Here is a 56,158-nt window from a genome sequence, read left to right as displayed (position 1 = left end):
GATGCTGAAATCGGGAAATTGAAGGGATTTTCATCCGTATCATTATTGACAAATTGCAGCGTACCTGTTTTATTTCCTGCTGTCGCTGTATCGACTTGAACTTGCAAATTAGCACTCGCGCCGGCGGCGACAGTTGCAGGTAAATTTCCGACTAAGCTAAATCCGGTTGGTAGAGTAGGATTGCTGAGGTTTAAAGCTGCTGTACCGAGATTTTTCACGGTAAAGGTTTTGTTGAGAGTCGCACCGACTGTGACACTGCCAAAATCAATTGTACTTGTACTACCATCAGCAATATCCGTTGTCCCGTCTAATACTTGAATTTCTGGTGCAGGTGCGTTGTAAGTGACACTATTATCCGTACTGGTACTAACAGTATTGTTATTGCCTGCTGTATCGGTAACGCCGTTAGCTTTGATGCTGGGAATGACGTTCCCGCTACCTGTCATGCCGTTGACTGCAACAGTGTAAACAGGGCCGCCACCTGTAATAGTTGGCGTTAATGTTCCCGTTGCTGTACTTGTAGTTAAGTCGATATCAGCAGCATCAAAACCAGTCACAGGTTCGCTAAATGTGACGGTAAAGTTGATGGGTGAAGTAGCTGTTGGGTCGGTTTGTGCTGTTGCTTGGTTGATGGTGACAGTGGGTGGAGTTTTATCCACTGTATAGGTTTGGCCTGTGGTAAATGCTGCTGTCAGCGCGTTACCGGGAATATCATTAATTGTGGCTGTGGCGGGTACGTCTAAACCTAAATTGCCATCACCACTAATGCTGTTAACGGTGACATCAATAGTTGTACCTGTCGCTGCTGAAACTGAGGCGATATTGCCGTTGACAGTGCCTGTTTTATTCAGGGTGAAGTCACCGATATCTAAGTTTTTAACTGGTTCGCTGAAACTAACTGTGTAGGTGACGCTGTTGCTGTTGGTGAGTGTGGCGGTGGGGGTTTTGCGGGTGATGCTGGTGACTGTGGGGGCGATGCCGTCTATCACCAGTGCTTTGCTGCCGCCGAGGGACTGGAGTGAGGCAAGGGCGGGTAGATTTAAGTTTGCGTCGATGTTAACGCTGTCTTTGATGGTGCCGCCGTTGAGGGCGGTGGTGGTGAGGTATTGTAAGTCGAGGGTGCTATCTCCAGGTTGAACTGTGTAGCTGAAGGTGAGGGTGGGGGTGCCGCTGCCAGCAGTGTAGTTGGCAAATCTGTCAGTTGTGCCGGTTTCCAGTTGCAGTTGAGGCGTGCCGGTGATGGTGACGGCTTCGGAAAAGGTGGCGGTGATGTTGATGGTAGCGCCGATGCCGTAAGTGCCGTCGTCGGCGGTGGCTGTGACGTTGGTGATGGTGGCCGGTGCCAAGCTCCACAATTCTCTGCCGTTGGTACCGTCATCGGCACTGAAATATAGGGTGTTGTTGAGGTTGATGAAGCTGTTAGGGAATGAACCGTTAGTCCCAGGATTAATGTCCTTAACGAGAACCGTGCCCGCTCCGGTGCCATCGCTCTTCCACAATTCATAGCCGTTGGTAGCGTCAAAGGCTCTGAAATATAAGGTGTTGTTGAGGTTGAAGAAGTTGCCAGGGAATGAACCGTTAGTCCCAGGATTAATGTCCTTAAGGAGAACCGTGCCCGCGGAAGTGCCATCGCTCTTCCACAATTCAAAGCCGTTGGTAGCGTCACCGGCTGTGAAATATAGGGTGTTGTTGAGGTTGAAGAAGTTGCGAGGGGTTGAACCGTTAGTCCCAGGATAAATGTCCTTAAGGAGAACCGTGCCCGCGGAAGTGCCATCGCTCTTCCACAATTCAGTGCCGTTGGTAGCGTCATTGGCTCCGAAATATAGGGTGTTGTTGAAGTTGCTCAAGTTGTAAGGGTTTGAACCGTTAGTCCCAGGATAAATGTCCTTAAGGAGAACCGTGCCCGCTCCGGTGCCATCGCTCTTCCACAATTCATAGCCGTTGGTAGCGTCATTGGCTGTGAAATATAGGGTGTTGTTGAGGTTGATGAAGTTCTGAGGGTTTGAATTGTTAGTCCCAGGATAAATGTCCTTAAGGAGAACCGTACCCGCTCCGGTGCCATCGCTCTTCCACAATTCACCGCCGTTGGTAGGGTCCTGGGCTACGAAATATAGGGTGTTGTTGAGGTTGATCAAGTTGTAAGGGCCTGAACTGTTAGGCCCAGGATTAATGTCTTTGAAAAGAGTAGTGCCTAAGATGCCCTGGTAGCTGGTCATTGCTGCGCTGGTGAGGGCGAGGGGGGTGGAGATTTGGCCGATTTTTACGAATAATTCCCAGTCTCCGCCTAGTGCTTGATTCCCGGTTTTGTTGTTGGAGGCGGCGATGTTTGCACCTGTTAGTTGATGCAGCTTTTGAATAAATTGCAATCCGGTTTCTTTGGCTGCTACATTGCAGCCGTAGAGGAGGATGTCGGCATTTTTTGTTAACGCTTTCCCCCACTGTTTAATTTTGTTGCCCAATTCGGGTAAGTTCTGATTGCTTAAGGTTCCTGAGCCGAGGTGTAAAGTGCCGGGGCTACCGTGGGAGAGGATATGAATTGCTTCTATATCGCTTTGAAGAGCCAAGGCGTTAGTAATTTGTTCGACCCCGCTGAAATTTTCATTTAAAATGACAATTTCAGCGGCATCGGCGCTTTCTATCAGGCTTTGATAATCTTGTACAGAAGAGTCAACGAAAATGATTTGCTTAGTCATGGTTAATTTTGTGAGAATTTTTGTTTGGGATTGTCAATGCTAATCGGCTTGCTGGTGGTAATTTTCAGTAAAAATGCTGAAAATCACCTGCCGTTTTTGTGCATGGGAAATAAACACGCAAAACTTGCGCTCTTGACTCATGGCTGCCAACATTCGCTCTGTTAAACTACCGACAGGGCTAGTCACGGCGCTGTGAAACCGGGGGTGAGAGCCCGGCTGATGGCGGATAGCAAGGTAGAGCCCGATCGCGGAAGTCCCGATATAAAGTGGACTTTCTGGGGCATCGACTTAAAATATCTTTAGGGTTTACAAGTAATCTGCACCTGAAGAGAATAAAATAATTGCTTGGTTTTAGATACTTGTTCTGACAGAGTATCTGGTAGATATTAGTTAGATGCCTTCTGATACCTGAATTGTAACAGCCCTACTCTACCCCTGTCAGTCGGAAAAGTCGGATCGTTAAAGTCGGAAAAGTCGGAAAAGTCGGATCTTCAAAAATGGCGATCTAGGTCATTGCTTTTTGTAACGAAATGTGGTATGGGAATATAGTGTAACGAAGGCTGGGTTAAATAGAAGGTCGATCGACCACAAGTCAGTAATGACTCAAGATCGATCGACCAAATACTTAGATTAAATCGCGACGGCGCGATCGTAATTTCAACAGTTCTGGACGCAGAAACCCGGTAGCTTAAAATAATACAATACGCGATTGTTAAGACAGATCCCCCCGGCGCCCCCCTTTTTAAGGGGGGGGACAAGAATTAGATCGAAGTCCCCGCAACGATTCGGGGGAGTAGGGGGTATGCTGCAAGGGATCTGGACTCAGATTAAAGCGAGATTATTCAATGGTTTCAGGATTAATTTGAGACCAATACTTACTAACGAGCCCAATCAGTACCGCGCCATATCGTGAAAAACAAAACACTAGAAATCAGCGCGCCCAGCAGCCACTTAACAGCATTTTTAAATAACCCCGTGCGCTGATTAGACTGAACAGTAGCGCTTTGCGCCTGCAACCGTTCCTTAGCCGGAGTAATTCTCGAAAGAATTTGGTCTTTCAATTGCTGCGGGTTTTGCGTATCCGCTTGTACCCCCAAACGGTTAAGTTCCCCCGCCAAATTCTTTAAATCTTCAGGACTACCCTTGTTTAGCTTGTCTTCCACCTGCTGCAACTGAGCTAATTGTTGGTTGGCTTGAGTAGTAATTTGCTTGTTGTTTTGGTTGTTGACGTAGATAGTGCCAAAAATTCCCAAAGGCATCATCAACAGAAAAACCACCGCCAGCAGCAGACACACCCAAGACAAAACTTTCAAAAAAACGTTTTCCAAACCTCTGCGATCGTACCCTTCTCCAAAAAATATCAGCGCCATTGCCAGCAGAGGAACTGGCACCCGTTCCACTACAGCCCCAATAGTCTGCAATTCCCAGACGCGATTGCCAAAATTTGCTGGTATCAGAACTGCGATCGTATCTAATAAAGATAGAATTAATAGACCGTAGCCAATCCAACGCAGCCTGTAGATAGAAAAACCTTGCTCGCCTTGTACATCATTCATAAAATCATCACAGTTGTGGTTACGAAAAATCTCTCTTTACTCGCCCAAAAAACCGATACAAGCCCCTGACTTAAGTCGTGGAGTCCCCAAATTTTAGACTTTTGTTCGAGATCCCAGATTCATCTTGAGAGTAAATCTAAAATCTAAAATCTAAAATCTAAAATCGACTGACTCAAGGTTCGGGAAATCGGGGCTGCCACCACCCATACCAAGAAACCCAAGCATTCTCTAGAATTTTTTGGGCATCTTCTGGAGTTGTTTTATCCAAAGGCACAGACATCTGAGTCCACAAACAGCGCCGGTCTTGAATATTTCCCCTACCCAACAGCCAAAACAGAATGCGGTTCGGCTGCCAATCGCGAGTATTTCGATTGTATCTAAACTGTTCGGCAGTGACTGTAGGACTGCCGCGAGGATTGATACAGGAACTCAAATACAGTCGATTTTTCTGTTGCAAAATTCCGTGAAACCCCGCGCCTTGAGTCTGGGCTAATGCTAGTTTACCAAGAGACGACTTGAGAATAGTATGTCCCTTCATCATACTTTCCACATCCCCAATCGTGTTTACCGCATAGCGCATCTCTATTTCTAGAGCAATTCTGTTTTTTTGATATTCATACTTTCTGGCAGCCTTTACTTCAGAAGTATCGCTAATTTTCAGCGGTGTACTCTTCTGTAGTTTCCACTCTGCTAGAGGCACCTCCGAGGGAAAGTCAAACTGGGTTGCAGAATGATTGCCAGTCGAGGGATAGAAGGTCAACTTTCCGGCCACCAACAAAACCCCTGCAAAAGTAACAGCCAACAGAGAAATTCTAACAGGTTTCCAATAGGTAATAGCCATTAGCAATTTTGTTTTTCCTTATTTGGCGTTTCGTTTTGCAAGATTGCAAACCAGCAGAATAAGCCGAAGATGAATACAGCAATCATCGAAAAGACTACCGAACCATTTCCTTCATGCCAGTATTTAAATGCTGCGGGTTGAGATAGCGATACCAGCACTGCCATGAGAGCAACTCGCGCGGCATTCACTACAAATGCAATCAGGACTGCAACGAGCGGTACTACAATTTTCTGCCCCACAGTTGTCGGAAACATCAGCAAGAAAACCAGAGCGAGTCCTAACAATTGTAGAATGGCATTCACCCCCGAACAGCCGTGATATACTTCGACGCTGCCTTTTTCTAGGATGAGAAAAACTCCTTGCCGCACAACTTCAAATCCTAGATAGTGCAGGATGAAAGCTGAAAATTTGGCTGTGTATAGGGCTACATTAACAAATACTCCGATTAATCCGGGAGGAATAGCTGTATAGGCAAGAATTAGCAGTTCCTGCCAATATTGTTTAAGTCCTTTTGTGCCGGAAGCTAGCAATGCTAGACTTATTCCTATTAAGAAAGGGGAAACCCTGATGAAAAAGTCGTAGCCACCAGATATCGAAGAACTTTTGAGCAATATGAAAGCAATTAACGAGGCGCCAAAGAAGCTGGCGAAAATTCCGCTTTCAAAGGTTAAGGATTCGTGCCTTTCCCAAATGAGAAATGCTACGACTCCCCAAAACATTAACATTGTGCCGAACAGGTCAGCGCTGTCAGTTCTGGAAGTTAGAGTCAGGTGCAGGGCAATCAAACCGGAGGCGATGCCTAACAGCCAGTATTTCGGTTCTTGGATGTGTTTGAGCCAGTTGATTTCGGTCATTGCTGCTTTCTGTTTTTAGATAAGACGGCGGTTTCAACCGCCAGAAAGTCAAACGATGTCCTTGCCTTGCGGACTGAAGAGAATAACGTATTTTAATCGCTCGTTCTGCAACCTGCAAGCTTGCGGGTTGTGCTTGTATAGACCCGGTTTCAACCGCCGGGTCTTCTTAACCCAAGCGTATAGCCCTATATAGAAATTATCAGCTACAAACAGTTGCATATATGTTTGGCGGATGAGTTTTAACTAAATCTTCACAAAGATTGACAATGGTGAATATTTATGATACAAAAATGCACTTAATCAAATCAAAAATTACGGAGCAACCGGGTTTTTAACTAAAATACTTGGTTGAAGACCTGGATAAGAGTTAAAAAACCGGTTAATGATTCACAGGCTAGACGGAGCGATCGCACGCAACTGACTAATTGGCGTATATCTTGCTGTAGTAAGTTTGATATTCCTCGGAAAGTAGGGGTTCCCACCACTCGCGATGGGCTAAGTACCATTCGACGGTCTGCCGCAAACCTTCTTCAACTGTGACTGAGGGAGTCCAACCTAACTCTGTTTTAATTTTGTTGGCATCTATAGCGTAACGCCGATCGTGCCCTGCTCTGTCTTTGACAAATGAGATCAGTTGTTCGCAAGGACGCGCGGGCAAATCTTCGGCTAATTCGTCCATTAGCTGGCAGAGCATTTTGACTAAATCGAGATTTTTTACCTCGTTGTTGCCGCCGACATTGTAGGTTTCCCCGGGCTGCCCGCGGTGGATAACAGCATCTAATGCGCGGCAGTGGTCGAGCACGAAGAGCCAATCTCGCACGTTTTGACCGTCGCCGTATACTGGCAGCGGTTTGCCCAATAGCATATTGATGCACATTAATGGAATCAGCTTTTCGGGGAAGTGATAGGGCCCGTAATTGTTGGAACAGTTGGTGATGATTGTCGGGACGCCGTAGGTGTGGAAATAGGCGCGGGCGAGGTGGTCGCTGCCTGCTTTTGAGGCTGAGTAGGGACTGTTGGGCGAGTAGGCTGTTGTTTCTGTGAAGGCTGGGTCGTCGGGGCCGAGACTGCCGTAAACTTCGTCGGTAGAAACGTGGAGGAAGCGCATTTGGGCTTTGACAGACAAGTCATCAATTGCTTCCCAATGCTTGCGGAAGGCTTCTAAGAGTGTGAAGGTTCCGACTACGTTGGTTTGAACGAAGGCGCCTGGCCCGATAATTGACCTGTCTACGTGGGATTCTGCGGCAAAGTGGGCGACTGTGTTGATGTTTTCTTCTTTGAGCAAGGTATCGACTAGGGTACGATCGCAAATATCTCCCTGTACAAACCGAAAATTTTCTCCTCCTTCGAGACTTGCCAGGGTTTGTCTGTTGCCGGCGTAGGTTAAAGCGTCGAGTACGATTACTCGATCGCCCGGATAGCTGCTGCACCAGTGATGCACAAAATTCGAGCCGATAAATCCAGCCCCGCCCGTCACCAACAATCGGCGAGCCGATCGCTCAATGCCTTGATTCCCGCTGTCTGTCATAAAAATAAGAGTTTTTCCAATAACTAAGTCTTTTCAAAAGTAGCCTTAAAAGTAGTTTGTCATCAAGTGTTGGTCGCCCTGTGATTAAATTTTCTATTGTCTGACTTCAGATTTTCTAATTTGGGCGCGATCGAAATGTTGGCTAACTTGACTTTAAGTTCTACGGATTTGTTAGTCAAAACGCTTGCAACACAATGGTTTCAGATTTTTAAACAAGCTGTTTGAAATTTTAATTGCGATCGGGCGATGTTGGCAGTTGCGATCGATCCGCGATTTGGGCGGCGATCGCCTGTTGATAGATTTGTAAAGAGCTGTTACCATTTATTTTTTAATTATCCTTTACAATCTTGCTTGGCACCATGAAAAAGTTTCAAGTGTTAGCTGGCATTGCTTCCACCGTCGCGATCGCCAGCAGCATCGCCATAGGTGACGCTGCATCTGCTTTCCCCTGTTCCTACAACAAATCTGGGGCTGCTCAATCTGGTTCTGGGACAACGATCCTGGGTTCCGGCGGCTCGGATCGAATGAATCCGTGGAAATCCTACAACACAGCAGCTCTCGGTTTCCTAGGTTTGGCTGGGATTTTGGGTGGAGGTGCGGCCTACATGAGCTATCGTGCCGGTAAGCGCGCCTCTGCTGCTTGCGATGCGATGAGCGATAATTTTGAAGTTTTTGAAGAGCCGATCGCAGATGCAGGTGTAGCTGAGCCAGCAGATGCGGTTGCAGCCGTTCGCCAACACCCGGAAGCTCCGGGCGGCGAGCTGGATTTGCCGAGAGCGCAAGTTGCCGAGTTGAGTGCCGAAAGTGCGATCGAACAAGGCCAAAGTGCGATCGTCAAATAATTATCTCAAACCCAAGTATTCGCTCAGCAAGCCTCCAATCTTGCAAGATTGGAGGTTTTTTTGATTTTGAATTATCTACCGCCCTACTTTTGCCTGTGATGGCGATCGCGCCCCAATAAGCTGCAACCTGTGTATTTTAGTCAGTGGAACGAGGTTGCTGCATCAGTTTTTTCTGCAAGTAATTAACTCAATAGACTTGAGTTGCATAAATCTTTAATGCCATTGGGAAACCGCACATTAACGCACATTAACGCAGATGCCTTTCCTGATTGGAGAAGGAAGGCTTGCGATTAAAGTCTAATACCGATACTTTAAATTTAGATGACTCAAAGCGAGACAGTACGCCGAGGCTCTCGCTAGAAATACTTTTCATATCAATCGGAGGGTAGACGGCAAGAGTTCCAATCGCCTGCTACGCTTAGAAATATAGCCCTACCGATTTACAAGTATAGGTTATGAATGCTTGGCGCGATCGATTCAATCAATTTACAGGTAAAACTCGATTGGCAGTTTGTCGCGTGTTCCTTCAGCTAACAGGCGAAGAAGTTGCACCGGTGTTAGGAGTTCTCAACCGCACCGCCAGACAAGCCATTGATGCCGGTGGCGATGTAACAGTATTAGGAGAAGGCCTGGTGGAAATTTGCAATCACCTGTTGCAGTACGACAACTACTGGCAAGGCGCCGCCAACGAAGGCGATGTTTTTTGGGATGAAGGCGAAGCGGGGGATTATGTGGATGAACTTTTCACGGATTCAGCCGATCGCTATCTGAGCGAGCCTCAATACAGCACATCTGTTTACGATAAAAATTCCCCCTTGTCTTTGCCGGTAACTAGAAATGTGGTGGTGATGCTGACAGTTGCTTATGAAGGCGAAGTTCCCGCCCTAGAAACTGACCTCGCTGACATCAGCGCGCTGAAAGTCGGTTTAAAAGCACTGATTAATTTGCATTACCAGGAAAGGCTGCGAGCTGTGCAAGTTCACTTTTCTCCGGCCCAGTTGGGAGACGAACTTACTAACGACCAAGTTTTGGTCAATTTCCCCGAACTCATCCCCCTTTAAAAACTAGCAAACTCCCAACTCAAAAAAGCGAATCTGCGCCGATAATTCCCTCCTAGCCTAACAATCTTTCTAGGCGCAAAGTAGAAAAGAGGGAAAAAAAGGTTGGTAGTGAGGACTTCAGTCCTCAAGGTGGGAAAAAATAATGAGTTGAGTCCAAAGTGCGGGTATTGAGGGAGTTGTGGATAATTCAAGACGGTGGGTATCGGACAGTCCAAGAATCAAAAGGAGAGTGAAAAACATATCCTGCGATTGCTTCGTTCCTCGGAATGACCCAAAAAAGCGTTAACAATCGCGTATTGATTACCAATAACCAATAACCAATAACCAATAACCAATAACCAATAACCAATAACCAATAACCAATAACCAATAACCAATAACCAAAAATTATTTATGATGCTGCGAAAACTGACAATTTATTTAATGGCTTTAACGTTCTTGTGGACGGCAACCGCCTGCGGTTCTCCTCGCACAGAAACTCCTGTAAATCCTGGTGCCAATAATAATCCAGCGGCTAATCGCAATGTTAACACAGTGCGTCCTGCACCAAGCAATAACTTGAGTCAAGGCCAATATCCCGTACAGCAAGCTACCTACAACGATGCTGATGGGGAATACAGTTTGATGTTGCTGAATACTCCCCCCGGCAGTCCCCCAGTTTACCGCACTACCGATTTGCAAATGGCTCGCTTGACGGAGGAAGAAATCTCGGCAGGCAAGAAAAGTTATCTAAGTCTGGATAACAATAAACCGGTGCTGCATTTGACAGAAGATTTTAAAATAGAGTACGTTCACAACGTGACCGAAACTGTTAACAATCCTCAAACAGGTCAGCCCCAAACAGTGGTAGTTCGGCAGCAATCAGGCTTCTGGGCGCCGTTTGCAGGGGCTTTGGCCGGTCAGGCGATCGGCAGTTTGTTGTTTACACCGCGATATTACGTGCCGCCATTCTATCAGCCGGGGGTGGTGATGAGAGGATATGGCGGGTACGGCAATACTTACCGCGAAGCTGTCGGACAATATCAAACTCGCTACCAAGCCCCGCCTCCGGCTGTGAGAAACCGTCAAGTTTTAAGGACGACTGGGCGCTTGCGATCGCCCTCATACAACGAGCCAGTAAGACGCCCAGTACAGCCAGGAGCCAATCGATCGACCGGTTCGGGTTACGGCGGCAGCACTTTGAGGCGATCGCAGCCCGGTCGAAATCAAAACAGGCGGAGTCCGAGTTTTGGTAGCGGCAGGAGTTCCCGCCAACCGAGTCGCAGTCGCTCTTTCGGAAGCGGCAGAAGGCGCTGAGGAAAGAGATTGCCAAAATACGTGGCGATCGCACAATTTCTGAATAACTTAGATTGAGACTGTAGCAAAGTTGTAGTTTAGCTTGCAGTCAAATCTTATGATTCAGAAAAAAAGCGAGTTTTCTCGAATTGCTGGCATTCTCGCGATCGCACTTTTAGGCGGCTGCGGATTATTTATCCTGAAAAAACCCGCACAGTCTATCCCCGCAAAACCGACACCGGAAGAACTTGTACAAGTTACTGAAGTGCGATCGCTCCCCGGCCAACTCGACAACATCCCCCTCTTCAACAGCGACAGTCCCGAATGGGTAAAAAAAGAAGGCATTTTGCTCTCAACCTTTCCCCCAGAAGGCAAAAAAGTCCCCGCCGCCCACCTTAACTTTCCCTTACTCGGGCAATTTAACTTGTTTGCGCACCATTTTTCTCACACTCCTCCAAATTTGCAGACATTATACATAGGCGCGGTGCTATACAATCCCGGGCAAGAGCCAATAACGGTGGAAGTTTTGCAGGCAGCGAGTTACCTGATGGAACCGGAGGCGCCGTTCAAACAAAAACCCGAACAAAGTGAGACTCCCAACGGCGAAGTATATTCTGGCCCGGGGATTCGGGCTGTGGATAGCGTGTTGCGGGGAATGCGGCAGCCGGATTTTCCCGAAAAACTGGTAATTGCACCGGGCGAAACGGCTATGCTGATGAATCGCCCGATTCCGGTGCGGGGTTTGTCCAAGCCGATAAATGGTCGTTCTACCTTTGTGCGGCTCAAAAGTAGCAGCAGAGTTTATGCGGCAACTTTGGCGATGTACGCTAAGCAAAATGCTGATGGGAGCGATCGCGCGCCGACTCTCCAAGAATGGCAGGAATTGCTCGATAACGGCGGTTTGGCAGGCCCGCGCGACAAAACCCCGACTCCCCCCGGCGCGAATGGTAATTTGATTTACGGGCGCGTTGCGGGGGTGCAGCAGGGTTCTGGGTGGCAAGCTCAATTGGTCGATCGCGATACAGCGGATCTCAAAATTCCTGAAATTGGCAAAGGGATATCTTTTGCGATCGCCACTTTGCGCGGAGGCAAATTGGGAACCGAACAAGTGCAAGCAGCAAAACTGCTGGCGCGCTATCCTGACACCGCCTACGAAGCGCACGGCAATTACGGCGTTTACTACGATCTGGCTTTGCCGCTGTACAATAACACCGACAAAGCGCAAACGGTAGCGCTGAGTTTGGAAACGCCTTTAAAAGAAGATTTACTGTCAAAAAATGGATTGCGCTTTCGCAAACCTCCGCTGGATTTTCCCTATTTTCGAGGGACTGTGCGGCTGCGCTATCAAGACGATGGCGGTGCGGATACGACTCGCTACGTGCATTTGTGGCAGCGCGTCGGTCAAATTGTGGAACCGATGGTAAAGTTGAGGTTAGCTGCGGGTGAAAGGCGATCGGTAAAAGTTGATTTTATCTATCCTCCCGATGCTACGCCGCCACAAGTATTGACAGTGAAGACTTTGGAATAGTTGAGTGGGCGAGCTCTGCCTCTGCCCGACTCAAAAAATATGTGATTTAATTGCTACATTGATATGTAGGTGACAAGTATGTCTTCTTCACTACCTCCGTCAGGGAAAAGAAACCCTCTAGGATTTGATGAATTGATTGCGATCGTGGTTGCCTTCGGCACGATGGGAGCAATTTTCTTTTGGGTAACAGGCAGAAATCCCGATCGATTGAATGCCAGAAGTTGGCAATTTCCAGCCGTTTTCTCTCAACCTGCTGCTGCACCTGGGAACTCGACAATATTAACGCCTGTGCCGCCGAATTCGGATTTGCGATCGCCCGCTACAATCCTCCTTCCCTCGCAACCGGATATCGCTCCTGTGGCACCTTTAGGGCCGGTTTTACCAGCAGTTCCTCCCATGGGGACGATCGTTGTTCCCCAAACGCCAATTGAGCGCGAGGCTGTCCCTCCAGTCATTACCAAACCGAAAGCCGCTAAACCAAAAGCTGGGCCCCTTAAGCTCTCCGATGTTCCTGAAAAATATTGGGCGCGTCCGTTTATTGTAGCTTTAGTCGATCGGAAAATCTTTACTGATTTTACCGACAACCAGTTTCGTCCCGAGGAACCGATGACGCGAGCCGAATTAGCGCGCTTAATTCAGCGAATAGGCGACAAAGAACCGCGGCGAAAACCCGTTGATTTTAAAGACGTGAAAGACAACAGTCCGGCCGCTGGGGCGATCGACCACAGCGTCAAAACTGGATATCTTAAAGGATACCCAGACAATGCCTTCCGTCCCGACAAAGAAGTTCCCCGCGTCGAAGTCATCGCAGCTTTAGCTAGCGGTTTAAACCTGAAACCGTCAGCGAAAGCCAGCAAGACATTACAAGTTTATACAGACAGGAAAAAAGTACCGAAATGGGCAGTTAACAAAGTAGCAGCAGCCACGGAAGCTGGCATTGTTGTCAACCACCCGAAGCCCACACTTTTGCAGCCTAATAAAATAGCTACTCGCGCCGAAGTAGCAGCCATGATCTACGAAGCTATGGCCAAACAAGGCAAAGTCCCTGCTAAGCCTTCTGAGGCTGTGATGAAGCCTGTAAAGTCGTCCAAATAATATTTTTGGGGCGCCGAAGCAACGCCCCAGAATCAGATTTAATCGTTATTGTTTGTAGTAAGGACTTCAGTCCTTTTTTTGTATTTCCTGCGGACTGAAGTCCTCACTACGAACCTGGTTTGTAGTAGGGACTTTAGTTTTTTTCTGAGATTTTTTTAGGACTGAAGTCCTCACTACGAACCAGGTTTGTAGTAGGGACTTTAGTCCTTTTTTTTTGTATTTCCTGAGGACTGAAGTCCTCACTACGAGCCTGGTTTGTAGTAAGGACTTCAGTTTTTTTCTGGGATTTTTTTAGGACTGAAGTCCTCACTACGAACCCGGTAGATTAATCTTGAAACACCATAATGCTGCCCGAATAGCAAGCCACCCAAACCTGATTAGTTTCCGGATCGTAAGTAATCCCGATCGGACTTGAATTAACATTCACTGTTTGCAGCACTTTCAGATCGCTAGTCCTGACTTTGCTAACAGTATTCGAGAAATAGTTGACCACATAAATCAGTTTTCCATCGGCGGAAATCGTCATGCTGCGGGGTGCATTTCCCGTCGAAACTTTATCCACCACTTCACCAGTTTCTAGGTCAATTTTTGCCACATTCCCTTCACCGTTCAAAGTAGCATAAAGATACTTGCCCTTGGGATCGATCGTCAAATGACGCGGCGCATTGCCAATATTTCTCAACCATTCTACCGAAAAGTCTATCAGATTCACTTTCGCAATATCGGAAGAACCCATGACGGCAATATAGGCATTTTTTGAGTCGGGAGTGACCACAATACCCCGAGGGTATGCACCCAGTTTCACCCGCTCGACTTCGCTGTTTTTATTGATATCGACTACGCTCAAATCCCAACTGCACCAATTGCTCGTCAGCACAAAGCGATTATCCGGCGAAACAGCATTGAATTTGGGAACTGCACCTACAGGAATTACCTTTTCTATTTTCAGAGTTTTGGTGTTGATGCGGTACATGAAACTTTGGTCGTGTTTTGCCGCAGGAGAACACCTGTCGCTACCCGGATTGTCAAACCCAGAACCGTACATTTGATAGTTTGATATGTAGCCATATTTGCCGTCTGTTGAAAAAGCAGCTTCTACGGGAGAACCTTGATAATTGCCTGGGAATTTAGCAAAGCCGAACTTTGACAAGTTTACTGTATCGGGAATAGTCTTGACTAATTTAAACTTCCTGTCGTAAACTGTGATTGTGTGGCTGTACATCATGTTTTGAGCAAAAAACAAACCCGCTCCCGAATAAACTATAGATTTCGGCGATATTTTACCGTAAATAGTTTTTTTCAAAGTCATTTTACCTTCAGTGTTCACCAGCCTTTTGCCTTGTGATTCATTTTCTTTATTTTCAGGAAGGGGCGCGGCAGTTTCTGTTTTAAATGGTGGTAAAAATGGTTCTTGAAAAAAAGGTTGTTTGGGCTGATTTTTAGTTGTATCTTCGAGTTGGTTGCTGTTTTCTGTAGCGGTAGGAGATGGCGAAGGTCGATCGATCTTTGACGATGTTTTTCCCGCAGATTCCTTGTCAGCGCTGGCGGCTGGCGGCTTGCCTTTCAGGGCTGACAAGGTTTGAGGGCCGACAATTCCGTCAACTTTCAGGTTGTTGTCTGTTTGGAACTTTTTCACCGCAGCTTGGGTTACAGGGCCGTAAAATCCTGTCGGCTTGCTGCGAAAATACCCTGCGTCTTGCAGAGTTTTCTGGAGTTCGGCAACTTCCGGGCCAGAATCGCCTTTTGTCATTTTGATGGCGAGGGCGGGATAGACTAAATTTAAAATTGTGAGACCGATTGTAAAGAAAAGTAAAGGAGCCGGTGCTAAATTTAGGTGCGTTTTCGAGTTGGGCGATCGAGTTTGAGCCGCAGGCGTTTGCCAAGTTTCTGCTAAATGCAGGTAGGCCAGTCCGTCCATAGTTTTTACCGGGTATTTTTGGTGCTATGATACACCAACTCATACCATTTTAGATTTTAGATTTTAGATTTTAGATTTGAGACTTGAAGAATTGGGAATGACTGATGAAGCTCGTGCTTGGCAGCTTGCCTGCGGTGGCCTGATTGTTTTTAACTGGTATAAGATTGATTAAAGGGAAAATTTTATTATAATCAAACCTAGGGTGAAATCTCCGAGCAGTTTTTAATGGTGCAAGCAAGTAGGAGCGATCGACAATGTTGAGTGAGGAACAAACAACCGCAGCATCGACACCCCCAAAATCCCGCCAGACGGTGCTGTGGGAAGATGACGGCGGACTGTGCCAGCGGGCTTGGGTAGAAATCGATTTAGCAGCTTTAACTCACAATGTAAAACAGCTTAAAAATCTCTTATCTCCCCGCACGCAACTGATGGCAGTTGTGAAAGCGGATGCTTACGGACACGGTGCAGTTGCAGTCAGTCAAACAGCATTGCAAGCAGGTGCTAGTTGGCTGGGAGTGGCGACAATTCCCGAAGGAATAGAGTTGCGAGAAGCTGGGATAGAAGCGCCGATTTTGCTGTTGGGGGCAACTCATACAGCGGCCCAGGTAAAGGCGATCGCCCAATGGCACTTGCAGCCCACTATTTGTACTGCCAAACAAGCCCTAATTTTTTCAGAAGTTCTCGTCAGTATCAACCAATCTTTGCCGGTTCACGCTAAGTTAGATACGGGAATGTCTCGCTTGGGTACTTCTTGGCAAGACGCAACAGAATTTGTGCAATTAGTCAATGGTTTGCCGAATTTAAAATTAGCCAGCATTTACTCTCACTTGGCGACAGCCGACAGTCCGGATACGGCTGTTATGAGAGAGCAACAGCAACGCTTCAAAAGGGCGATCGCCCAAATCCAAACAGCAGGAATTAATCCGGGCCGCCTGCACTTGGCAAACTCTGCTGCCGCCCTCGCTGACCCCGATTTGCACTACGATTTAGTGCGAGTCGGTTTGGCTACTTACGGTCTTTATCCTGCTCCTCACTTGCAGGCGATCGCTTCTTTGCAGCCCGCAATGCAGGTAAAAGCCCGGGTAACGCAGGTGAAAACAATTGCAGCAGGCACAGGCGTCAGTTACGGCTATAAATTTATCGCCCGGCGCCAGACACAGATTGCCGTAGTTGGCATCGGCTATGCAGATGGGATTCCGCGCAATCTTTCTACTAAAATGCAGGTTTTAGTTAGGGGTCAATTCGTGCCGCAAGTCGGGGCTGTGACGATGGATCAATTAATGCTGGATGTTACCGATATTCCCGATTTAGAAGTCGGCGAAGTGGTGACGCTGTTGGGGAAAGATGGGGAAAATCAAATTACTGCTGATGATTGGGCCCAAATTTTAGGAACTATTTCATGGGAGATTCTCTGCGGTTTTAAACATCGATTGCCTCGCGTAGCGGTAAACTATTAACAGTAGTCCGGCAGGGGTTAAAACCCCTGCCTCATAGCAAAAGTCGGTTAAAACCGACTCAAGAGTTTGAAGGATAAAATTATCGAGTTTAGTCCTCTAAAAGAGGACTTCCGCTATGATACAGGGGTTTTCAACCCCTGTCGGACTCTCGGAATAAGCGATAAGACTGAGACTGCAATTCTCAATTTCCAATTCCCAATTCCCAATTGATATGACAGTTATTCAGACGTTTTTACTAATAGCCCAAACGTTGTATTCCCAGATAGATGCAGAAAGAATACAGGCGATGCAAGTAGCCCAAGAATTCTCGAAAAAATTAGTAGAATTGGGGTTTAAAATTGTACCTCAACTGCTGTGGGCGATCGGCATTTTGTTAATTACGCGATTTGCGATCGGCGTTGCGGGCCGCGTGACACGTCGAGCTCTGGGCCGCACCGAGCCCACGCTGCGGAAATTCTTAGTTCAAGCTGCGGAAATTACGATTTTGATTGTCGGAGCAGTCGCGGCTTTGAGTCAGTTGGGCATTCAAACAACTAGCGTGGTGGCGGTAGTTGGTGCGGCGGGTTTAGCCATTGGCTTGGCGTGGCAAAATACTCTGTCCCACTTTGCTGCTGGGGTAATGTTGATTAGCTTGCGGCCTTTTGAAGTCGGAGATGCGATCGAAGCTGCGGATGTTAAGGGAGTTGTCGATAGCATCGGGATTTTTTCAACAACCGTCGTGACGGACGATCGCATAAAAATTATTGTCCCCAACAATCAGTTATTTAACGGTACACTGAAAAATACCACGGCAATGGGAACGCGGCGAGTAGACTTGAAAATTGATATTGGCGATCGGGCGATCCGTCCGACTATGGCCGAGTTACTAGAAATTGCCCACTCTCACCCGCTGGTGTTGGAAAATCCGCCCCCGACTTGTTTGGTAGCGGAGATTACTCCAGATACAACTATTTTATCTCTCCGACCTTGGTGCGCGTCGGTGGCCTACGAACAAGTGCGATCGCAAGTTCAAGAACACGTCAAAGAAGCCATGAATGCCCACAAAAATCAAGAACAATAAATAACACTTTTCAAACAAACGCAGTACAAAAAAACGATTTTCGTAGGGGCGGTGCAACGCCGTGCCCGCCCAGACAGCTTTCTGATATGTACCTGATTAAGCTGGTATCTGCTGTATTAATCCCAAATCCCAAATCTAAAATCTAAAATGAGTAATTGGTCTCCCCAGCAAATTTTGCAAGAACCGGGCGTCAGGATGTCCGCCACCGAGAAACAAACAATTCTCAGCAAATTTCCGCCTCCAGACGAAAACCATCAAATTTATGCCGACGCCATTTTTGAAGGCGGCGGCGTGCGCGGACTTGCGTTTTTAGGAGCACTCAGATGCTGCAACGATTTGGGCATCCGCTGGCGAAAATTGGCCGGTACTTCTGCGGGTGCAATTACTGCCGCAGTATTGGCAACAGACTTGTCAATGGACGACTTAGAGGAACTGTTAGGACAGCTCGATTACAGCCTCTTTTTAACTAAAAAAAACAGTCCTCTAATTTTAAATGGCGACCCAGCAGACGACTTGCAATCTCCAGCTTGGACGCTACTTTTCCTCACAATTAGCCGCCAGATGGGAGAATATTCTGCACAACCTTTCCGGCAGTGGTTGGAAGCAACGCTTAGTAAAGGTCACTTGCAAACTTTTGCCGATGTCAAAAAACTGGTAAAAGAGCGGGAATTAAAAGTAGTAATATCCAACCTAACTCGCGGTGAAATGTTGGTGCTGCCAGACGACTTGCGGCGGCAGGACTCTGCCGATTCCGATGCTTTGTACCAGCAGTTGCGGCTCCAAAATCCCGAAGATTTTAGCGTAGCTGAAGCGGTGCGGCTGTCGATGAGCATTCCGCTATTTTTTGAGCCGGGAAAACTCGGCAATGACTTAATTGTCGATGGCGGAATTCTGAGCAATTTCCCGCTGTGGATTTATGACAAACAATCCGTCGGTTCGACTCCCGCAGTGCCCCGCTGGTTTACCTTTGGGTTCCGATTGGTCGATACTGGCATTGAGAGTCAAGTTAAGATTGACACTCCGCTGTCGATGCTGGCGGCGATGTTCCGAACGATGATGAAAGCAAGAGACCGCTATCACCAGCGGGAAATGGATAAAGGCAGGGTGATTAATATTGATGTGAGTGAAGCTGGGGTGACGACGACGGATTTTCACCTTGAGGGCGATCGCAAGGCTAAGCTATATCGATTGGGGTATTTGTCTACTAAGAGATTCTTTTTGAGTTCCAATTTTAGCTGGGAAAAGCACTTGAAGGCCAGAGGCTTTGGTCAGTAGGAGAGTGGCCGAGGGGGGAAATATCCCTTCTTCCTTCGCTCAAACCTATACAGCAATAGGGATTTAGGAATTTTAAAATTAGGGGTTGGCAAGAATAGGATGTGTGTGCTATAGTTAGTTACTGTCATCTTGGAGAGGTGGCTGAGTGGTCGAAAGCGGCAGATTGCTAATCTGTTAAGGGTGTTAACATCCTTCGAGGGTTCAAATCCCTCCCTCTCCGTTCTCAAACTTGCTCGTTTAGCAAGGGCTTCAGGTTAATCGTGTTAGCTAAAGTCTAGTTTTTCGCTTAACTTTCGCTGACGATTAAGGCCAGATATCCCTGGCACCCCCCTTCAGAAGGGGGGAACAAGAGTAGGATCAAAGTCGACCCCTACTCCCCTGCGTGATCGGGGGATTTAGGGGCATCGGGACTCGGCTATAAACGAAAGATACAAAGGTTTTTAAGCTCAACTTAACACCAATGGGTACGAAGCGATTTCTCTACCCGAATCCATACTGTATTGGAATCAATTTAGCACGAATCATCAGCTACCGAATCTAATTAAGTGCCTTCATTGCTTCGACAAATTGCCGCGAGATAAAAGGCAAAATCTCTTCATTCTTGCTATTCTCTTTCCCCTCGGTAAATACAACCAACAAATACGGCCGCAAACCCGGTATTTCAATATAAGCAGCATCGTGACGGACTTGACTTGTCAGCCCCGCTTTTGACCACAATTTTGTATCTTCTGGCAATCCGCCACCTAAAAAACCTGTAACTTGATTTTCAGGATCTGCTTCTAATTCGGCTGGTGCTAAACTGCGTTTCATTAAACCCATCATCTCTTGGGATGCTTTTGCAGAAACAGCTACGCCGCCGATGATAGTGTGCAGCAAACGCGCCGCTGCATTGGTGGTCAGCATATTTCTATTTTCCATTAATTCTCCCAGAAATGCTCGCTCGCGACCGTAGGGGCCGTCACACCAGGTTTTTTGATTGGCGTTAATGTTTTGTAATTCCGGCCAATCTAATGATTGAAAGTAACGGTTGACGATGTTTCGCTGCTGTTTCCAAGTTTCAAAGGGGCCTGGTGATAATTCTGGGCCGCTGGTGGTGCCGGTGAGGGCGTCTACTACTAAACTGGTGGCGTCGTTGCTGGAATCAACTATCATATCTCGGACGGCGCGTTCTAATTCTGGCGATGTTTGAATCATGCCTTTTTGTGCCCATTCCCAGATGGCCACGAGGTAGAATAGTTTGACGACGCTGGCGGGATAAATTCGTTCGGATGCTCTGGCGCTAAAGCCTCGCGGTTGATATTTCCAAAATTCTTGTGGACTTAGGGCGCCGCCTGTGTTGACTCGCACTGGCGGATCGTAGACTATCCAAGTTATGGCCAATCGATCGCCCTTCAATCCTGTAAATTCTGCCTGGACTGCATCTATAATGCTACTGCCGAGGGTTTCTAATTGTTCGTCTTTGTGGAAAAATGTCATGGTTAATGGCTGACTGCTGACGGTTAACGGTTAACGGCGGTTGGCTAATGGCAATAAATCGTTAAGTGCGAACAATTAACAGCAAACAATTAGCAATTAGCAATGGTCAATTATCAATTATCTGATGGTGTGGAGTATCGGGCGATGTCGCACATAAATATTTACGATTCCCCAAAGTGCGATCGCCTCGCAACTCAGGCGGCGGCTGGGCGTCATTTGCTTTTTTTTGACCCCCCCCAGCCCCCCCTTGTTAAGGGGGGGAGAGATGGCATAAACTCGGTTGTGCAGGGGGATACAACCGCTGTGAGGGTGCGGCTGTGCGAAGACGATTATCCGGGATGGTTGGATTATCGAGATATTGAGTTGCTCGAAGTCACAGAAACAGTGTATCATCCTCTGGTGGTTTCTCAGGATGAAATTAAGGAAAAGTTGCCGATCGCAATTACCTTTACTCGCGAGGCGATGCACCAATCCAATTATTACCTTTGGGGCGGTACAGTCGGGCCAAATTATGATTGTTCGGGATTGATGCAAGCTGCTTTTGTGGCTGCGGGCATCTGGTTGCCGAGGGATGCTTACCAGCAAGAAGCTTTTACGACATCTATTATTAGTGTTAGCGATGTAGAACCGGGTGATTTAGTATTTTTTGGGACGCCGGAAAAAGCCACTCATGTAGGATTGTATCTAGGAGATAATTGCTATATACACAGTTCGGGAAAAGCACAAGGCCGCGACGGTATTGGTATTGATGTTTTGTCGGAAGATGGCGATGCAGTCAGTCAAGCTTATTACCAGCAATTGCGCGGATATGGTAAAGTTGTGGCAAGTTATCAACCTAGTTAGTTTATGGCTTATCCACTACGAACTAAGAAACCGGGTTTTTACCGAGATTGAGGGTTGGAACAAATGATTTTTGCAAAAAAACCCGGTTTCTGGCCACTGGCGATCGCACTACGAACTAAGAAACCGGGTTTTTCACCTAAATTGATGGTTTTAACGAAGTATTTTCGTAAAAAACCCGGTTTCTGGCCACCCACGCCTAAGTTCTGTAGTTGTTCATCAATGACCAGTGACTAATGACTAATGACTAATGACTAATGACTGCTGAGTATATACTGTTTGTTGGTGTGAGTTACTGATGTTATCTAACAAAACAATGGACGCTGCATTATTTTTGGAAAAATTGGCCGCACAGCAGGCTGCAACTGAGGTGGCGATCGACGTTTCGGTGGTGGTGCCGGTGTATAATGAGGTGGAAAGTTTGCCTCATCTGATTGAGGCGATCGCCTCTGCGATTCAACCCTCTGGACTTAGCTATCAAATTATCTGTGTAGATGACGGTTCTAAGGACGGTTCTGCGGAACTTCTCCAACAGTTAGCCAGCAGTCGCGATGACCTTTGTGCGGTAATTTTGCGCCGCAACTACGGACAAACTGCTGCCATGTCTGCGGGTTTCGATCGCGCGACCGGTCGTGCTATTGTTACCCTAGACGGCGATTTGCAAAATGACCCTGCTGATATTCCGGTGTTGCTGGAAAAGTTAAATGAAGGCTACGATTTAGTTAGCGGCTGGCGCAAAAATCGGCAGGACAATACTATCAGCCGCCTGATTCCTTCTAAAATTGCCAACTGGTTAATTGGTCGCGTTACAGGCGTAACTTTGCACGACTACGGATGTTCTTTGAAAGCTTATAAATCTGAGTTGGTAGCCGACTTGAATCTGTACGGGGAATTGCACCGATTTTTGCCGGCTTTGGCGTTTATTGAAGGGGCGAGAATTGCAGAGATTCCGGTGCGACATCACGCGCGCCGTTTCGGTCAAAGCAAGTACGGGATTTGGCGGACTTTTCGGGTGTTGATGGATTTGTTAACTATTTCTTTTATGAAGAAGTTCTTGACTCGACCGATGCACGTTTTTGGACTTTTGGGCATGAGTTCGATGGCGGTCGGAACGGTTTTAGGAATTTATTTGACCTTCGTGAAATTGGGTCTCGGTCAAAGTATTGGTAATCGTCCTTTGCTGATTTTGGCTGTCGTTTTGCTGTTGACTGGCGTGCAGTTATTTTGTTTTGGTTTGCTGGCGGAAGTGATGATGCGGACTTATCACGAGTCCCAGGGAAAGCCGATTTATCGGGTGCGCGAGGTGTTTGGTTCTAAGTGATAGGAAGTAATAGGAAGTCGGCGGTTGAAACCCGGTCTACACAAGCAAAGTCCGCACTTCCACAAGCGAGCGCGAACAAGTCCGCGGACTGAAAAAATTAAGATTAGTCGTAGGGTGTGTCGCCGTGAAAAAATCCTAACTAAATCTTGATAATCTAATAGCGACGCACCTGTATTATCGCTGGGTGGGGGCGGGTTTATAAATCCTCTGCTTTTTAAGCATAAATATGGGTGAACCCGCCCCTACAAATGTGGAATATTTAAGGACAAGTGAATCGATCGCGATTTAACTCCTAAATCCTAACTCATGACTTTTTGAGCTTGGCGGAGAGATTGAATAGTGGCGATCGCGTGTTGGGAGACTGCATCTATTTCAGCAGCGGTATTGAACCGGCCAATCCCAAACCGAATTGAGGCGTAAGCTAACTTGTCCGATCGCCCGATCGCTGCTAAAACATGAGAGGGAGATATTTTCGCCGAAGTACAAGCAGAACCAGACGAAACTGCCGCCGCCGGTTGCAAACCCAACAGCAGCGCTTGACCGTCAACGCCGCCTACACTAATATTCAGATTCCCCGGCAATCTTTTAGTAGGGTGACCGTTGATAAAAACATCACCCAATTCATTCAAATTTTCCCACAAACGCTGCCGCAAATTCACAACTCGTTCTGTTTCCCACTCCATTTCGGCAATTGCCAATTCTACTGCTTTGGCAAACCCGACTATTTGCGGTGGGTAGAGAGTTCCCGATCGCATTCCCCGTTCGTGACCTCCTCCGTGCATTTGTAGCGCTAGCTGCACTCTCGGTTTGTTGCGCCGGACGTAGAGGGCGCCGATGCCTTTTGGCCCGTAGATTTTGTGCGCCGTCAACGACATCAGATCGATGTTCATCTCCTGTACGTCTAGGGGAATTTTGCCGATCGCCTGTGCCGCATCTGTGTGAAAAAGAATGTCATTTCCGCGACAAATTGCTGCAATTTCGGCGATCGGCTGGATGACGCCAATTTCGTTGTTAGCCGTCATCACGGAAACTAAAATTGTCTCGGCCCGAATCGCTTTGATCAAATCGCCGATATCAATCAGTCCGTCGCTTTTCACCGGTAAAACAGTAATGTCAAACCCCAATTTTTGCAAATACGTACAGGGGTCAAGAATTGCGTTGTGTTCCGTTTTTACTGTGATAATGTGCTTTCCTTTGCTGAAATAGGCTTCGGCGACGCCTTTAATCGCTAAATTATTTGCTTCCGTTGCGCCGCTGGTAAAAACAATTTCTTCTGGGGAGGCGTTGATCGCTTCTGCTATGGTTTGCCGCGATTGTTTAACGGCTGCTTCTGCTTCCCAGCCGTAAACGTGGTTGATGCTGGCTGCGTTGCCGAATTGTTCGGTGAAATAGGGCAGCATCGCATCAACTACCCGTTTGTCTACGGGGGTTGTGGCGTGGTTGTCGAGGTATATAGGACGTGCGGACATAGTGGAGTTTTGGTTGAAAAAGGTGTTAGGTTTATTGTAGACGAGCCCCTTGTTGTACTACAAAACTTTATATTTAACAAATATTTGTGGAGATTTATGCGGCCAGACATTCAGGGATTAGAAATTACTGTGGGTGAGCTCAAGCACCTGTGCGGCGCGGGGCCCGATCGCGTATACCGGCCGGCGAGTGCGACTAAATTTGCCCGCGAAGCTTTGAAAACAGTTGGTTTAATTGTTTTGGTTCTAATCAGTTGTTGGCTGCTGGTGCTGATATTTCCTAGAGCTTATTTGTTTTGGTTCGCCCTCCACCTCGCTGCGATCGCCGGTTTGATTTTTGAGGATGCCTGGAAAATTATGTGCAGCCAAAACAAACATTTAATCAATCTTTTTGATGATGTCGATCGCTATAATGGTATAATTAAGGCGATCGAAATTAATGATAAAATCGAAGATGCTGGCAATGCGCAAGTGAAAATAGGCGATCGCTCAAAAGTCATTCAAGCCTTGCAGCTCATCAGAGAGGATTTAGTTAGAGCTTTGAAAACCGAGAGAATTCTCAGGAAAAACAAAAAATTTGTCGCTACTAACTCAGAACTGTTTGCCAATAATCTGAGAACTTTGAATGCTTTGCAAATTAGCGATCGATCGAGCCAGCCGGGGCGATTGCTCAACGAAGCTTTGCAGCTAGCTGTGGGAGTTCAAGCAGAAATGAAAAAGTTACAAGATCGAAATGCTGCGAATTAAAAAAAATGGAAAAGCAGACGGCGGTTGAAACCGCATCTACACAAACGAATTGGGCCGGACGCCGAATGAAGAGAAAACGTAATTTCAGCTAAATATGGTTCAGTTAAAAAGCTAATTTCTACCCGCACACATTAGTTAATTGATAACTATCATAGTCTCGGCGATGCGATCGTCGCGGATCGCTGCGCTAACCCTAAGATATCTCTTCGGACATTAGCATTAACTAACCTAACCATATTGAATTTTAACTGCCCCCTCGGAAACCCGCTCCCGTCGCGTGAAAGTTTGACGCTTACGCGGTTTCAACCGCTGCCCTCTCGGAAACCCGCAGGCTTTGTGGGTGAGAGTTTGACGCTTACGCGGTTTCAACCGCTTGGTCTTCTCAAACACATTTTAAAATTTATGAATCATGAGAATTGTTAAGAAATATGATGATTGTAAATTTTTTCCTGTTAAGTAACAGGTAAGGATATCTTGGAAAGGTGACGTTAACAACCAGGTCAGTATGTCTTCTGCTAAACCTAAGATTATAGTTCTCGATGACGATCCGACAGGTTCTCAAACCGTGCACAGTTGCTTGCTGCTGACAGGTTGGGACGAAGAAACCCTGCGTTTGGGACTGCGGGATAAATCCCCGATTTTTTTTATACTGACAAATACTCGATCGCTGACTCCCGAAACAGCAGCCTCCGTCACCCGCGAAGTGTGCCAAAATCTCAAAAAGGCGATCGCCAGCGAAAAAATCGAAGACTTCCTAATAGTTAGCCGTTCCGATTCTACCCTGCGCGGCCACTATCCGATCGAAACCGACGCGATCGCCGAAGAGCTCGGTCCCTTCGACGCTCATTTTCTAATTCCCGCCTTTTTTGAAGGAGGCAGAATTACCCGCAACAGCGTGCACTACCTAATGGTTAACAGCGTCGCAACGCCTGTTCACGAAACCGAATTTGCCAAAGATTCAGTCTTCGGCTACAGTCACAGTTACCTGCCAGACTACGTTGAAGAAAAAACCAAAGGCCGCATCCACCGTGATAATGTCGATCGCTTTTTACTTGCAGACATTCGCTACGGAAGTTTAGATCGGCTGTTCGAGATGACTGACAACCAATGTGCAGTTGTTGACGGCGAAAGTCAAGCGGATTTAGACACATTTGCCAAACACATTCTCGATGCAGCCAGTCAAGGCAAAAAGTTTTTATTCCGCAGCGCGGCGAGTATTTTAACATCCTTGGCTGACCTCGGCAACCAGCCAGTAGCAGCCGACGAAATGGCAAAATACGTGAGGAACGGCAAACCGGGTGCAGTAATAGTTGGTTCCCACGTTAAGAAAACTACAGACCAATTAGAACGCTTGTTAAAAGAACCCAATACAGTTAGCATTGAAATAGATGTATCTCACTTGCTAGAAGATTCACCAGAGTATCGCACCCAAATCCTCGATGAAATTCTCGAAAAAGTCCGCAATGCTCATGCTGATGGCCAAACGCCTGTAATTTATACCAGCCGCAAGGAATTACAATTTGAAAATACAGAAGTCCGGTTAAAATTTGGAGCTGCTGTTTCTGCTTTGTTGATGGATGTCGTGCGGGGACTGCCTGCGGATATCGGTTTTTTAATTAGCAAGGGCGGGATTACTTCTAATGATGTTTTGAGTACAGGTTTGTCGCTGAAAACTGTCAGGCAAATCGGTCAAATTATCGCAGGTTGTTCGGTGGTAAAAACGGAGTCCGATCATCCTCTGTTTCCCAATTTACCCGTCGTTTTGTTTCCGGGAAATGTGGGGGACAGCCATGCTTTGGCTACGGTTTACAAGCGGCTGAGCAAGCATTCTAGCTAGTTGAATCGCTTTCTTGACCCAGATGAATTTGGTTCTAGTCAGGGAGGACACATTGATATCAACAATCGCCTAAAACCGTTGAAAAATTTTGTTTTCTACTCGTTACCAGCAGTGCCTGGGAACCTATATCCGGAGGAAGAGCCTCCTTAATCCTGTGCCGAGGCTCTTCCTCTCGATATAGGTTCCCCGGCGCAGCGAAAGGAACCAGTTAAATAATGTCCAAAAAATCTCTGGCTGATTCTATCGTTGCTAAAACCGCTCTAATATGCTATGGTAAAGGGTCTACTCTTAAATAAAACCAATCGCCCGCAAGCGTTGCTTGCAGCTATTGGATCGCCAAATCGCCCCTGGGCAGCCGCTCTCAAAAAAATCAAATTTAGGAAAAAAAATTAAGGTAGAACTCTACATATAGGGCCAACAGCGCCAGAGGTACTGCTATCAGTAGCGTTTCCAGCTTAGATCGGCCTAAATTTTAAAATTAAGTAGAAATTTTCACATAGTAATTTTTAGCTGAAAGGATTAGCATATAAGGGTGACAGAACATTATCATCCACTAAACTCATTAAAAGGCGGCCACTGGTTCAAGCTGATCTGTGGGGCGAGCTTTCAACACCTGCCGGCAGTTCGGAATCTCACATTGGCTTACACCTTAGCAGGTGCTGACTGTATCGATGTCGCGGCAGATCCCGCCGCCGTCGCAGCAGCAAAAGAAGCCCTACAAGTTGCCAGCGAATTACAGGCAAGAACTCAAAACCGCAGGTTTGGCGGCAAAGGCTTGCCCTGGCTGATGGTGAGTTTAAACGATGGGGAAGACCCGCATTTTCGCAAGGCCGAATTCAACCCAGCCGATTGTCCGGCGGACTGCTGGCGGCCGTGCGAAAAAATATGTCCAGCCTCCGCAATAGTTTTTCCGAGTGCTGGCAGTGGTTTTTCCGGGGTGATAGACCAGCAGTGCTACGGCTGCGGTCGCTGTCTGCCGGTTTGTCCGAGCCAACTGATTTACACTCGTTCTTACGTGTCTGCTCCCGCCGCGATCGCACCTTTAATCTTGCAATCCGGTGCGGATGCCCTAGAAATCCACACGCAAGTAGGCAGAGAGGCAGATTTTGCGCGACTTTGGTCGAGCATAGCTCCCTGGATCGATCGACTCAAAGTAATAGCAATTAGTTGCCCCGATGGAGACGGTTTGATTGATTATTTGCGGACACTCTATCAAATAATTTCCCCCCTTCCTTGTCCCCTAATTTGGCAAACCGACGGTAGGCCGATGAGCGGAGATATTGGAACAGGAACTACTAGAGCCGCGGTCAAACTCGGTCAAAAAGTTTTGGCTGCCCAATTGCCGGGATACGTGCAACTTGCAGGCGGCACTAACGATCGCACTGTCAGCAAACTGAGAGCCGGCGGACTGATGAAGGATGGCGGGAAAAATTTGTCGGTTCCCCCCGTCCAATACATTGCAGGTGTAGCTTACGGCAGCTATGCCAGGGTTTTGCTGTCGCCAATTTTAGAACAATTAGAAACAATGCAAACCGATCGAGCCTATGCCGTTCCGGTGGCAGCCGCTTGCAGCGCAGCCGAAGCTCAAACACCTCGGCTGACTCAGCTCGAAGCCGTCCCAGAACTTCTCTCGGAGGCGGTGAGTTTAGCTCGTTCTCTAGTTTCCCAGATCAAAAGTCAGTTGACAGCGGACAGTTGACAGTTGACAGTTGTTAGTTGTTAGTTGTTAGTTGTTAGTTCTTAGTTGTCAGTTGACAGTTGTTAATCTAAAAAAACTGAAAACTGATAACTAACAACTCTAGTTCGCGATCGCACTTTGCGACAAGAGTGAAACCCGGTTTCTTACTATATTTCTCGTGACCCAAGAGCAAAAGTCGTAGAGACCGGGTTTCGACGCACCGATGGGTAATCAATGAACTGAACACTGTCAACTAACAACTGGCAACTAACAACTGCTTTCGGAGTCAACTGTCAACTGTCAACTGTCAACTGTCAACTGTCAACTGTCAACCGAACACATCGAGGCGAATGCAGATTACAGACGACCTCAACAGACTATTAGACATCGTGCCAGATGAGATCCGGCAGCCCTTAGAGCAGCACCCGCAGCGCAACAATCTCATTGAGATTGTGATGGATTTGGGCCGCCAACCTGAAGCTCGTTTTCCATCCTTGGCCGAACCTCTTTCCCAAACACCGATTTCCAAAGCACACCTCAACTATTGCATCGATCGAGTCGGCCACTTCGGCGGCGACAACCGAGCCGGTATCGAGCAAACCCTGCACCGAATTAGCGCCATTCGCAACCGCAGCGGCGAGATTATCGGCTTGACTTTGAGGGTGGGCCGCGCTGTGTTCGGGACGATCGGCATAATCCGCGATTTGGTGGAAACCGGTCAGTCAATTTTGATGCTCGGCCGCCCCGGAGTCGGCAAAACCACAGCCCTGCGGGAAATCGCCCGCGTGCTCGCCGATGACTTGGAAAAACGAGTGGTAATCATCGACACCTCCAACGAAATTGCCGGAGATGGAGATATCCCGCACCCAGCGATCGGCAGAGCTCGCAGAATGCAAGTTTCGCGTCCCGAACTCCAGCACCAAGTCATGATCGAAGCAGTGGAAAACCATATGCCGCAAGTGATCGTGATTGACGAAATCGGCACGGAACTCGAAGCTTTGGCCGCTCGGACGATCGCGGAAAGGGGCGTGCAGTTGGTCGGTACCGCCCACGGGAACCGGCTCGAAAACTTGATGAAAAACCCGACTCTGGCAGATTTAATTGGGGGCATCCAAGCGGTGACGCTGGGAGATGACGAGGCGAGACGGCGCGGTTCTCAAAAGACGGTTTTGGAGCGCAAATCACCGCCAACTTTTGAAATTGCCGTCGAAATGCTGGAACGCCAGCGCTGGGCGATCCACGAGCGAGTTTCAGATTCGATCGACACTCTGCTGCGGGGACGCGAACCGAACCAGCAAATCAGAAGCGTCAGCGACAGTGGAGAAGTAATTATCGAGCGGGAGTCAGCCGCTCCCCCCGCCCGGTTTCCGGGGATGCCAGCTTCCGGCCCAGGCCAGGCTGCTGTATCGGCAATCCGGCCAGTCACACCGATTTCTGGGTGGCGGAGTGCCGGCAAAATGGTGCCGATGCCCCCTCAAGGCGAGAAATTCGCTGCTGCTGCTGCTGCTAACAGCGCGCCGGTGGTGGCTGAGACTCGGTATTTCGAGCAACTGCTCGAAGAATCGCTGTCCCTGGAACCGGTACCCCAGGAGCGGGGTCGTTATTCCCAAAACGTCGGCCCTAACGGCGAAGATTTGCCCCTCCACGTTTATCCTTACGGCATAGCTCGCCACCAGCTCGAACAGGTGATTTCGACGCTGAACCTGCCGGTGCAGTTGACGAAGGATATTGAAAGTGCTGACGTGGTTTTGGCTTTGCGATCGAACGTTCGGAACCAGTCAAAATTGAGGCACTTGGCCAAAACTCGCCAAGTTCCCCTGCACACAATTAAGGCCGGCACTATTCCCCACGTAGCGAGAGCTTTGCGGCGCCTGTTGGACATGGACGACCCGGGCACCCCGGAAGTGGCAGACCTCGCCTTATTCGCCCGCAGCGGTTCTTCTGACGAGCTCGAAGCTCTCGAAGAAACTCGCTTGGCTGTCGAGCAAATTGTCATTCCCAAGGGACAGCCGGTGGAACTCTTACCCCGTTCTCCCAACGTCCGCAAAATGCAGCACGAACTCGTGGAACACTATCACCTGAAATCCCACAGTTTTGGGGAAGAACCCAACCGCCGCCTGCGGATTTTTCCAGCTTAAACAGTCCTGGATGTAGCACCGGCATGATGTAGGGTGCGCACTGCGCACCTTACCGCTTGAGGGCAGCAGGTAGAAGGCAAACAATCGATTTTTTTTTCATTCTTTCTGTTTTTTACCAGAAAGAATTGGTTTAAAGCCCCAACCCCGATCGGGAGAAATTAAAATCCGACTATTCATTACTCCAATCTTCTTCCTTTCAGGTAGAGGTCGCCCCGCGTGCGGTCAACTGTCAACTGCCACAGGTCAACTGTCCCAGGTCAACTGTCAACTGAACTTTTGCCTTTGATATCGTGTCGCCTCAGTTAACCATAATTTTTGTAGCGTGGGTTCACCGCCCCGACCCGAATCTTGTGGTCGATCGACCGGACATGATATTATTTCCGTTGGTATGATTTTTGTCGGTGAGTGCGATCGGCTCCAACCTCTAGCAAATCCCCCATAATAACACATTATACATAAACATATTTACCATAGTTGACATGAATGATGCACAAATTCAGCTATTTATCCAATTAATTGCAGCTCGCACCGGTTTACAAATTCGCCCGCAAGATCGATCGGCTTTATCTCAAAAACTTTTGACTCGGATGCAAGCTGTCAAAATAGCCTTTCCCGACAAATATTATCAAATGTTAGCCGTTCCGAGTCGGGAAAGTCAAAGCGAATGGCGCGAACTCGCGCTGCTGCTGACAACCAACGAAAGTTATTTCATGCGGGACAAAGGACAGTTTTCGCTCCTGGAAAAAGTTATTTTCCCGGAATTGATCGAACACAAAAGAAAATTGCACGATAAATTAGGAATTAAGCCAACACTGCGAATCTGGAGTGCAGGCTGTTCGACTGGTGAAGAACCTTATTCTTTAGTTATTCTTTTAAAACAGTTAATTTATGATTGGGAAAAATGGAATATTTTAGTTTTAGGTACTGATATCAATCAAGCAGCAATAGAAAAAGCGCAGCGGGGAATTTACAGCCCTTGGTCGTTTCGCTTAGTTGACCCGGAACTGCAAAGGCGGTATTTCGACAGGCGGAAAACCGAGTGGGAAATCGACCCGAAATTGCGCCCATTTGTCAGCTTTAGCTCTGTAAATTTAGTCACAGATAATTTTCCTAATATTTATACAGATATTTATAATATGGATTTGATTTTGTGCAGAAATGTTTTTGTTTATTTTGAAGCTCAGTATATTTCACAGGTGTTGAGAAAGTTTGCTAAGACGCTGAGACTGGGAGGATATTTAATGACCGGTCACGCTGAAGTTCACAGTCACATGATGAACGAGTTTCAACCAAAGGTTTTCCCGGAGTCAGTTGTTTATCAAACCAAGAATGTCCTAGGGGATGAACAAAGTAAAATAGATTCTTCGATCGCACCAGCATCCCAGCCCAAATCGGCGTTTTATGAATCCAGAAAGTCCGGGGAAGTTAACGGCGACAGCCATCAGTTGCTACCGGGGGGGACGGTACCAGCTAGTTTTGATAAAGGCAATTTTGCGGATATCGGGTCGCTGTTAGCCTCCGGTAACGGGCTGGGAAAGATGCTGCGAAGTCGCTATGTTGAGGGAGCTATGGCGATCGAGAAAGTGCCTGATTTACCTTCAGGGCCCGCCCCAGAAAAAGCCGCTCGCCAAACGCCTCAGATGCTGATTTTAGAGGCAAAAGCTTGTTTTAAAAATAAAGGTTATGCTGAGGCAATTGATAAAGCAAAACAGGCGCTAGACCTCCAAGCTCACAATTTTGAGGCTGATTATTTGCTGGCTCAAATTTATGCAAATTTAGGGAAGTATTCTCAGGCGATAGAACACTGCAAGCGAGCTAGCAAAGTAGATGCTATGTCAGTATTTCCTTATTATTTGCAAGCTCACATCGCTGAAGAACAGGGCGACTTGGAAAAAGCTAAAATTTTCTTAAAAAAAACTATTTATCTTTGCCCGTCTTTTGTTTCAGCTTATCTCGAACTCGGGAATATATACAAGAAAGAAGGCAAGCTAAATATGGCTATTAAAATGTACAGCTCATCTTGCGATATTCTCAAAAAACTACCGCCCAATACTCCGATCGAACAGCAGGGAAAAATGACAGCGAGTCAAGTATTAATGGATGTTAAAAAAAAATTGGTAAAATTGTACAGCCAACAAAACTGACCGCCGAGAGAAGCTAATATAGCCGAGTCTCAGATAGATGAGGTACAAGTTTAGATTTTAGATTGAAGAATTTTAGATTAAAGAATGGGGGGATTGGAGGATTGGAGGATTGGGCGATTCGGGGATTCGGGGATTCGGGAATTTTGTAATTGTTAATGAATTGGTGAATACCTCATCTTTCCGAGAACCGCTATACCATTTGAGATTTTTCATTTTTCGATTTGAGATTTTAAAAGTGAATAATTGGGCATGATAACAGTTTAAAAAGTCGGTGTTTTTATGAGTGCCTCGCCACGAAACCGAATATTATCGTATAAACCGGGTTTTTTTCGCAAGTCCTAGTCAATAAAGTGTCAGGGTAAATATGGAAACTAAGCCGTATCTTATATTTAAACAGAACGGTTTGCTCTGCGGTGTAGAAGTCGGGTGCGTTCGGGAAATTTTCTTTCTACCGGAGCTCGCACCCATCGCCGAAGCGCCTCAAGATATTGTCGGGGCGATCGATCTCAGGGGCTCGATTCTGCCCGTGATGGATTTAAATCTGCGTTTTGGGTACGTTTGGCAGGAGTATTCTGTGACGGATAGTGCGATCGTCATAGAATGGCAAGAGTTTCGACTTGGCATCATTGTCAATCAAGTTAGCGAAGTTAAGCATATCCCCCCCGAGGCAATAACTCCGCAGCTATCTTACGGGCGAGACCAGCCATCGGCGCCCAATCATTTTTTAGCGGGATTTGCCCGCTGTGAAGCCGAGATTATCATGCTGCTCGATCTCGATCGCCTAATTCGATATTCTCCCGACAAAACAGAGACCCAAATGCCAGTTTCTGCAAGCGTTGCAGGCAAGGTAGACGCTGGAAATTTGCAGTTAGAAATAGATCCGCAATTGTTAGCGGAAGATTCTAAAGTTTTGGGCAAGCCTCACGTTTTTTGTCCCAATGCTACAGCGGAAGAAAAGGCAATTTTTCGAGAGCGCTCTCGCAATTTGAGGCTCCAAGGCGATCGCCAAAATTCTGCGGCAATTAATATGTCGGTGGCGGTGGTTCTTTTAAACGGCGAATACTTTGGTATCAATCTAGCGGTAGTGCGCGAATTTACTGACATTCGCCAAGTAACTCCGGTTCCTTGCACTCCCGATCGCATTATTGGAAATATGAATTTGCGGGGCGAGATTCTGACGCTACTCGATATTCGGAAGATTTTAAATATGTCGGCGGATACAAAATTTCTCTCAAAGGCGATCGTTGTTGAAGTTGAAGATTTGGTCGCCGGTATAGTGGTTGAGGAAATCTTAGATATTATACATTTGAATGTGGCAGAAATTGCGACTATTCCTGCTGCACTAAACTCGGCGAACCGCGAATATCTCCGGGGTACCGCTTTTTACGAAGAAAAACTTATCGCTGTTCTCAACTTGCAGAAACTGCTGACAAAAGGGGGAGTTGTTGTTGATGAGGAGGTTTGAAGAAAGATTTTAGGGCGAAATCCGGCTCGCCCCCGAACAAACGATCTGGGCGCTACCAGAAACCAAAGAAAAAAGAGTAATCGAACAGAATTTGCTATGATACTATTTTCTACTGTCACTGCACGGCATCGCAGAAGTTGCAGGCTAATTTCTGTTGCCAACGCGGGACTCCCAACGACTATCGCAGCGTCACCACCTTATGCCATTTTCGATTTTTGATTTTTGATTTTCGATTGGGGATGATTTACTGGATAAGGGTTTGGGCCTTCCGTACAGTTGCATTCTTTTGGAAAAATGGTATTGCTAAGGGAAATGCTATCTTAAATTTAGGAAAAAAAGATGTTTGCTAAAATAAAAAAAATCAACATTAGAAACAAGATGCTGCTCGGATATCTAGCGCCAGCCGCTATCTACTTAGGGTTTCCAGCCCTAGTTCTCGGTACTACAAGTCAGGTGTTTGACACTTTTAAAGAAGTGGAAAGGGTAGAATCGGTCATCGGCGAAACAAGTAATATGTCCGTAGGTGCGGAGCAAATGGTACGGGGGATGCGCGGGTATTTAGTTAATAAAAATCAGCAGTTTTTAACGGATTTTAAAACAGGTGCAGAGTTGGCTCGCCAGTCGGCGAGTAATGTAGAGCCGAGCGTTAAAAATCCCGAACAGAGAACTCGTTTGCAGAGGATGCTGGAGCTAGTCAACGAATATTATGATGGTTCTAACGAAATTGTTCGCTTATTTCAGAAAAATCAGAGAGCGGAAGCCCTCGCTTTATTTAATACAGGCAAGTACACAAAATTTGTGAATGAATTTGTGGAAGTGAACCGGGAATTTCGGGAAACAGAATTAAAGATTATTAAGCAAGAAACGCAAATGACGAAGGAAGCTTTAAGCTTTTTGATATCGACGCTGGTGATAGGTTCGCTGCTGTTAGTGCTGTTTGGTGCGAGTGTTGCTTGGCTGATTTCTTCAGGAATTGCTGGAACGATCGATCGCGCAATTAGTTCGATCGCCGCTTCTTCCGCCCAGATTGCAGCCACAGTTGAAGAACAGGAACGCATGGCAACCCAGCAAGCAGCTTCAGTCAATCAAACCACTACAACAATGGACGAATTGGGCGCATCTTCTAGGGCGACTTCACAGCAGATAGAAACCGCCGCATCTGAAGCAATGCAAGCTTTAACTTTAGCTGGCGCAGGTACAAAAGCTGTCGAACAAACTTTAGAAGCAATGGCAACGCTGAAAACGAAAGTGCAGGATATGCAAGGGCAAATTATGCAGTTGAGCGAGCAAACCGATCGCATTGGCAATATCTCAACTGTAGTGAGCGATTTGGCAAATCAGACTAATATGTTAGCGCTAAATGCTGCGGTGGAAGCAGTGCGGGCGGGCGAACACGGCAAGGGGTTCGGCGTTGTGGCGTCAGAAATCCGCAAACTTGCCGATCGCAGTAAAAAATCTGGCGCGCAAATTAATCTCTTAGTTGCTGATATTCAGAAAGCGATTAACTCAACAGTAATGGTGACAGATGAAGGAACTAAAACTGTGGACTTTGGCGTAAATATTGCCTCAGAAACCGCTGCGGCATTGGTCGGAGTGGCTGATTCAATTAACAACGTGGTTTTGAGTTCTCAGCAAATTTCGCTGAATGCCAAACAGCAAGCGATCGCGATCGAACAAGTGGTGGAAGCTATGAACTCTCTCAACCAAGCAGCGGTACAAACGGCTTGCGGTATCACTCAAACTAAAGTCGGCACTCAAAGATTGAATGAAGCTGCTTTAGATTTAAAAGCAGTTGTTTAGAATAGTTATCAGTTATGAGTAATCAGTTATGAAGTTATGAGCCAAAAAGTTAAAAAGTGGTCTTTAAGAATTAAAGCGATTGTTTTTGCGATCGCCCTCAGTACAATCCCAGTTCTATTGACAGGAGCGATGACTTATGTATTTGCCAGCGAGAACCTGACTAACTGCGTAATTAAGTACCAAGAATCACGGGCGATCGCTACAGCAAACGAAGTCAGCAACTTTCTTTTTGAACGCTACCTAGACGTTAAGGAACTAGCTAATTTAGGTATACTGAACGACCCCAGAGTCAGCCAAACCACATCAACCAGTCAAAAACAAGCTCTGTTAGATAAATATGTAAAAGAAGGGGAAGGCTACGACAGTATTGCAGTCGCCGATCTCCAGGGCAATACCATTTTACAATCGAGCGGAGAGCCAATTGTAGATTTGGGTAAACGCGAATATTTTCAGGAAGTGATTAAAACTAATCGTCCTACAGTTGTGCAGCCCCGAAAGTCATTTATCAATGGCGAATACGCTATTTTTGCTGCGGCGCCGGTTGTCGATATCAATACAGGAAAAACTATCGCCGTCATCAGAACTCGCACGCCTACAACTTATTTAGAGCAGAGTTTTCAGGAAAACAAAGATAAATTAACCAGAGACTCGGAGGGATTAAAAGAAGAGGAATACCATTTGATTGATGGCAATGGCAAGTTTTTCTCAGCAACAGAAAGCGCTCAGGTGAGCCGAGATGCACGGTCTGATTTTACTGTTTTTGCCAAAATGCAAGCGGACAGAAAGATTAATAGTGCCATAGATATCGATCGCATTGATGGAGCCAAGCAACTGATTACTTACGCTCCTATTGAAACATCAAAAAATCTGCCCGACTTGGGTTGGAGCGTGATTATTGCCAACGATACAAAAGATGTATTTGCTCCGCAAAAAGAGTTGCTGTATGCTCTGATGGCAGGAGTAGGAATCACTGCTGCTGTTGTAAGCGCGATCGCAACTTTTTTGGCTCGTCGCACTACCCGCTCGGTTAATCAAATTGTGCGGGCGATCGCCTCTTCTTCCTCACAAATTGCTGTCACCGTAGAACAGCAGGAACGCATCGCTAGCCAACAACTATATGCTGTCGATCGAACTGCGACTACAATGGACGAATTGGGCGAATCAAGCAAAGCTTGTGCCTCGCAAGCCGAAGCGGCCGCTTTCGGGGCCGCCCAGGCTCTTAAACTCACAGCAGGAGGCAGTCAAGCAGTAGACAATAGCTTGAAAGAAATGGCAACTTTGACAGAAAATGTCGCAGCAATTCAAAAGCAAATTTTTCGTTTGAGCGAGCAAACCGATCGCATTGGCAATATCTCTAGTTTAGTCAGCGATTTAGCAAACCAAACAAATATGCTCGCCATCAACGCTGCTGTCGAAGCAGTTAGAGCCGGTGAAAGCGGCAAAGGATTTGCTGTTGTTGCCAGCGAGATTCGCAAATTAGCCGATGGAAGCAAGGAAGCTGCTAGCAAGATTAATGCTTTAGTTGCAGATATTCAAAAAGCGATTAGTACGACGACAATGGTGACAGATGACGGCACAAAAACTGTGAAAAATGGCGTGGAAATTGCCCGAAAAGCCTCAGACGCATTTGCTGGAGTGGCAGAGGCGATCGATCGCATTGTTGTCAACAGCCAACAAATTTCTGTTACATCAAAAAACCAGGCGAGCGCCATTCAGGAGGTAGTTGAAGCCGTCAACTCTCTTACCCTCGCCGCTCAGGAAACTGCCTCCGGCATTTCTCAAGTCAAACTCGGTATTTCTCAACTCAATCATGCAGCCCAAAATTTAAAATCCGTAGTCTAGGAAGTTCGGCAACGGATTGTGTAGGGCCTTTAACAGGTTTAACGGATTTAACGGATAGAAAGAAGTTCGGCAACGAAGGAGTCTAAGGGATTTAACGGATTTAACGGATAGAATTACCCATTACCTTTTTCCCAATTACCCACAAACGCTTATGATAATTGAAGATGAAGAGCTCCGAGATGTATTTAAAATTGCTAGTGAAGAACACTTGCAGAAACTAGACGATGGATTGCTGTACTTGGAACAACACCCGGCGGACTCAGCTAATTTAGAAGAATTGCTGCGGGAAACCCATTCTCTTAAAGGCGATGCTGGGATGCTGGGAGTAAAAAATATAGCATCTTTAGCTCATCAAATAGAGCATATTTTGGGAGGTGTCAAGCGGGGAGAGACTCAACTAAATCGAGATATTAGCGATCGACTTTCGCAAGGTTTAGACGCCATCCGCAAACTCGTTGACGAAGCCGTAACGGGTGAAGACTCCGGTGTCAATACATTTTACGTACTCGCTAGCATGATGGGTGCTTCTAACAAGCCCCAGCCCGCCGCCCCCACAGTAGAGCCAGAATCTTTAAACGTAGCAGAACCAGAATTAATAAAAACACAATTTACTGAGTTTGAAACTGCGCCACTAGAAACAAACAGTGAAACTTCTTTCGCGGCTAATTTAGATAATAATTACTCTTTTTCTACGCTACAATCGGAGCAAGAATTGCTGCTGCAAGCTCAAAACTTCCCTGCGCCTTCTGGGCCGGCTGCTGCATCGGTTTCGCAAGCCACTGTTAGCGGTTCTTCTAGTTCGTATTACCGCATCGAAACCATTCGCGTTGCTACCCAAAATTTAGACGATTTAATGACTCAAACCGGGGAACTTACTGTTACCAAAACTCGGCTATTACACCGAATTTATGATATTGAAAAACTGACAACTTTGTGGGAAAATTGGAGCCGAGAAGCTTTTATAAATCGGTTGGTTTTTAATCGGATAGAAACTGATAAAAATGGTTCTCAACAAAACGCTAGCCTCATGCAGTTACAGAGTTATTACCAGCGTACAGAAGAACGTTTAGAACGTCTGGGCACTCTAGTAAATCGCTTGAAAAATCGAGTTTATGAAGATACTGCCCGACTCGAATTAATTGCAGAGGAATTAGAATCAGGAATTCGCACTCTCAGACTGCTGCCTTTGTCTACTATTTTTAATTTATTTCCCCGAGCGGTTAGAGACTTGGCGAAGCGCGAAGGGAAAGAAGTTGAATTAGTCATTGAAGGTGGAGAAACTAGAGCTGACAAACGCATTTTAGAAGAAATGAAAGACCCTTTAATGCACATGATTCGGAATGCGATCGACCACGGGATAGAGACGCCCGCCGATCGCGAAAAGCTCGGTAAACCTCCCGCCGCTACTCTCCGAATTAAAGGCTACCATACTGCTAGCAATATTATCATTGAAGTTGCTGATGATGGCCGGGGGCTGAATGTCGATCGCATCAAACAAACTGCCGTAAAACGCAACATCTGCACGCCGGAAGAACTCGGCGCCATGACAGAAAGCCAAATTAAATCGCTGATTTTTGCTCCGGGTTTTTCTACCAGAACATTTGTTACTGAAATCTCGGGACGGGGGGTGGGTTTAGATGTAGTTCGGACTAATGTTGAAGCACTAAAAGGCAGCATTCAAGTTGAATCTCTATCTGGGAAAGGATGTACTTTTCGGCTGCAACTCAGCACGTCGCTAGCTACTGCTAATGTATTAATTGTAGCGGTTGAAGGTATTGCTTACGCGGTGCCAATTGAGTTTGTTGAAACTGCTAAAATGGTAGATAAATCTGAGATTTTTGCCATCGAATCTAAGGCAACTATACTTTCGGATGGCCAGCCACTATCAGTTGCTTATTTGGCAGATTTACTAGAATTAAATAATAGAGAGGGGCTGCCGAATAATCGGGAGTGGAGACAGGAAAGTTGGAGAGAAGTCAACAGGAAAACAGAGGGAGAATCCCTAACTTATAATTCTCGGAAAATGTATTGTATTGTTTTGAAAGTTGGGGAGGAAAGATTGGGATTATTTATAGATGCTTTGATTGACGAACAGGATGTGGTGATTAAACCTCAAAGTCAATTGCTGAAACGGGTGCGAAATGTTTCAGGTGCAACGATTCTAGGGACGGGGGAAGTTTGTATGGTGCTCAATCCCCACGATTTGATAAAATCTGTACGCAAGCAAGTTTTGTCGCGCGGGGTTGGGAGTGCGCGATCGCCCATTGAGACGGTCAGCCGAAAACAAGTTATACTTTTAGCAGAAGATTCGATCGCTACCCGCACTCAAGAAAAGCGCATTCTCGAAGGTGCAGGTTATGAAGTGGTGACAGCAGTAGACGGATTGGATGCTTTCAATAAATTAAAAACTCGCTATTTTGATGCTGTGATTTCTGACGTACAAATGCCTAATTTGGACGGTTTGGGACTGACTGTTAAAATTCGCCAGCAAAAAGAATACAGTGAGTTGCCGATTATTTTGGTGACATCTTTGGCGTCGGATGAAGATAGAAAAAGAGGGGCTGATGCTGGGGCTAATGCTTATATTCCTAAAGGTACGTTTAATCAAGATGTATTGATCGAGACCTTGAAAAGGTTAGTTTAATTGTGGAAGGAAGAGAGTCCGATGGGGATCGGGGGAGAGGGTCTGATGGGGATCGGGGGATAATTACCCATTACCAATTACCCATTACCCATTACCCATTACCTAAAAAAATCTAAAATCTAAAATCTAAAATCTAAAATGGTATGATATTGTCGCCCATTAAAGTATTGTTAGTAGAAGATTCCCCAGTAGCTACGATCGTCCTCAAGCGCATTTTGGATGCTTCGCCAGAAATCCAAGTTGTCGGAACAGCTTGTAACGGGTTAGAAGCGCTAGAATTAATCCCGAAACTTCAGCCGGAAGTCATCTGTACGGATTTGAACATGGCACAAATGAACGGGTTAGAGTTCACGCAGGAAGTGATGAAGAAATACCCGCGACCAATTTTAATAATTAGTGCTTCTGTACAAGCAAAGGATACTCAAAATGTATTTGAACTTATGAAAGCAGGTGCATTAGATGTTTTTCCGAAACCCATTGGCGGGTTGGCGTCTGATTACGATCGCCTCGCGAATGAATTAATCGCTAAAGTTAAAGTTTTGTCGGGAGTTAAAGTATTTACGCGGCATCAAAAGTTGGGAGTAATTGGAACAGGATCTCGCCCCAGCCAAAAAATTAATCAACTAGCAATGCACAATTACCAATTATCCTGCAAAAATCTCAAGTCTCAAACTATTAAGTTATTGGCTGTCGGCGCGTCTACAGGCGGGCCGCAAGCGCTGCACTCGATTATTTCGCAGTTTCCGGCTAATTTACCAGTGCCGGTAATTTGCATCCAGCACATCAGCGAAGGATTTTTGCAGGGATTGGTTGACTGGTTGGGTTGTGAATCTAAATTGCCTGTAAAAATAGCTGGTTTGGGGGAATTGCCGCAAGCTGGTATTGTTTATTTTCCGCCAGAAAAACGTCATTTAGAATTGGATGCTCAAGGGCGTTTTATTTATTCGGAAGCTGCTCCTGTCGCGGGACACTGCCCCTCTGTAACGGTAACATTTAAGTCAGTTGCTAATTTTTACGGGCGCGGGGCGGCGGGAGTGTTGCTAACAGGAATGGGGCGAGACGGTGCTGAGGGTTTGTTGGCGATCGCCCGACTGGGCGGCTTGACAATTGCTCAAGATCAGGCTAGTTCCGTTGTTTTCGGAATGCCGAAAGAGGCGATCGCCCTTGGTGCGGCCCAACACGTTTTACCCGTCAGCGCGATCGCTCCTCTGCTGTTGGCGAAATTTAAAGTTTAGGACAAGCGGGAGAATATGGCGGTTTGCAGTTGAATCAGGTATGAGGGAATTGGTCATGGGTAATTGGTAATTGTAAGGCTGTGCCTCCCTCAATAGAAAAATGCTATAATTTTGAGATGTGAACTAGCAGAAACCGGGTCGATCGCAATATTTTTTTTTCAGCAATCACTAGGAAATCATCAACCCGGTTTCTCAGGACTCATGCAAAAAAAATGGTTGGACTCGCTAATTATAGTGTTCTCGGTGCTTGCGGCCCACCCTACATACAGGACTGTTGCTTTGATGTAGGGCGGGTAACTTTTATGATTTTAGATTGATAAACTTACCAATTACTTCACGCAATTTGTCAGCATCAAAGGGCTTAGTTAAATACTCGGTTGCTCCCGCCAAACGCCCCTGCACCTTATCAAAGGCTCCATCTCGCGCTGTCAGCATCACGATCGGCAAATTCTGAAACTGAGGCAAGCTGCGCACCGTGCGGCAGAGTTCCAATCCGTCAATCCCAGGCATCGAAACATCGAGCAACAAAACCGAAATTTGTTCGTGATAAATCGTTGACAAAGCATCGACTGCATTGTCTGTCACGAGAACTCGAAACTCTTTGCTTAAGGCCTGTTTGACGAGTCCTTGCATCACGACGCTATCATCAACTGCCAAAATAGTTGGTACTTGACTGCTACTTGCAGACATATTCTTCTCCCGGTTTATTTATACTTCTTGAAAATAGAAAACATAATTCCCGCCGTCATTTTTTGAGAGTGCCTTCTGCGAAATAATTGCCAACTCCGTTGGAGCGTTGGTAAAAACTTCACCCCTGTTTTTTTAACCCTGCCCAAAAACGGGTACAATACCCCAACATTGCTGAGGGTCGATCCCCAAATTTTAGACTCCTGTTCAAGCTCCGGTGATAAATCTGTGGAGTAAATCTAAAATCTCAAATCTCAAATCTCAAATCGACTGACCTCAAACTCGAAAAAAGGGATTGCCAGAGGGGTCGCGAGGCGATTACAACTGTTGCAAAATGTGCATCCCAACCCAGAAACCCTCGATGGTGAAGTTTGAACCACTATTGTTACAAAGTTTAACATTTGGGCAATCTTTTGTAGTCGATCTCCTAACTTTAGTTGAGCGGCCTGCGGCAGTGCCCGGTAAACCGCACTGGTATTGTGGCACAAACCAATTATTTTAATCTACCAGCAAGCCTGCTACCCACGATGAGATCGGTCTGTTAAGATAGAATTAAACTTATTAAGAAATTCTATCTAAGCTATCCGCCATGTATTTTTGAAGGGTGCTTCCTCAGAGCGGAGGCTCTTAGATTTGAGGAAGCCGGAGCTATTCAAAAGCATAGTCAACTCGATATAATTTCTACAGTATTAGAAGATCTGCGGTGCTCTAACTCCCATAACTCAAAAGTTTCCATGTCAGTCAAGAGGTTGGTCAGAGTTGGGCGCAAGCAGCCTGCGCGCGACTTGCGCCCACAGTCTCCCGGCAGAAAATTCTTAGCTCGTTTTTCTCCAAAGTATTGAGAATGGCGGTTGCCAGCAACTAGATGGGCAGTTATACATGATGAAAGCACCCTTGCCTCTTGGTAAAACAGTGTTCGAGCTTGAGCGCATCGACTTGTATCAGCTTCTGGGTTCCGATCCCGAGGCTTGCTTTGACGATTTGGTCGGCTTGGCCGCAAGGATGAGCCGAACTCCTATTGCTTTCTTGAGCTTGATTGACGCCTCCGGCTACTGGTTGAAGTCGCAGCTAGGTATCGATCGAACTTTGACCCACCGTTACCTGAATTTTTGCGATCGCGCGATCGGCCAAACTCCCCCAGAGTTCGCCCTGGGAGCGGACTCTCTGAAGGAATTTGACCGAGCAATTCCCCTGCAAAAAACGTCGGTTGCAGCAGGAGCGATCGCACCCCCTGCAAATCCCTTCAATGAAGCGCCCGCCACCGTCATTATCCGAGACGCTGCCACAGACGTGCGATTTGCCGAGCATCCGCTAATTGTTTCCTACCCCTTCGTGAAATTTTACGCCGGCATCCCAGTCGTCACCTCAGACGGGCAGATGCTGGGAGTGCTATCCGTCATGGACTCCGTGCCGCGAGACTTGACAAAAGACACGATGGATGCTATGGAAACTTTAACTCGGCAAGTGGCGAGTTTGGTAGAGCTGCGCTGGCAATTGGTCAAAGCCCAGAAAGAGGTGGCAGAGGTAGAAGATATCACCTCGGACGGCCAGCAAATCTCGGAGTTAGCTCGATCGAACCAAGACTTTTTCTGGGCAGTACAGACGCCAGAGAGCGGCACGAGAATATTCCGCACAAAAAAGCTCCCGATTCTCGAAACAGGCAAATCTCAAGATTTGCGGGAAAATTCTGGGCGCCGAGAGCTCCATCGCGATACCAAACAAATCCGAGAAATAGCTGCAGGCTCGCGGGACACCGCAGAGTCCCAACCAATGCCAGCCTCGCTGCCGGAGCGATCGCGCTTGGGAACCCTGCAAGCTAAAGTCGGTGCAGCCCTCGGACAAGGCGGGACAATACCGACAACCCTCAACCGCTGCACCGAGGCAATGGTAGATTACCTCGACGCCGCAGGGGCTAGCATCTGGACGTTCAACCCGCAGACAGAGCGGTTGGAATTGCAGGCCGCTTCAGGACTCAGCAGCGAAGAGTGGTTCGGGGAAATAGAAGATTGGGTGCGAGCAGAACCGGGAAAACTCCAAACTGCCCCTGTGTTTCTGCAGTCGATCCCGTCCCTCTGGGCCATTGCCTATCCGCTGATTGTGGAGGAGCGGCTGGTGGGAGTGATGGCTCTGTGCAGCAGCCAAGCGTTAGCAATCGGGGCGCTAGAAGTTCTGGGGTGGATGGCTAACGCCATTGCTGTGGCGATCGATCGCGTCAAGGCGCGAGAAGAATTGTTGAGCCGCCGGGAAGGCTTGCTGTTCGGCCTCGCCAGCCAGATGCGAAATTCCCTCGACCTCGACAAAATTTTAGATACGGCTGTTAACGAGATACGCAGCTTGTTGCAGGTTGACCAGTGTTACTTTTTGTGGTATGCAATCTCGCGGCACGGACAGCCAAGTTTTGCGATGACCCACGAGGCGGCAAATCCCGAACTCACAGAGCGGCTCGCAGAATATCCGATCGAACAAGTAACGCTGCTGGCCGAGAAAATTCGCGATCGCCAAACGCTCCGCATCGGCGACGCGGCAACAGCAGCCTGCATCGAACCGCCCACGCGAGCTTTTTTGACGGATGTCGGGATTGTTTCTAAGCTGCTGCTGCCGCTCAAGACTCGCTCCGGTCAAATGGGGGCGGTAGTTTGCAACCATTACAGCAGCCGCCGTTCCTGGGCGGCGAGCGAAGTGGAACTGCTGCAAGCGGTGGTGGATCAACTGGCGATCGCGATCGACCAAGCCGAACTTTACGCCCAAACGCGGGCGGCAGCCTTAGCAGCTCAAACTCAAGCCCGCCAACTGACAGAAACTTTGCAGAGTTTGCAGCAGAAAGAAGCTCAGCTCATCCAAAACGAAAAAATGTCTTCTCTCGGTCAAATGGTCGCCGGCGTCGCCCACGAAATTAACAATCCGGTTAATTTTATTTACGGCAACTTGACTTATTGCGAGCAGTACGTGAAAGATATACTGGATTTGCTGCGCCTGTATCAAAAGCACTACCCCGAGCCTTGCGAGGAAATTCTCGACAAAAGCGAAGAAATAGATATTGATTTTGTAGTGCCGGATTTGCTGAAAATTCTGTCTTCGATGGAGATGGGAGCCGAACGCATCCGCCAAATTGTCCTGTCTCTGCGGAACTTCGCGCGGCACGATGAAGCCGAGATGAAGCCGGTGGACATTCACGAAGGGATTGACAGCACGCTGCTGATTTTGCAGAGCCGCTTGAAGTCAAACGGGCTGATACCGGGAATTGAGATAATTAAAGAATACGGCGCTTTGCCGAAGGTAGAGTGCTATCCCGGACAGCTCAACCAAGTATTTATGAATATTTTGGGCAATGCGATCGACTCTTTGGAAAATCAGCCCGCACCCAAGACGATCAAAATCTCGACGGCGGTGGTGCCCCCAAACTCGGAGGCTGATGAGTCAGAAAAGTCGAGCGGTCAAGTTGTGGTGATTCGGATTCAAGACAGCGGGCCCGGATTGCCCGAAAAAGCTAAATGCCACTTGTTTGACCCTTTCTTTACCACTAAACCTGTGGGTAAGGGTACGGGACTCGGCTTGTCTATCAGCTACCAGATTGTGGTGGAAAAACACGGAGGAAGCTTGAAGTGTATCTCCCAAGCCGGACAGGGAGCGGAGTTCAGGATCTCAATCCCGCTGGCTCGTCCCGCGGCCCTCAAAGAATAAACCTGCGGGCGATCGGTTTCACAAACATTTTTTGAATTTTATTGTCAAAGTGCTTGACAGATTCTGGTGTTTGAATGTTAAGATAGTGAAGGTTAAGACGTTGGGGCGTCGCCAAGTGGTAAGGCAGCTGGTTTTGGTCCAGCCATTCAGAGGTTCGAATCCTTTCGCCCCAGTTAAATTGTTTATGCGATTGTTGATGAAAGGGCGGTTGAAACCGCGTCTTGTCAGGCAAAACCCGCCGGACGGCGGTTTCCGAATGGGCAGTTAAAATTACCATTACCTCTCTTAGTCCGCTCCCGTCGGACATCGTTTGTATAGACGCGGTTTCAACCGCCGTCCGATCTTTGATTGTAGTTGTTCGATCGCACATCCTATCACTGTGAACTGCTGGGCCCGCGAGCGTTTAGCCGATCGAAAACGTATCGGGAAATGGCCGGAAATACTGTTTCATCCTTGGCATAAGCCGGATCGTCTGCGAAAACTACTAAGATATAAATCGCGCGATCGTCTAAAGTTCTGACAAAAGCCGCTTCGCTGCGGGATTTGGAAGTGTAACCAACTTTGGAACCAAAATAAATATTAGTTGGTAAAGATTCGCCGAGAAATCCTTGTATCGAGTTGCTAGGGTCACTTTTCCAAGCCTTGGGGTCTAAGTCTCTCGTCAGCAAGTAAGCCATTTTGCGGCTGGCGATGCTGGAAACAGCTTGCCTAGTATAGATTTCATATATTAATCTGGCGGCTTGGTCGGTAGTTACTTGATTGCGAATCGGCTGAGAATCATCGCCCCGCAATTGCAAGTCGCGACCGATTGGGCCTTCTTGCCTTAAATAGTATATGGGATAATTTTTGGTGCTTATACGAATATCATTGTAGCCTGCTGACTGGAAAAATGTGTTAATTTGCCGGCGCTTTTGCAGCCATGTTTGCAACTCTTCTCCTGCGAGCCGTCCGCCGGATTTTGTATCGGTGATTTTGTCTAAAAGCCTGCTGGCGGCATCGTTGTTGGAGATGCGAATCATTTGTTCTAGGTCGTTCTTAAAGGCAGATTCTCTTTCCGTAATTATGCCTTTTTCTAGGGCTGAGTAAAAGGCGGCCATCCAAAATAACTTGGCAACGCTAGCAGGAAATCTGAGAGTTTGATTTTGATATCCGGCAAAGGTGTGATTTTGGGAATTGCTGACATCAAATAAGGTAATTGATAGCTTGTCTGCGGGCAATCCTTTGCTGGTCGCAATCTTCACAGCTTCATCAACAATCCCTTGCAATTCTTGAGAGTAAACTGGATTGGGAGGTGTTTTTATGTTGTAGGTGAAGGTAGGATCGTTTTGAGGCTCGACTACATTTTCCGATGTTTGAATTGTCGGCGGCGGCGAGATAGCCTCTTGAGGCAAGATGACTGGCGGTTCAGGGGCGCGGCGAGTTCTGAAGGGCATTGTGACGAGCCAAAAGAACGCGATCGCCCCGGCAATTAAACACAAAATGTTGCGGTATTTGAGCCGAGACAATTTTGCCCTCAGTCGCCGACGAGATGGCGTTGGACGATCGGTGGTTTGCCGTCGGGGATCAACTGGACTATCCGTGATTTGCCGTCGAGGTTGGACTGGACGATCGCCCTTTTGCCGTCGGGGCGCGACTGGACTATCCGTGATTTGGCGACGATATGGCACTGGACTATCCGTGATTTGCCGTCGCGGATCAACTGGACTATCCGTGATTTGCCGTCGGGGCGCGACTGAACGATCGCCCTTTTGCCGTCGAGGCTCAACTGGACGATCGGTGATGAGGCGTTGGAGCCAGATTGAGCTTTGGAGCCAGATTGGGCGTTGGAGCGAGATGAGGCGTTGGAGCCAGATTGAGCTTTGGAGCCAGATGAGTCGTTGGAGCCAGATGAGGCGTTGGAGCCAGATTGGACGATCGCTGATTGGGCGTCGGGATTGGATAGGGCGTTGGGGTTTGACTGGGCGATCGCTGGTTGGGCGTCGGGATGGGACTGGACGGCTGCTGTGGCGTCTGGGCTGGATGGGGCGTTGGGGCTCGATTGGGCGGCGTCGGCGGTCTAGTTGCATTACAGTGTTGTGGTATCAAACTCGCACGATCAGTTTATAATAGGGCGGCGTCTAATAGCATTTTAGATTTTAGATTTTAGATTTTAGATTGGGAATAACTGATTGTATAAGGGTTTGGAACTTGCCAACAGTTGCATTATTTTTTGAAACAGGTCTGCGCTGTTGTCAATTTAATCTATCTGCTAGGCTGATTGAGACTTTTGGGAATTGTAAAAATTTTAGGATAGCACTCAGTTGAAGCAAAATCCTTTGAAAAACATGAGAAATTTTTGGAGTCTGGCAGTTTTGGGATTGGCGATCGCCGGAGTCAATAATTATTTGATACCTGATGTTTGGGCATTGCAGTCTCAACCTGCTGCTGGATCTGTTGTCTCGCGACTAACATCCGCACGCGGCGCGGATGTAGCCCCTGAGTTGACTGGAGAAAGCCAAAATCGGGAAACAATAAAACAGCAAACTGTTTCCAGTTTCCCGAGTTTGTTTTGGGACTTGAACAATTTACCTGAAATTTCCTATTCCCAATTGCTGGAAGTGCTGGCGATCCGACCAGAATCCCATAATACTCCGGGAGAAACCGTTGCACAACCCGAAGACATAGCACGTTTTGATAAGATTGTACAGTATGCAAAACAGCAAAATTTGCCCGATCGCCCGATCGGAGAAATCCTGCAGGCGATCGCCGATAACTTTCTAGGAAAGCCCTACGCCGAGGGTTTGCTGGACAAATCCGGCGAAGAAAAGTTGCTGGTAACGTTGAATAAATTTGATTGCGTTTTGTTTGTAGAGACCGTTTTGGCTATTTCGCGAGGCGTAGCAGTAAAAGATTACGACTATCAAAATTTTGTAAATCGCATAGAAGAACAGCGGTATGTAAACGGTAAAATGAACGGTTATTGCAGCAGATTGCACTATTTTTCCGAATGGATTAACGACAATCAAAAACGGCAAACTGTGGAAAATATTACCGCTCAATTGGGAGGCGTCCCGATGAATAAAACACTAAATTTTATGAGCGGGCACCGCAGCAGTTACCCGCAAATGGTGAAAGACGAAGCGACTTATCAGTGCATTGTCAGCCAAGAAGCAGACTTAGCCAAAACTACGGTTAATTACATCCCGACAAATCAGATCAAAAGTGTTTATTCTCAGTTAAAACCTGGGGATATTGTGGCGGTAGCCACGGAGGTTAAAGGATTGGATGTCACCCACACGGGTTTTGTGTACAGGAATGCAGACGGGAATATGGGCTTAATTCACGCTTCCCCGGCTGGCGCTGTGACAGTTGCTTACGACTTGCAGAGATATATTAGCAGAGTCGAAAGTGCGATCGGCATTGTAGTAGCAAGAGCAAAAACACCTAATTAAATTGGTTCGTAGTGGGGACTTCAGTCCTTTATGAATGCGGACTGAAGCCCCAACGATCAAACCCGATCGAGGTTTGACCTAAAAAAAAGCAGATTATCTAATTTTCCGCTGCAACCAAACCACCAAAACCCACCCGAGAGTACATCCAAAAATATAGCCAATAAAATCCTCCCAAGAAAAACCGCTACCGAGGAACAAACGCCCAAATAATGTAGCGCGAATTGCTTGTAAAAAAGGAGGTCGCCACAGTTGACTAAATTCAACTATGCAGTTAAAAATAAAAACTCCCCATGCAATTTTCCTCAGAGAAACTTGGGGAAAGATGAAAACAATTAGCAGAATCAAGAAAATTTGGTATAGAAAATCACCAAAATAATCGTTAAAAAACTCTCGCCCCGGCCCCGAATAGAATTCGCTGCTTAAACCTACGAACAAAATGGGGATGATGCTCAGCAAAAGGGCAACTCGATAGTTAAAAAAGGGATGCGCGCGATTAAAAGGTGATGCCATTTTAACTTTATTCGGTTCGCAGTAAGGACTTCAGTCCTTTCTCTCAGTCCGCGCAGAGCGGAAAAAAGTTTGTATAACCACGATTTCAGCCACCGAGTACGCGGGTTTGTAACGCAGATTTGATCGATATCAAATCTGGTGTTATTGAACAATTTCGGTGCGAGATACCTTACTATTTCTAGCAGGATTTGGCGTTAATTCAGGCGGTGAGGCTTGAACAGTTCCCCAATCCTTCAAAAAGCTTTTCAGCAAAACCTCTTGCTGAGTGCGAAATCCCTCGACATTTGCCCCGCGATTCATAATCGCAAACCACACAGTTTCTTGTTTTTGAGTTGGCAGCGCCCCGCCCAAAGCGCTAACATTATCCAACGTGCCAGATTTGACTACTGCTAATTTAGGTAGCGCCCGTTCAGAGAGTATGCCTTTATCTTTGCCAACTACAGTTAAGACATCGGCAACTGTCATGCTGTAAGGTTGCAGGTAGCGTTCTAAAGCGATAAACAACGCGCAAGCCGCCCGAGGAGAAATGCGATTTTCTTCGCTCAATCCCGAACCGTTGACGAGTTGAATTTCTGCGGGAGGAACTCCGGTTGCTGCTGCTGCTTTTTGCGCGACTGTTTTGGCGCCGCCGACAGTATCAGCGAGCATATCTGCCATCAGATTGTTGCTGTACTGATTCATTTTTTTGATCAGTTCGGCGAGGGGCAAAGAATAATGTTTGGCTAAGAGCACGGCGCTGGGACTTGCTGGCAAAACTTTTACAGCACCGTCAATTACTATTTGGGGTTTCGGAGTATTTGGAGGGAGTGTTTGATACTGGGCGGCGGCTTCACTGGGCCAGATTTCACTGTTCAATGCTTGTTTGAGCAATTCTCCTGATTTGAGGGGATTTAATTCAAAGTTCATGTAAAATTTATCGACAATTATCAAACTGCCAGTGACTCGCTTGATGCCTTTTTGATTTAAGATGTTACCGAGGGCGATCGCCTCTTCCCAAACAAACAGCGGATCTTCGCTGCCCTCAATAACTAAATCGCCTTTTAATACGCCGTCTTTGATTGTGCCGTTGGTACTAATTAAGGTAATAAATTGATGTTCCGGCCCGAATTGTTGCAGCGCTACGAGAGATGTTGCTACTTTGGTAATGGAAGCGGCTGACAGGGGAACTGTACCTTGATGGTTGGCTAGCAAAGTATTGCCCGATTGCATCCAGATACCTTGGTCTTCTTTGGCAGAACCTTGGGCTGTCAATCCGTTGAGATATTCCTGGATTTTGGTATTTGTGGCGGTTTCGGGATTGTTGACAGAGACTGTTAAGGGCTGACTTGGTTTAACTGGCGGCGGGGAAGATTCGGCTACAGGAGAGGGAGTTGCAAGTTGGGGCGATTTGGTAGCGGCGCATCCGGCGATAATTGTGAGAATGGCGATCGAACTTACAGCAGTCAAGTAGCGGTTTTTCAGCATTACCTTAATATTTTTCATCAAATTTACGATCGTCTGTCGGCACGCCCGAGGGCAAGTTTAGCACTCTTCTTGCGCGTCGGGCGAGCCTCCGGATCTGCGTTACCCAACTCGCGAACCGCTGACATTACCTATCTTCTTCCTTCTCGGATCTTTTTTCGCGCACTTGGCGTCTTCTTGCTTTCGTTAAATAAGTATTCTTTAAATGCTTCGGGATTTTATCTTCAGCGCCTGGGGCCTTCACCCCAGGCCGATCGCGATCGACAAATTCTCGGTAAACTGGTTTATCCAACCATACTTCCCATACTCCCCATACTCAGCGGCACCATTTCGCCGTGTACCGTCAGGCCTAATAACATCGGCTCATTTGCTCGGATCAACTCTCCTGTAAGCGCGCAGCGTTCCTCCTGCTGTGCTGTGGCATTAATGCTGGCTCGAATATCCGATCGAGAAAACATCTGACGATACTCTCCAGACTTCTGCTGCACGTAATTCCAGAGCAAATCTCGAATCAAAGCTTGATAGCCTTGATTGCCCGCGAGATCTTTGAGTCTCTCCTTGAGCTCTTTTTCCAGTCGAATGCTGGTGACTTCCATTTCGGTGGTTGAGGTTCTAGGTAGGGTATGCATAATTTTTCTCCGTGACGGGTGGACATATCTGTAATATCAGTGTAGTATGTTTAAAGCTAGATTTAAAGGTCTCTTACTACTTTCTGCCTACTGTGAAATTTCTCCCCACCTACTCAACCTATCAACCGCAGTGCGATCGCCCCTGGGGTCGCAGCGAGTCGTCACGGCACGTCTTTATGACGGGTTGGGAGACCCTCACAGCGACCTCCCGGGCAGGGCATCGCCTAAATAAACCCGGTTATAGTGGATTAGGACAAAATGCAGAAATTAATTACAGCGAGGTAGACCGAGACGGTCTGCGAGTGGCACAGCCACACCAAGATACGCGAAGCGGGAGGTACAGCTAAACGACTGTACCGACACAGGATGAAAATTTGCATGAAAGCAGTTTTTCTAGCCCCCGCTTCTGAGTAAGAGAAGCGGGGGCATTTGATTGGAGATTTGAGCAATTTGGTAAGGCTTGGGGAACTCGCAAAAAACCAGATGCAGCCAATGCTGGCGTTGCACCCAAAATCCCAATCTAAAATCTAAAATCTAAAATCTAAAATCTAAAATCCAAATGAGGAGGAGCAAGCCGTGACCGTAGTAACTGATGTATTGAGGCAATCTGTGGTGGTGTTTTCTCAGAATTACCTACCGATGAGCCGTGTCAACATCAAACGGGCGATCGTACTTTTGGTAACGGGCAAGGCTGAACCTCTGGATTTTAGCATCGGCAATGGCTGGCTGGTGCGATCGCCCAGCACCAGCATCCACGTACCCGAACAAATCCGCTTGACTTTTGGTAACAGGGAACGGCTTTGGAAAGTTCCGCCGGTCAATCGCCGGGAAGTTCTGCGCCGAGACGCTCATGCTTGCCAATACTGCGGCAGCAACCGGCATTTGACGCTGGATCACGTGATGCCTCGCTCGAAGGGCGGGCCGCATACTTGGGACAACGTGGTGACGGCTTGCGAAGGGTGCAACTCTCGTAAGGGCGATCGAACTCCCATAGAAGCTCAAATGCCTCTGCGAACTAAGCCGAAGGCTCCCATACACCCCACTGTTGCTTTTGCCGAACAGTTTTGGCACGAATACCAAATTGGGGAATAGGGAATTAGTCAGTTGACAGTTGACAGTTGATAGTTGTCATTGGGAATTGGGAATTGGTAATTGGGAATTGGTAATTGGGAATTGGTAATTGGGAATAGGAAAAGATTCTCGATCGAGATGGAGATCGAAAAAATTTTATTTCCCGATCCCAGAGCTTGTCTGAGCCCAATGCCCTATCCTTCGTCTGTGTGTTTAGGATCATCGGAAAATCCCGATTCCCAATGACAACTGACAACTGTCAACAGACAACTGACAACTGACAACTGACAACTGTCAACAGACAACTGACAACAGACAACAGACAACAGACAACAGACAACAGACAAATTTTCAATTCCAAATTTAGGGCTGTCAATATGCTGAAGTTGACTTACACTGAAACGGGCTTTAACCTGGAGCGTTTGGCTCAATCTCCCGAACAGTTAGTGGCGCTGCGAGTTGTGCTGGCTATGCGAGTTGGTCAAAGCATCAGCGTCGAACCGAGCACTGCGGCATTTTTGCTGCCCGCGAATTTGTCGGCGCTGTCTCTGTTGGAATCTGAGGCGCGCCGAGATGATACTGATTCGATCGCCCTTTGTGTTGCTGATGCTGATTTTGTGGAAGTGACTCTGCGCGGTACGTGGATTGGAGATGCGTCTGAGGGGGCCCTGGGGGTGTTTGCGACTGTTTTGAGCGATCGGGCGGAACTGTTGTTGCTCAAACTCTGGCTCGAAACTCAGGCCGCTGCGGAGGTTGTCGGGGAAGTCGGCGATTAATCTCGGATGAAGAAGGAAGAAGGAAGAAGGAAGAAGGAAGAAGGAAGAAGGAAGAAGGAAAAATTCTCCCACTCTCCCACGATCCCCATCGGACCCTCTCCCCCTCCCCTCTCCCACTCTCATTACGGTGTATAAATGAGGTTGAAATAAATGCCGTTATCTTGCAGATTGTCGCCTTTATCGCTAATTCTCACCAAAGGAAGAGCGTAATCTACGCGCAGGTTCACCCGCTGTATCGGTTCCCAGATTACCCCCAAACCCACACCTGCCAAAAATCTCTGATTGGTTAATTTATTAGGATTGTTGGGAACGTTCCACACCGTACCGGCATCGAAAAATGGAGCTAATTGAAGTTTGGGACTTCCCACAGCATCCCGCTGCAAAGTAATCCGATCCTCGATCGACACTCGGAAGCCGTTATCGCCCGAACGGACATTTTGGCGGTAGCCGCGCAAAGATTGCCCGCCGCCAATTACAAATTGCTGCGAAGGCAACAAACTATTAGCAGAAAGCTGCAAGTCGGACTGCAAAATTAATAAATGTTTGTCGTTCAATCGCTGTACTCGCTGCACTTGACCCAGCCAACTCAAAAATTGTCCGTCAGGGACAGAACCTTCGTTTTGAGTAGCATCAAACAAGCTAGTGCCGATCGTAAATTGCGATCGCAAAGCCCAAGCACCCTGGGGGTCGCGCCGAATGTAGTCCTGTCCCAGCTTAATTGCACTCGTAGTGGTGACACCCTTGGAGTCCGGGCCTTCACCAAAAGGAAACGGTTCGCCAGCGAGAAAAGTTCTGCTTGTCTGATAAGTAAAGCCGGCAGATAAGGCAAATTCTTCGATCGGCGTTCTCCGCAGCGGCTGGCGGTAACTCACTTCAAATAAATGCGATTTTCCTGAAATGTCAAAAGCGTCAAAAGGTGCTTGTACGATACTGTTGCGGTTCGGCGCCGCCCTCAATTGCAAAGTGCCGTTCATCGCATTTAGCGGCAAGCGATAGCTGAAATCGAACAGGTCTGAATCGCCGAGCGATCGGTAATAAGCCGCCGCAAGTTCGTCGCCATTTCCTGTTATATTGCGGTGCCGCAAACTAACTCCCAATCTTTCGGAACCGACGCTGGGAGGCGAGTAATTGTCAATGCTGAAACTAGGTTGAAACGGATTAGCTTCCGAGACTCGGACGATCAGAATGCTCTCGCCTTCATTATCCCCAGCCCGCAGGCTGGCTTCTACATTGTCAAATAAAGGATCGACCCGCAGCAGCCGGAGTTGGTCTTCTAATGAAGCTGTGCTTAAAGGCATTCGGGCACCGAGTCGAATCCGGCTGCGGATGTAACTTGGATGCAATCTTTTAGTTCCTTCTACCTCAATTCGGGTCAGCTTGCCTTCGATAACTTGAATTTGGACTACCCCTGCGGTGATAGTTTGGGGCGGCAAGACTGCTCTCGAAGTGATGTAGCCGCGATTGAGGTAAATTTCGGTAATTTTGTCGGCGATTTGTTTGAGCTGTTCTAGGGTGGCAGAACGGCCCTCTAACGGCTTGACTAAGGCATTAATTTCGTCTTGGCTTAAAATTGTGCTGCCAACTACTTGAATTTTCTGCACCTGAATTAACTGATTCGGCAGCGGCAGGGGAACTGGCGACGGGGGGCCCGGCGCAACTGTTGGGGGTGTTTGGCGAGGTTCTGCCGAAGGCTGCGGCGCCGGTTGCAGAAATCGATCGCGATTTGGATCTGGCTGAGTCGGCGGCGGGGGCAGGTTTGGAGGCGCCGAGGGTGCGTTCTGGGCTAAAACATTCCAATGTAGCTGGTTCTGACATTTTGGATCGTTGTCAACCTGATTTTTTGCTTCGGGTTCCGGGATCGCACCACAAGCAGTTTCATTAATTGTCGAACCGATCTCGGGCTTGTTGTCAAGAGGGTTGTTTTCGGGAAAATCGGGGAGTTGATTTAAGTTGGTTGCAGTTTCATCCTGCTTGATTTGGAGTTTTTGCAGTGCTAATACTCCCTTGCCCGGATCGGCTGAGTTGTCAGCGGCGGCGGGCAACCGGGAAATATCGTCAGTTTGGGATATAGCTTGATGGGCATAAAAGCAAGCAATGGGGAGCGCAGTTAGAAGTGAAATCCCTAACCGAAATATTGCAATATTTGCTCTCGGGGGCATAATTAATAATTTTTGTAAAATAAGTTGGTCTGTGGCTTGACTCTGCCAGTTTACCATTTAGTATTGGGCGCAATTTGACCATAAAAATTTGAACAGTCCGGCTTTCAAGAGGCAAGGGAACCATCCATGCTCGTTAG

At 47.3% G+C, this 56,158-nt stretch carries 44 protein-coding genes and 2 tRNA genes; 28 read left to right on the top strand and 18 right to left on the bottom strand.

Features of this window, described 5'->3' with window-relative positions; all coding sequences use genetic code 11:
* From QUB63_RS26190 to rfbB, 6 genes are all read right to left on the bottom strand, one after another.
* Positions 1-2,693 (bottom strand): ELWxxDGT repeat protein (locus QUB63_RS26190; RefSeq protein WP_332948286.1); only part of this gene is annotated, 2,693 nt, incomplete at its 3' end.
* Between the two features lie 39 nt (positions 2,694-2,732).
* Positions 2,733-2,879, bottom strand: coding sequence for a hypothetical protein (locus QUB63_RS26185; RefSeq protein ID WP_332948285.1), 147 nt, complete (start codon positions 2,877-2,879; stop codon positions 2,733-2,735).
* 692 nt (positions 2,880-3,571) lie between these two features.
* Positions 3,572-4,249 carry an HpsJ-like protein, cyanoexosortase A-associated gene (gene hpsJ-A, locus QUB63_RS26180; RefSeq protein ID WP_332948284.1) on the bottom strand — a complete coding sequence of 226 codons (678 nt, stop codon included), beginning with the start codon at positions 4,247-4,249 and terminating at the stop codon, positions 3,572-3,574.
* Between the two features lie 172 nt (positions 4,250-4,421).
* Positions 4,422-5,090 carry a cyanoexosortase A system-associated protein gene (locus QUB63_RS26175; RefSeq protein WP_332948283.1) on the bottom strand — a complete coding sequence of 223 codons (669 nt, stop codon included), beginning with the start codon at positions 5,088-5,090 and terminating at the stop codon, positions 4,422-4,424.
* Positions 5,090-5,944 (bottom strand): cyanoexosortase A, encoded by an 855-nt coding sequence (gene crtA / locus QUB63_RS26170; RefSeq protein WP_332948282.1) that lies wholly within the window; start codon positions 5,942-5,944, stop codon positions 5,090-5,092. Before crtA ends, QUB63_RS26175 begins: the two co-directional genes overlap by 1 nt.
* 421 nt (positions 5,945-6,365) lie before the next feature.
* The gene (gene rfbB, locus QUB63_RS26165) at positions 6,366-7,472 is read right to left on the bottom strand and encodes a dTDP-glucose 4,6-dehydratase (protein WP_332948281.1); all 1,107 of its coding nucleotides are present in this window, start codon (positions 7,470-7,472) and stop codon (positions 6,366-6,368) included.
* 184 nt (positions 7,473-7,656) lie between these two features.
* On the opposite strand from rfbB, the gene QUB63_RS26160 reads away from it, so the two are divergent.
* The 3 genes from QUB63_RS26160 to QUB63_RS26150 all read left to right on the top strand — a co-directional run bounded on the left by QUB63_RS26160 (position 7,657) and on the right by QUB63_RS26150 (position 9,375).
* Entirely contained in the window at positions 7,657-7,779 is a 123-nt protein-coding gene (locus tag QUB63_RS26160; protein WP_332948280.1) for a hypothetical protein, read from the top strand.
* Between the two features lie 52 nt (positions 7,780-7,831).
* Positions 7,832-8,314 (top strand): hypothetical protein, encoded by a 483-nt coding sequence (locus QUB63_RS26155; protein WP_332948279.1) that lies wholly within the window; start codon positions 7,832-7,834, stop codon positions 8,312-8,314.
* A 455-nt stretch (positions 8,315-8,769) separates the two neighbouring features.
* The gene (locus QUB63_RS26150) at positions 8,770-9,375 is read left to right on the top strand and encodes a DUF1517 domain-containing protein (protein WP_332948278.1); all 606 of its coding nucleotides are present in this window, start codon (positions 8,770-8,772) and stop codon (positions 9,373-9,375) included.
* A 218-nt stretch (positions 9,376-9,593) separates the two neighbouring features.
* On the opposite strand, the gene QUB63_RS26145 is transcribed toward QUB63_RS26150, so the two are convergent.
* The gene (locus QUB63_RS26145; protein ID WP_442921840.1) at positions 9,594-9,791 is read right to left on the bottom strand and encodes a hypothetical protein; all 198 of its coding nucleotides are present in this window, start codon (positions 9,789-9,791) and stop codon (positions 9,594-9,596) included.
* Here QUB63_RS26145 and QUB63_RS26140 point away from each other — a divergent pair.
* The 3 genes from QUB63_RS26140 to QUB63_RS26130 all read left to right on the top strand — a co-directional run bounded on the left by QUB63_RS26140 (position 9,769) and on the right by QUB63_RS26130 (position 13,273).
* Positions 9,769-10,671 (top strand): hypothetical protein, encoded by a 903-nt coding sequence (locus QUB63_RS26140; RefSeq protein ID WP_332948277.1) that lies wholly within the window; start codon positions 9,769-9,771, stop codon positions 10,669-10,671. The genes QUB63_RS26145 and QUB63_RS26140 overlap by 23 nt on opposite strands.
* 97 nt (positions 10,672-10,768) lie before the next feature.
* Positions 10,769-12,178 (top strand): DUF3370 domain-containing protein, encoded by a 1,410-nt coding sequence (locus QUB63_RS26135; protein WP_332948276.1) that lies wholly within the window; start codon positions 10,769-10,771, stop codon positions 12,176-12,178.
* Between the two features lie 78 nt (positions 12,179-12,256).
* A complete protein-coding gene (locus tag QUB63_RS26130) occupies positions 12,257-13,273 on the top strand; it encodes an S-layer homology domain-containing protein (protein ID WP_332948275.1) in 1,017 nt (338 codons plus the stop codon).
* A 325-nt stretch (positions 13,274-13,598) separates the two neighbouring features.
* Here the strand turns inward: QUB63_RS26130 and QUB63_RS26125 are convergent, their stop codons facing one another.
* A complete protein-coding gene (locus QUB63_RS26125; RefSeq protein WP_332948274.1) occupies positions 13,599-15,191 on the bottom strand; it encodes a peptidoglycan-binding protein in 1,593 nt (530 codons plus the stop codon).
* 254 nt (positions 15,192-15,445) lie between these two features.
* Here QUB63_RS26125 and alr point away from each other — a divergent pair, with 254 nt between their 5' ends.
* From alr to QUB63_RS26105, 4 genes are all read left to right on the top strand, one after another.
* Entirely contained in the window at positions 15,446-16,648 is a 1,203-nt protein-coding gene (alr, locus tag QUB63_RS26120) for an alanine racemase (RefSeq protein ID WP_332948273.1), read from the top strand.
* A 211-nt stretch (positions 16,649-16,859) separates the two neighbouring features.
* The gene (locus tag QUB63_RS26115; RefSeq protein WP_332948272.1) at positions 16,860-17,708 is read left to right on the top strand and encodes a mechanosensitive ion channel family protein; all 849 of its coding nucleotides are present in this window, start codon (positions 16,860-16,862) and stop codon (positions 17,706-17,708) included.
* 147 nt (positions 17,709-17,855) lie between these two features.
* Entirely contained in the window at positions 17,856-18,983 is a 1,128-nt protein-coding gene (locus QUB63_RS26110; protein WP_332948271.1) for a patatin-like phospholipase family protein, read from the top strand.
* Positions 18,984-19,114: 131 nt separating this feature from the next.
* A tRNA-Ser gene (locus QUB63_RS26105) sits at positions 19,115-19,203 on the top strand.
* Positions 19,204-19,520: 317 nt separating this feature from the next.
* On the opposite strand, the gene QUB63_RS26100 is transcribed toward QUB63_RS26105, so the two are convergent.
* Complete coding sequence (locus QUB63_RS26100) at positions 19,521-20,459, bottom strand: serine hydrolase (protein WP_332948270.1); 939 nt, start codon at positions 20,457-20,459, stop codon at positions 19,521-19,523.
* 102 nt (positions 20,460-20,561) lie between these two features.
* Here QUB63_RS26100 and QUB63_RS26095 point away from each other — a divergent pair, with 102 nt between their 5' ends.
* Both QUB63_RS26095 and QUB63_RS26090 read left to right on the top strand, forming a co-directional pair.
* Complete coding sequence (locus tag QUB63_RS26095; protein ID WP_332948269.1) at positions 20,562-21,302, top strand: C40 family peptidase; 741 nt, start codon at positions 20,562-20,564, stop codon at positions 21,300-21,302.
* Positions 21,303-21,615: 313 nt separating this feature from the next.
* Positions 21,616-22,620, top strand: coding sequence for a glycosyltransferase family 2 protein (locus tag QUB63_RS26090; protein WP_332948288.1), 1,005 nt, complete (start codon positions 21,616-21,618; stop codon positions 22,618-22,620).
* 299 nt (positions 22,621-22,919) lie between these two features.
* Here QUB63_RS26090 and QUB63_RS26085 read toward each other — a convergent pair whose 3' ends face one another.
* Positions 22,920-24,089, bottom strand: a complete 1,170-nt coding sequence (locus tag QUB63_RS26085; RefSeq protein WP_332948268.1) for a cysteine desulfurase family protein — start codon at positions 24,087-24,089, stop codon at positions 22,920-22,922.
* Between the two features lie 96 nt (positions 24,090-24,185).
* Between QUB63_RS26085 and QUB63_RS26080 the strand changes: the two genes are divergently transcribed.
* The 10 genes from QUB63_RS26080 (at position 24,186) to cheB (ending at position 41,616) form a co-directional block, all read left to right on the top strand.
* A complete protein-coding gene (locus QUB63_RS26080; RefSeq protein ID WP_332948267.1) occupies positions 24,186-24,833 on the top strand; it encodes a hypothetical protein in 648 nt (215 codons plus the stop codon).
* A 505-nt stretch (positions 24,834-25,338) separates the two neighbouring features.
* Positions 25,339-26,670 (top strand): four-carbon acid sugar kinase family protein, encoded by a 1,332-nt coding sequence (locus QUB63_RS26075; protein WP_332948266.1) that lies wholly within the window; start codon positions 25,339-25,341, stop codon positions 26,668-26,670.
* Positions 26,671-27,202: 532 nt separating this feature from the next.
* Positions 27,203-28,369 (top strand): circadian clock protein LdpA, encoded by a 1,167-nt coding sequence (gene ldpA, locus QUB63_RS26070; RefSeq protein WP_332948265.1) that lies wholly within the window; start codon positions 27,203-27,205, stop codon positions 28,367-28,369.
* A gap of 329 nt (positions 28,370-28,698) precedes the next feature.
* Positions 28,699-30,486 carry a R3H domain-containing nucleic acid-binding protein gene (locus tag QUB63_RS26065; RefSeq protein ID WP_332948264.1) on the top strand — a complete coding sequence of 596 codons (1,788 nt, stop codon included), beginning with the start codon at positions 28,699-28,701 and terminating at the stop codon, positions 30,484-30,486.
* Positions 30,487-30,965: 479 nt separating this feature from the next.
* The gene (locus QUB63_RS26060; RefSeq protein ID WP_332948263.1) at positions 30,966-32,630 is read left to right on the top strand and encodes a CheR family methyltransferase; all 1,665 of its coding nucleotides are present in this window, start codon (positions 30,966-30,968) and stop codon (positions 32,628-32,630) included.
* Positions 32,631-32,994: 364 nt separating this feature from the next.
* Entirely contained in the window at positions 32,995-34,095 is a 1,101-nt protein-coding gene (locus QUB63_RS26055; protein WP_332948262.1) for a chemotaxis protein CheW, read from the top strand.
* Positions 34,096-34,434: 339 nt separating this feature from the next.
* Complete coding sequence (locus tag QUB63_RS26050) at positions 34,435-35,895, top strand: methyl-accepting chemotaxis protein (protein ID WP_332948261.1); 1,461 nt, start codon at positions 34,435-34,437, stop codon at positions 35,893-35,895.
* Positions 35,896-35,931: 36 nt separating this feature from the next.
* Positions 35,932-37,737, top strand: a complete 1,806-nt coding sequence (locus QUB63_RS26045) for a methyl-accepting chemotaxis protein (RefSeq protein ID WP_332948260.1) — start codon at positions 35,932-35,934, stop codon at positions 37,735-37,737.
* Positions 37,738-37,888: 151 nt separating this feature from the next.
* Positions 37,889-40,381 (top strand): hybrid sensor histidine kinase/response regulator, encoded by a 2,493-nt coding sequence (locus tag QUB63_RS26040; protein WP_332948259.1) that lies wholly within the window; start codon positions 37,889-37,891, stop codon positions 40,379-40,381.
* A gap of 143 nt (positions 40,382-40,524) precedes the next feature.
* A complete protein-coding gene (gene cheB / locus QUB63_RS26035) occupies positions 40,525-41,616 on the top strand; it encodes a chemotaxis-specific protein-glutamate methyltransferase CheB (RefSeq protein ID WP_332948258.1) in 1,092 nt (363 codons plus the stop codon).
* Between the two features lie 300 nt (positions 41,617-41,916).
* On the opposite strand, the gene QUB63_RS26030 is transcribed toward cheB, so the two are convergent.
* Positions 41,917-42,306 carry a response regulator gene (locus QUB63_RS26030; RefSeq protein WP_332948257.1) on the bottom strand — a complete coding sequence of 130 codons (390 nt, stop codon included), beginning with the start codon at positions 42,304-42,306 and terminating at the stop codon, positions 41,917-41,919.
* An 876-nt stretch (positions 42,307-43,182) separates the two neighbouring features.
* Between QUB63_RS26030 and QUB63_RS26025 the strand changes: the two genes are divergently transcribed.
* Entirely contained in the window at positions 43,183-45,984 is a 2,802-nt protein-coding gene (locus QUB63_RS26025) for a GAF domain-containing protein (RefSeq protein WP_332948256.1), read from the top strand.
* A gap of 101 nt (positions 45,985-46,085) precedes the next feature.
* A tRNA-Gln gene (locus QUB63_RS26020) sits at positions 46,086-46,157 on the top strand.
* A 201-nt stretch (positions 46,158-46,358) separates the two neighbouring features.
* Here QUB63_RS26020 and QUB63_RS26015 read toward each other — a convergent pair.
* Both QUB63_RS26015 and QUB63_RS26010 read right to left on the bottom strand, forming a co-directional pair.
* Positions 46,359-47,489, bottom strand: a complete 1,131-nt coding sequence (locus QUB63_RS26015) for a serine hydrolase (RefSeq protein WP_332948255.1) — start codon at positions 47,487-47,489, stop codon at positions 46,359-46,361.
* 8 nt (positions 47,490-47,497) lie between these two features.
* A complete protein-coding gene (locus QUB63_RS26010; RefSeq protein ID WP_332948254.1) occupies positions 47,498-47,749 on the bottom strand; it encodes a hypothetical protein in 252 nt (83 codons plus the stop codon).
* A gap of 94 nt (positions 47,750-47,843) precedes the next feature.
* Here QUB63_RS26010 and QUB63_RS26005 point away from each other — a divergent pair, with 94 nt between their 5' ends.
* Both QUB63_RS26005 and QUB63_RS26000 read left to right on the top strand, forming a co-directional pair.
* On the top strand, positions 47,844-48,044 hold the full coding sequence (locus tag QUB63_RS26005; RefSeq protein ID WP_332948253.1) for a hypothetical protein: 201 nt from the start codon (positions 47,844-47,846) through the stop codon (positions 48,042-48,044).
* Between the two features lie 264 nt (positions 48,045-48,308).
* Positions 48,309-49,415 carry an N-acetylmuramoyl-L-alanine amidase-like domain-containing protein gene (locus QUB63_RS26000; RefSeq protein WP_332948252.1) on the top strand — a complete coding sequence of 369 codons (1,107 nt, stop codon included), beginning with the start codon at positions 48,309-48,311 and terminating at the stop codon, positions 49,413-49,415.
* Positions 49,416-49,508: 93 nt separating this feature from the next.
* On the opposite strand, the gene QUB63_RS25995 is transcribed toward QUB63_RS26000, so the two are convergent.
* From QUB63_RS25995 to QUB63_RS25980, 4 genes are all read right to left on the bottom strand, one after another.
* Positions 49,509-49,925 carry a ribosomal maturation YjgA family protein gene (locus QUB63_RS25995; RefSeq protein WP_332948250.1) on the bottom strand — a complete coding sequence of 139 codons (417 nt, stop codon included), beginning with the start codon at positions 49,923-49,925 and terminating at the stop codon, positions 49,509-49,511.
* A 141-nt stretch (positions 49,926-50,066) separates the two neighbouring features.
* Positions 50,067-51,407 (bottom strand): D-alanyl-D-alanine carboxypeptidase, encoded by a 1,341-nt coding sequence (locus tag QUB63_RS25990; protein ID WP_332948248.1) that lies wholly within the window; start codon positions 51,405-51,407, stop codon positions 50,067-50,069.
* Positions 51,408-51,513: 106 nt separating this feature from the next.
* Positions 51,514-51,678, bottom strand: coding sequence for a hypothetical protein (locus QUB63_RS25985; RefSeq protein WP_332948247.1), 165 nt, complete (start codon positions 51,676-51,678; stop codon positions 51,514-51,516).
* Positions 51,671-52,015 (bottom strand): hypothetical protein, encoded by a 345-nt coding sequence (locus QUB63_RS25980; protein WP_332948245.1) that lies wholly within the window; start codon positions 52,013-52,015, stop codon positions 51,671-51,673. The genes QUB63_RS25985 and QUB63_RS25980 overlap by 8 nt, the downstream gene beginning before the upstream one ends.
* A gap of 576 nt (positions 52,016-52,591) precedes the next feature.
* Here QUB63_RS25980 and QUB63_RS25975 point away from each other — a divergent pair.
* Both QUB63_RS25975 and QUB63_RS25970 read left to right on the top strand, forming a co-directional pair.
* Positions 52,592-53,107, top strand: coding sequence for an HNH endonuclease (locus tag QUB63_RS25975; protein WP_332948243.1), 516 nt, complete (start codon positions 52,592-52,594; stop codon positions 53,105-53,107).
* A gap of 356 nt (positions 53,108-53,463) precedes the next feature.
* Positions 53,464-53,862, top strand: a complete 399-nt coding sequence (locus tag QUB63_RS25970) for an alr0857 family protein (protein WP_332948242.1) — start codon at positions 53,464-53,466, stop codon at positions 53,860-53,862.
* A 122-nt stretch (positions 53,863-53,984) separates the two neighbouring features.
* On the opposite strand, the gene QUB63_RS25965 is transcribed toward QUB63_RS25970, so the two are convergent.
* Positions 53,985-56,078, bottom strand: coding sequence for a ShlB/FhaC/HecB family hemolysin secretion/activation protein (locus QUB63_RS25965; protein WP_332948241.1), 2,094 nt, complete (start codon positions 56,076-56,078; stop codon positions 53,985-53,987).
* Positions 56,079-56,158 lie beyond the last annotated feature (80 nt).

The sequence above is a fragment of the Microcoleus sp. ARI1-B5 genome, assembly GCF_036705795.1.
GTDB lineage: Bacteria > Cyanobacteriota > Cyanobacteriia > Cyanobacteriales > Microcoleaceae > Microcoleus.
Note: the sequence above shows the minus strand (reverse complement) of the source record. Positions and strands in the feature narration are given on the sequence as shown.

Excerpts from the sequence above, each read along its gene's own strand:
- hpsJ-A (WP_332948284.1), bottom strand. The coding sequence starts at position 4,249 with ATGAATGATGTACAAGGCGAGCAAGGTTTTTCTATCTACAGGCTGCGT.
- QUB63_RS26175 (WP_332948283.1), bottom strand. The coding sequence starts at position 5,090 with ATGGCTATTACCTATTGGAAACCTGTTAGAATTTCTCTGTTGGCTGTT.
- crtA (WP_332948282.1), bottom strand. The coding sequence starts at position 5,944 with ATGACCGAAATCAACTGGCTCAAACACATCCAAGAACCGAAATACTGG.
- rfbB (WP_332948281.1), bottom strand. The coding sequence starts at position 7,472 with ATGACAGACAGCGGGAATCAAGGCATTGAGCGATCGGCTCGCCGATTG.
- QUB63_RS26155 (WP_332948279.1), top strand. The coding sequence starts at position 7,832 with ATGAAAAAGTTTCAAGTGTTAGCTGGCATTGCTTCCACCGTCGCGATC.
- QUB63_RS26150 (WP_332948278.1), top strand. The coding sequence starts at position 8,770 with ATGAATGCTTGGCGCGATCGATTCAATCAATTTACAGGTAAAACTCGA.
- QUB63_RS26140 (WP_332948277.1), top strand. The coding sequence starts at position 9,769 with ATGATGCTGCGAAAACTGACAATTTATTTAATGGCTTTAACGTTCTTG.
- QUB63_RS26135 (WP_332948276.1), top strand. The coding sequence starts at position 10,769 with ATGATTCAGAAAAAAAGCGAGTTTTCTCGAATTGCTGGCATTCTCGCG.
- QUB63_RS26130 (WP_332948275.1), top strand. The coding sequence starts at position 12,257 with ATGTCTTCTTCACTACCTCCGTCAGGGAAAAGAAACCCTCTAGGATTT.
- QUB63_RS26125 (WP_332948274.1), bottom strand. The coding sequence starts at position 15,191 with ATGGACGGACTGGCCTACCTGCATTTAGCAGAAACTTGGCAAACGCCT.
- alr (WP_332948273.1), top strand. The coding sequence starts at position 15,446 with ATGTTGAGTGAGGAACAAACAACCGCAGCATCGACACCCCCAAAATCC.
- QUB63_RS26115 (WP_332948272.1), top strand. The coding sequence starts at position 16,860 with ATGACAGTTATTCAGACGTTTTTACTAATAGCCCAAACGTTGTATTCC.
- QUB63_RS26110 (WP_332948271.1), top strand. The coding sequence starts at position 17,856 with ATGAGTAATTGGTCTCCCCAGCAAATTTTGCAAGAACCGGGCGTCAGG.
- QUB63_RS26100 (WP_332948270.1), bottom strand. The coding sequence starts at position 20,459 with ATGACATTTTTCCACAAAGACGAACAATTAGAAACCCTCGGCAGTAGC.
- QUB63_RS26095 (WP_332948269.1), top strand. The coding sequence starts at position 20,562 with ATGGTCAATTATCAATTATCTGATGGTGTGGAGTATCGGGCGATGTCG.
- QUB63_RS26090 (WP_332948288.1), top strand. The coding sequence starts at position 21,616 with ATGGACGCTGCATTATTTTTGGAAAAATTGGCCGCACAGCAGGCTGCA.
- QUB63_RS26085 (WP_332948268.1), bottom strand. The coding sequence starts at position 24,089 with ATGTCCGCACGTCCTATATACCTCGACAACCACGCCACAACCCCCGTA.
- QUB63_RS26080 (WP_332948267.1), top strand. The coding sequence starts at position 24,186 with ATGCGGCCAGACATTCAGGGATTAGAAATTACTGTGGGTGAGCTCAAG.
- QUB63_RS26075 (WP_332948266.1), top strand. The coding sequence starts at position 25,339 with ATGTCTTCTGCTAAACCTAAGATTATAGTTCTCGATGACGATCCGACA.
- QUB63_RS26065 (WP_332948264.1), top strand. The coding sequence starts at position 28,699 with ATGCAGATTACAGACGACCTCAACAGACTATTAGACATCGTGCCAGAT.
- QUB63_RS26060 (WP_332948263.1), top strand. The coding sequence starts at position 30,966 with ATGAATGATGCACAAATTCAGCTATTTATCCAATTAATTGCAGCTCGC.
- QUB63_RS26055 (WP_332948262.1), top strand. The coding sequence starts at position 32,995 with ATGGAAACTAAGCCGTATCTTATATTTAAACAGAACGGTTTGCTCTGC.
- QUB63_RS26050 (WP_332948261.1), top strand. The coding sequence starts at position 34,435 with ATGTTTGCTAAAATAAAAAAAATCAACATTAGAAACAAGATGCTGCTC.
- QUB63_RS26045 (WP_332948260.1), top strand. The coding sequence starts at position 35,932 with ATGAGCCAAAAAGTTAAAAAGTGGTCTTTAAGAATTAAAGCGATTGTT.
- QUB63_RS26040 (WP_332948259.1), top strand. The coding sequence starts at position 37,889 with ATGATAATTGAAGATGAAGAGCTCCGAGATGTATTTAAAATTGCTAGT.
- cheB (WP_332948258.1), top strand. The coding sequence starts at position 40,525 with ATGATATTGTCGCCCATTAAAGTATTGTTAGTAGAAGATTCCCCAGTA.
- QUB63_RS26030 (WP_332948257.1), bottom strand. The coding sequence starts at position 42,306 with ATGTCTGCAAGTAGCAGTCAAGTACCAACTATTTTGGCAGTTGATGAT.
- QUB63_RS26025 (WP_332948256.1), top strand. The coding sequence starts at position 43,183 with ATGATGAAAGCACCCTTGCCTCTTGGTAAAACAGTGTTCGAGCTTGAG.
- QUB63_RS26000 (WP_332948252.1), top strand. The coding sequence starts at position 48,309 with ATGAGAAATTTTTGGAGTCTGGCAGTTTTGGGATTGGCGATCGCCGGA.
- QUB63_RS25995 (WP_332948250.1), bottom strand. The coding sequence starts at position 49,925 with ATGGCATCACCTTTTAATCGCGCGCATCCCTTTTTTAACTATCGAGTT.
- QUB63_RS25990 (WP_332948248.1), bottom strand. The coding sequence starts at position 51,407 with ATGAAAAATATTAAGGTAATGCTGAAAAACCGCTACTTGACTGCTGTA.
- QUB63_RS25980 (WP_332948245.1), bottom strand. The coding sequence starts at position 52,015 with ATGCATACCCTACCTAGAACCTCAACCACCGAAATGGAAGTCACCAGC.
- QUB63_RS25970 (WP_332948242.1), top strand. The coding sequence starts at position 53,464 with ATGCTGAAGTTGACTTACACTGAAACGGGCTTTAACCTGGAGCGTTTG.
- QUB63_RS25965 (WP_332948241.1), bottom strand. The coding sequence starts at position 56,078 with ATGGTAAACTGGCAGAGTCAAGCCACAGACCAACTTATTTTACAAAAA.